Annotated in this window: 54 protein-coding genes and 1 riboswitch; of the genes, 30 read left to right on the top strand and 24 right to left on the bottom strand. The window is 59.8% G+C overall.

The window, feature by feature from the left end; translation table 11 throughout:
* Positions 1-68 precede the first annotated feature (68 nt).
* Positions 69-461 carry a hypothetical protein gene (locus QZR14_RS24610; protein WP_250605409.1) on the bottom strand — a complete coding sequence of 131 codons (393 nt, stop codon included), beginning with the start codon at positions 459-461 and terminating at the stop codon, positions 69-71.
* A gap of 331 nt (positions 462-792) precedes the next feature.
* Here QZR14_RS24610 and QZR14_RS24605 point away from each other — a divergent pair, with 331 nt between their 5' ends.
* The 3 genes from QZR14_RS24605 to QZR14_RS24595 are packed head-to-tail and all read left to right on the top strand — an operon-like array spanning position 793 to position 6,256.
* Positions 793-2,037 carry an exonuclease SbcCD subunit D C-terminal domain-containing protein gene (locus QZR14_RS24605; RefSeq protein ID WP_311997970.1) on the top strand — a complete coding sequence of 415 codons (1,245 nt, stop codon included), beginning with the start codon at positions 793-795 and terminating at the stop codon, positions 2,035-2,037.
* Positions 2,034-5,675, top strand: a complete 3,642-nt coding sequence (locus tag QZR14_RS24600; protein ID WP_311997969.1) for an AAA family ATPase — start codon at positions 2,034-2,036, stop codon at positions 5,673-5,675. The genes QZR14_RS24605 and QZR14_RS24600 overlap by 4 nt, the downstream gene beginning before the upstream one ends.
* Positions 5,672-6,256: a glutathione S-transferase gene (locus tag QZR14_RS24595; RefSeq protein WP_311997968.1), complete on the top strand. Its 585-nt coding sequence runs from the start codon at positions 5,672-5,674 to the stop codon at positions 6,254-6,256. The genes QZR14_RS24600 and QZR14_RS24595 overlap by 4 nt, the downstream gene beginning before the upstream one ends.
* A gap of 51 nt (positions 6,257-6,307) precedes the next feature.
* Here the strand turns inward: QZR14_RS24595 and QZR14_RS24590 are convergent, their stop codons facing one another.
* The 8 genes from QZR14_RS24590 to QZR14_RS24555 all read right to left on the bottom strand — a co-directional run bounded on the left by QZR14_RS24590 (position 6,308) and on the right by QZR14_RS24555 (position 13,067).
* Positions 6,308-6,565, bottom strand: coding sequence for a hypothetical protein (locus QZR14_RS24590; RefSeq protein ID WP_095050108.1), 258 nt, complete (start codon positions 6,563-6,565; stop codon positions 6,308-6,310).
* Complete coding sequence (locus QZR14_RS24585) at positions 6,562-6,774, bottom strand: hypothetical protein (protein WP_311997967.1); 213 nt, start codon at positions 6,772-6,774, stop codon at positions 6,562-6,564. Before QZR14_RS24585 ends, QZR14_RS24590 begins: the two co-directional genes overlap by 4 nt.
* Positions 6,775-7,036: 262 nt before the next feature.
* Positions 7,037-7,216, bottom strand: coding sequence for a hypothetical protein (locus QZR14_RS24580; RefSeq protein ID WP_007917967.1), 180 nt, complete (start codon positions 7,214-7,216; stop codon positions 7,037-7,039).
* Between the two features lie 156 nt (positions 7,217-7,372).
* Complete coding sequence (locus QZR14_RS24575) at positions 7,373-8,548, bottom strand: lactonase family protein (RefSeq protein ID WP_311997966.1); 1,176 nt, start codon at positions 8,546-8,548, stop codon at positions 7,373-7,375.
* Entirely contained in the window at positions 8,545-8,847 is a 303-nt protein-coding gene (locus tag QZR14_RS24570) for a DUF5629 family protein (protein WP_250605418.1), read from the bottom strand. Before QZR14_RS24570 ends, QZR14_RS24575 begins: the two co-directional genes overlap by 4 nt.
* Before the next feature lie 155 nt (positions 8,848-9,002).
* Complete coding sequence (locus tag QZR14_RS24565) at positions 9,003-10,583, bottom strand: aldehyde dehydrogenase (NADP(+)) (protein WP_311997965.1); 1,581 nt, start codon at positions 10,581-10,583, stop codon at positions 9,003-9,005.
* A gap of 9 nt (positions 10,584-10,592) precedes the next feature.
* Positions 10,593-11,585, bottom strand: a complete 993-nt coding sequence (gene araD1, locus QZR14_RS24560) for an AraD1 family protein (RefSeq protein ID WP_250605420.1) — start codon at positions 11,583-11,585, stop codon at positions 10,593-10,595.
* A gap of 159 nt (positions 11,586-11,744) precedes the next feature.
* Positions 11,745-13,067, bottom strand: a complete 1,323-nt coding sequence (locus tag QZR14_RS24555) for an MFS transporter (protein ID WP_250605421.1) — start codon at positions 13,065-13,067, stop codon at positions 11,745-11,747.
* A gap of 193 nt (positions 13,068-13,260) precedes the next feature.
* On the opposite strand from QZR14_RS24555, the gene QZR14_RS24550 reads away from it, so the two are divergent.
* On the top strand, positions 13,261-14,997 hold the full coding sequence (locus QZR14_RS24550; RefSeq protein ID WP_007917984.1) for an IlvD/Edd family dehydratase: 1,737 nt from the start codon (positions 13,261-13,263) through the stop codon (positions 14,995-14,997).
* 187 nt (positions 14,998-15,184) lie between these two features.
* Positions 15,185-15,904: a FadR/GntR family transcriptional regulator gene (locus QZR14_RS24545; protein WP_064392969.1), complete on the top strand. Its 720-nt coding sequence runs from the start codon at positions 15,185-15,187 to the stop codon at positions 15,902-15,904.
* A 440-nt stretch (positions 15,905-16,344) separates the two neighbouring features.
* On the opposite strand, the gene QZR14_RS24540 is transcribed toward QZR14_RS24545, so the two are convergent.
* Positions 16,345-18,729: an efflux RND transporter permease subunit gene (locus QZR14_RS24540; protein WP_311997964.1), complete on the bottom strand. Its 2,385-nt coding sequence runs from the start codon at positions 18,727-18,729 to the stop codon at positions 16,345-16,347.
* A complete protein-coding gene (locus QZR14_RS24535; protein WP_250605423.1) occupies positions 18,726-19,769 on the bottom strand; it encodes a WD40/YVTN/BNR-like repeat-containing protein in 1,044 nt (347 codons plus the stop codon). Before QZR14_RS24535 ends, QZR14_RS24540 begins: the two co-directional genes overlap by 4 nt.
* A gap of 400 nt (positions 19,770-20,169) precedes the next feature.
* Between QZR14_RS24535 and QZR14_RS24530 the strand changes: the two genes are divergently transcribed.
* From QZR14_RS24530 to QZR14_RS24500, 7 genes are all read left to right on the top strand, one after another.
* Positions 20,170-20,760 (top strand): amino acid synthesis family protein, encoded by a 591-nt coding sequence (locus QZR14_RS24530; protein WP_007917992.1) that lies wholly within the window; start codon positions 20,170-20,172, stop codon positions 20,758-20,760.
* Positions 20,761-20,791: 31 nt separating this feature from the next.
* Complete coding sequence (locus tag QZR14_RS24525; RefSeq protein WP_311997963.1) at positions 20,792-21,625, top strand: alpha/beta fold hydrolase; 834 nt, start codon at positions 20,792-20,794, stop codon at positions 21,623-21,625.
* Positions 21,622-23,103 (top strand): aldehyde dehydrogenase, encoded by a 1,482-nt coding sequence (locus QZR14_RS24520; protein ID WP_311997962.1) that lies wholly within the window; start codon positions 21,622-21,624, stop codon positions 23,101-23,103. The genes QZR14_RS24525 and QZR14_RS24520 overlap by 4 nt, the downstream gene beginning before the upstream one ends.
* A 12-nt stretch (positions 23,104-23,115) precedes the next feature.
* Positions 23,116-23,601 carry a flavin reductase family protein gene (locus QZR14_RS24515; protein ID WP_250605425.1) on the top strand — a complete coding sequence of 162 codons (486 nt, stop codon included), beginning with the start codon at positions 23,116-23,118 and terminating at the stop codon, positions 23,599-23,601.
* A 130-nt stretch (positions 23,602-23,731) separates the two neighbouring features.
* The gene (locus QZR14_RS24510) at positions 23,732-24,136 is read left to right on the top strand and encodes a carboxymuconolactone decarboxylase family protein (protein ID WP_008088075.1); all 405 of its coding nucleotides are present in this window, start codon (positions 23,732-23,734) and stop codon (positions 24,134-24,136) included.
* Positions 24,137-24,178: 42 nt separating this feature from the next.
* Complete coding sequence (locus QZR14_RS24505) at positions 24,179-24,931, top strand: GntR family transcriptional regulator (protein ID WP_116256671.1); 753 nt, start codon at positions 24,179-24,181, stop codon at positions 24,929-24,931.
* A gap of 1 nt (position 24,932) precedes the next feature.
* Positions 24,933-25,496: an NUDIX hydrolase gene (locus tag QZR14_RS24500; RefSeq protein WP_095050096.1), complete on the top strand. Its 564-nt coding sequence runs from the start codon at positions 24,933-24,935 to the stop codon at positions 25,494-25,496.
* A 123-nt stretch (positions 25,497-25,619) separates the two neighbouring features.
* Here the strand turns inward: QZR14_RS24500 and QZR14_RS24495 are convergent, their stop codons facing one another.
* Complete coding sequence (locus tag QZR14_RS24495; RefSeq protein WP_311997961.1) at positions 25,620-25,916, bottom strand: DUF1330 domain-containing protein; 297 nt, start codon at positions 25,914-25,916, stop codon at positions 25,620-25,622.
* Positions 25,917-25,984: 68 nt separating this feature from the next.
* Here QZR14_RS24495 and ribBA point away from each other — a divergent pair, with 68 nt between their 5' ends.
* The 5 genes from ribBA to QZR14_RS24470 all read left to right on the top strand — a co-directional run bounded on the left by ribBA (position 25,985) and on the right by QZR14_RS24470 (position 31,520).
* Positions 25,985-27,094, top strand: coding sequence for a bifunctional 3,4-dihydroxy-2-butanone-4-phosphate synthase/GTP cyclohydrolase II (gene ribBA, locus QZR14_RS24490; RefSeq protein WP_095050094.1), 1,110 nt, complete (start codon positions 25,985-25,987; stop codon positions 27,092-27,094).
* A gap of 469 nt (positions 27,095-27,563) precedes the next feature.
* Entirely contained in the window at positions 27,564-28,589 is a 1,026-nt protein-coding gene (locus QZR14_RS24485; protein WP_007918009.1) for an ABC transporter substrate-binding protein, read from the top strand.
* Complete coding sequence (locus tag QZR14_RS24480; RefSeq protein ID WP_311997996.1) at positions 28,586-29,533, top strand: ABC transporter permease; 948 nt, start codon at positions 28,586-28,588, stop codon at positions 29,531-29,533. Before QZR14_RS24485 ends, QZR14_RS24480 begins: the two co-directional genes overlap by 4 nt.
* 6 nt (positions 29,534-29,539) lie before the next feature.
* The gene (locus tag QZR14_RS24475) at positions 29,540-30,349 is read left to right on the top strand and encodes an ABC transporter permease (RefSeq protein ID WP_007918021.1); all 810 of its coding nucleotides are present in this window, start codon (positions 29,540-29,542) and stop codon (positions 30,347-30,349) included.
* Positions 30,350-30,365: 16 nt separating this feature from the next.
* On the top strand, positions 30,366-31,520 hold the full coding sequence (locus tag QZR14_RS24470) for an ABC transporter ATP-binding protein (RefSeq protein ID WP_250605431.1): 1,155 nt from the start codon (positions 30,366-30,368) through the stop codon (positions 31,518-31,520).
* A gap of 202 nt (positions 31,521-31,722) precedes the next feature.
* Here the strand turns inward: QZR14_RS24470 and map are convergent, their stop codons facing one another.
* The 3 genes from map to QZR14_RS24455 all read right to left on the bottom strand — a co-directional run bounded on the left by map (position 31,723) and on the right by QZR14_RS24455 (position 33,113).
* The gene (gene map / locus QZR14_RS24465; protein WP_311997960.1) at positions 31,723-32,514 is read right to left on the bottom strand and encodes a type I methionyl aminopeptidase; all 792 of its coding nucleotides are present in this window, start codon (positions 32,512-32,514) and stop codon (positions 31,723-31,725) included.
* Positions 32,511-32,738 (bottom strand): ParD-like family protein, encoded by a 228-nt coding sequence (locus tag QZR14_RS24460; RefSeq protein ID WP_007918027.1) that lies wholly within the window; start codon positions 32,736-32,738, stop codon positions 32,511-32,513. The genes map and QZR14_RS24460 overlap by 4 nt, the downstream gene beginning before the upstream one ends.
* Positions 32,739-32,903: 165 nt before the next feature.
* The gene (locus tag QZR14_RS24455; RefSeq protein WP_311997959.1) at positions 32,904-33,113 is read right to left on the bottom strand and encodes a hypothetical protein; all 210 of its coding nucleotides are present in this window, start codon (positions 33,111-33,113) and stop codon (positions 32,904-32,906) included.
* 8 nt (positions 33,114-33,121) lie between these two features.
* On the opposite strand from QZR14_RS24455, the gene QZR14_RS24450 reads away from it, so the two are divergent.
* The 4 genes from QZR14_RS24450 (at position 33,122) to QZR14_RS24435 (ending at position 37,224) form a co-directional block, all read left to right on the top strand.
* Positions 33,122-34,057 carry a Ppx/GppA family phosphatase gene (locus QZR14_RS24450; RefSeq protein WP_311997958.1) on the top strand — a complete coding sequence of 312 codons (936 nt, stop codon included), beginning with the start codon at positions 33,122-33,124 and terminating at the stop codon, positions 34,055-34,057.
* Between the two features lie 42 nt (positions 34,058-34,099).
* Positions 34,100-34,292, top strand: a riboswitch (cobalamin riboswitch).
* 144 nt (positions 34,293-34,436) lie between these two features.
* Positions 34,437-35,450: an ABC transporter substrate-binding protein gene (locus QZR14_RS24445; RefSeq protein ID WP_311997957.1), complete on the top strand. Its 1,014-nt coding sequence runs from the start codon at positions 34,437-34,439 to the stop codon at positions 35,448-35,450.
* 8 nt (positions 35,451-35,458) lie between these two features.
* A complete protein-coding gene (locus tag QZR14_RS24440; RefSeq protein ID WP_311997995.1) occupies positions 35,459-36,463 on the top strand; it encodes a FecCD family ABC transporter permease in 1,005 nt (334 codons plus the stop codon).
* Positions 36,460-37,224, top strand: coding sequence for an ABC transporter ATP-binding protein (locus QZR14_RS24435; protein WP_250605436.1), 765 nt, complete (start codon positions 36,460-36,462; stop codon positions 37,222-37,224). Before QZR14_RS24440 ends, QZR14_RS24435 begins: the two co-directional genes overlap by 4 nt.
* Here QZR14_RS24435 and QZR14_RS24430 read toward each other — a convergent pair.
* Both QZR14_RS24430 and metE read right to left on the bottom strand, forming a co-directional pair.
* Complete coding sequence (locus QZR14_RS24430; protein WP_311997956.1) at positions 37,163-37,714, bottom strand: GNAT family N-acetyltransferase; 552 nt, start codon at positions 37,712-37,714, stop codon at positions 37,163-37,165. The two genes, QZR14_RS24435 and QZR14_RS24430, sit on opposite strands and share 62 nt — an antisense overlap.
* 228 nt (positions 37,715-37,942) lie before the next feature.
* A complete protein-coding gene (gene metE / locus QZR14_RS24420; RefSeq protein ID WP_311997955.1) occupies positions 37,943-40,231 on the bottom strand; it encodes a 5-methyltetrahydropteroyltriglutamate--homocysteine S-methyltransferase in 2,289 nt (762 codons plus the stop codon).
* A gap of 388 nt (positions 40,232-40,619) precedes the next feature.
* Between metE and QZR14_RS24415 the strand changes: the two genes are divergently transcribed.
* From QZR14_RS24415 to yecR, 4 genes are all read left to right on the top strand, one after another.
* On the top strand, positions 40,620-41,996 hold the full coding sequence (locus tag QZR14_RS24415) for a pyridoxal-phosphate dependent enzyme (protein WP_093437711.1): 1,377 nt from the start codon (positions 40,620-40,622) through the stop codon (positions 41,994-41,996).
* Positions 41,993-43,165, top strand: coding sequence for a cystathionine gamma-synthase (locus QZR14_RS24410; protein ID WP_311997954.1), 1,173 nt, complete (start codon positions 41,993-41,995; stop codon positions 43,163-43,165). Before QZR14_RS24415 ends, QZR14_RS24410 begins: the two co-directional genes overlap by 4 nt.
* A 508-nt stretch (positions 43,166-43,673) precedes the next feature.
* Entirely contained in the window at positions 43,674-43,988 is a 315-nt protein-coding gene (locus QZR14_RS24405; RefSeq protein ID WP_311997953.1) for a hypothetical protein, read from the top strand.
* 32 nt (positions 43,989-44,020) lie between these two features.
* Positions 44,021-44,329, top strand: coding sequence for a YecR family lipoprotein (yecR, locus tag QZR14_RS24400; protein ID WP_250605442.1), 309 nt, complete (start codon positions 44,021-44,023; stop codon positions 44,327-44,329).
* Between the two features lie 98 nt (positions 44,330-44,427).
* On the opposite strand, the gene QZR14_RS24395 is transcribed toward yecR, so the two are convergent.
* Positions 44,428-46,044, bottom strand: a complete 1,617-nt coding sequence (locus QZR14_RS24395; RefSeq protein WP_311997952.1) for an ATP-binding response regulator — start codon at positions 46,042-46,044, stop codon at positions 44,428-44,430.
* A gap of 114 nt (positions 46,045-46,158) precedes the next feature.
* Here QZR14_RS24395 and QZR14_RS24390 point away from each other — a divergent pair, with 114 nt between their 5' ends.
* Positions 46,159-46,761, top strand: coding sequence for a LuxR C-terminal-related transcriptional regulator (locus QZR14_RS24390; RefSeq protein WP_250605444.1), 603 nt, complete (start codon positions 46,159-46,161; stop codon positions 46,759-46,761).
* 93 nt (positions 46,762-46,854) lie between these two features.
* Here QZR14_RS24390 and QZR14_RS24385 read toward each other — a convergent pair whose 3' ends face one another.
* Positions 46,855-47,853 carry a bile acid:sodium symporter family protein gene (locus QZR14_RS24385; protein WP_064587897.1) on the bottom strand — a complete coding sequence of 333 codons (999 nt, stop codon included), beginning with the start codon at positions 47,851-47,853 and terminating at the stop codon, positions 46,855-46,857.
* An 84-nt stretch (positions 47,854-47,937) separates the two neighbouring features.
* Between QZR14_RS24385 and QZR14_RS24380 the strand changes: the two genes are divergently transcribed.
* Both QZR14_RS24380 and QZR14_RS24375 read left to right on the top strand, forming a co-directional pair.
* Complete coding sequence (locus QZR14_RS24380; protein WP_150693595.1) at positions 47,938-48,726, top strand: AraC family transcriptional regulator; 789 nt, start codon at positions 47,938-47,940, stop codon at positions 48,724-48,726.
* A 136-nt stretch (positions 48,727-48,862) separates the two neighbouring features.
* Complete coding sequence (locus tag QZR14_RS24375; protein WP_250605447.1) at positions 48,863-49,837, top strand: TerC family protein; 975 nt, start codon at positions 48,863-48,865, stop codon at positions 49,835-49,837.
* Positions 49,838-49,960: 123 nt separating this feature from the next.
* Here the strand turns inward: QZR14_RS24375 and QZR14_RS24365 are convergent, their stop codons facing one another.
* Positions 49,961-51,061 carry a polyamine ABC transporter substrate-binding protein gene (locus QZR14_RS24365; protein WP_311997951.1) on the bottom strand — a complete coding sequence of 367 codons (1,101 nt, stop codon included), beginning with the start codon at positions 51,059-51,061 and terminating at the stop codon, positions 49,961-49,963.
* 248 nt (positions 51,062-51,309) lie between these two features.
* A complete protein-coding gene (locus QZR14_RS24360; RefSeq protein WP_311997950.1) occupies positions 51,310-52,716 on the bottom strand; it encodes a purine-cytosine permease family protein in 1,407 nt (468 codons plus the stop codon).
* 324 nt (positions 52,717-53,040) lie between these two features.
* Here QZR14_RS24360 and QZR14_RS24355 point away from each other — a divergent pair, with 324 nt between their 5' ends.
* Both QZR14_RS24355 and QZR14_RS24350 read left to right on the top strand, forming a co-directional pair.
* On the top strand, positions 53,041-53,526 hold the full coding sequence (locus QZR14_RS24355) for a flavin reductase family protein (RefSeq protein ID WP_003225754.1): 486 nt from the start codon (positions 53,041-53,043) through the stop codon (positions 53,524-53,526).
* A 159-nt stretch (positions 53,527-53,685) separates the two neighbouring features.
* Entirely contained in the window at positions 53,686-54,729 is a 1,044-nt protein-coding gene (locus tag QZR14_RS24350) for an LLM class flavin-dependent oxidoreductase (protein ID WP_311997949.1), read from the top strand.
* Between the two features lie 85 nt (positions 54,730-54,814).
* Here QZR14_RS24350 and QZR14_RS24345 read toward each other — a convergent pair whose 3' ends face one another.
* The 3 genes from QZR14_RS24345 to QZR14_RS24335 form a co-directional block, all read right to left on the bottom strand.
* On the bottom strand, positions 54,815-55,822 hold the full coding sequence (locus tag QZR14_RS24345) for a glycosyltransferase family 2 protein (protein WP_311997948.1): 1,008 nt from the start codon (positions 55,820-55,822) through the stop codon (positions 54,815-54,817).
* 219 nt (positions 55,823-56,041) lie between these two features.
* Entirely contained in the window at positions 56,042-56,242 is a 201-nt protein-coding gene (locus tag QZR14_RS24340; protein WP_311997947.1) for a hypothetical protein, read from the bottom strand.
* 155 nt (positions 56,243-56,397) lie between these two features.
* Positions 56,398-56,634 (bottom strand): hypothetical protein, encoded by a 237-nt coding sequence (locus QZR14_RS24335; RefSeq protein ID WP_064363466.1) that lies wholly within the window; start codon positions 56,632-56,634, stop codon positions 56,398-56,400.
* Positions 56,635-56,767: the final 133 nt, after the last annotated feature.

Here is a 56,767-nt window from a genome sequence, read left to right as displayed (position 1 = left end):
GCGGCACGCAGATTGATGCGCAGGTTTAATGTTCACCAGCCATTTCCAGAGGGCAGACGATTACATCCTTATAAATAGTCCAACCAGTCATTTGAATTACCCGAACGTCCCTTTTCAAAAAAAGCCTGATAGCGTTCTCTGTATTTATCTAGAGAAGCAGCTGCAACATCTATGGAAATATATCCACGTCCTCTCTCCTCAACAGACAGAAACACTGGATCTATTTTGATCGGCGAATCGCCGACCACAACTCCCGACAATTTTGACCTGTGAAATATAAAGCTTTTCCCACCGCCGAGCGGAAGAACCAACTCTGCAACAGCAAATATTATCTCCGGCCTTGAAATCTCATAGCGTTCACCATCCTCATAGTTTTCGGAATAGGCTTCCGGAATAAGGAATAGTTTATGACTTACAATTACCAGCCACCCTTGCAAGTCAACACCAGTGCCAATATTCATTACTACTCCCCCCATCACAATAGCGTCACGTAGCATTACCCAACGCGCTTTGTGTCGTCATTTCAAATGCATGCACAAGAACAAACCTTCAACGCGCCTTTCCGCTCTCCTCCGGGTCAACCAGCGGTGATTCGCACGCAGCGAAAACGATATCAATATAGTGGCACGATGGTAGGCAGTGGGTGTCAGGGGGTCAATTTTTGAAATCGACGCGATCGCGCGCGCCCTCCCCGAAAAGCCCTCCCGCCGCAATAATCTGTAAACTCTCCCCTCTTTCGCCGCCCATCATTTCCTCGCGGCCATCACCTATTTAATTGTTGCGGAGTCCACCTTGCGTCTGTTCCACACCTCCGACTGGCACCTTGGGCAAAACCTGCACGGCCAGGAGCGCGATTTCGAGCATGCGTGCTTCCTCGAATGGCTGCTGCGCCAACTGCAACTGGCGCAGCCGGATGTGCTGCTGATCGCCGGGGACATCTTCGACACCGTCAATCCTCCGGTCAAAGCTCAGGAACGCCTCTACGACTTCATCGTCAGCGCCCACGAGCAGCAGCCGTTGCTGACCATCGTGATGATTGCCGGCAACCACGATTCCGGCTCGCGGATCGAATTGCCCGCGCCGCTGATGCGCCGTTTGCGCACCCATGCGCTGGGGCGGGTGTTGTGGCTGGATGACGGCCAACTGGATGCCGAACGCCTGCTGCTGCCGTTGCCGGATAAAACCGGTGAAGTCGCCGCGTGGTGCCTGGCGCTGCCGTTCCTGCGCCCGGCGGAGGTGACTGGCGCGCATCTGGGTGACAACTATTTGCGTGGCATCGGTCAGGTGCATGAATGGCTGATCGAAGCCGCCAACGCCAAGCGCAAACCCGGTCAGGCGTTGATCGCCATCAGCCACGCGCACATGGCTGGCGGCTCGGTGTCGGAAGACTCCGAGCGCAGCCTGATCATCGGCAACGCCGAAGCCCTGCCGGCCAGCCTGTTCGGGCCGAGTATCAGCTACGTCGCCCTCGGCCATTTGCACAAGCCGCAGAAGGTCAACGGTGAAGAACGCATTCGCTACAGCGGCTCGCCGATTCCGTTGTCGTTCTCGGAGATCAGCTATCAGCACCAGATCCTCGACGTCACCCTCGACGGCGAAACCCTGGTCAGCGTCGAGCCGAAACTGATCCCGCGCTCGGTCAATCTGCAACGCATCGGCCCGGCACCGCTGGCCGAAATCCTGCTGCAACTGGCCGACCTACCGAACATCGACTTGCTCGCCGAAACCCAACGCCAGCCGTGGCTGGAAGTGCGCGTCACCCTCGACGAGCCGCAACCGGATCTGCGCCATCAAGTCGAAAGCGCGCTGCAAGGCAAAGCCGTACGCCTGGTGCGCATCGCCGCCGAATACGCCGGCAACCGTGGTGTTGATGGCTCGGAGGACGGCAGCGCACTGATCGAACTCGACCAACTCACCCCGCAAGAACTGTTCAGCCGCGCTTGGCTCGACAACTACGGCAACGAGGTCGATGAGCAGACGCTGAAGGACTTCGCCGAACTGCTGCAGGACGTGCAACTGGAGGGTGAGCAGCCATGAAGATTCTCGCCATTCGCTTGAAAAACCTCGCCTCGCTGGCCGGGCCGTTCGAGATCGATTTCACCGCTGAACCGCTGGCCAGCGCCGGTTTGTTTGCGATCACCGGCCCGACCGGTGCTGGTAAAAGTACTTTGCTCGACGCCTTGTGCCTGGCGTTGTTTGGCGCGGTGCCGCGTCTGAACAACACTGGCCGTGACGCCAAAGTCCCCGATGCCGACGGCGAAATTGCCACCGGCGACCCGCGCACCTTGCTGCGTCGCGGTACCGGCGAAGGTTATGCCGAAGTGGATTTCGTCGGTGTCGATGGCCGTCGCTATCGGGCACGTTGGGAAGCTAACCGTGCGCGCGAGAAGGCCGGCGGCAAGTTGCAGGCCAGCCGGCAGAGCCTGCGCGACATCGATCAGGATCAACTGCTCGCCAGCCAGAAAGGTGAATACAAAACTCAGCTGGAAGCTGCGCTCGGCCTGAACTTCGAACAGTTCACCCGTGCCGTGCTGTTGGCCCAGAGCGAGTTCAGCGCGTTCCTGAAAGCCGACGACAACGACCGCAGCGAACTGCTGGAAAAACTCACCGACACCGCGCTGTACACCCGCCTCGGCCGCCGCGCCTTCGACAAGACCAAAGAGGCCCGCGAAGCACACAAGCTGTTGCAGGATCAGGCCACCGGCGTGACCCCGTTGGCGCCCGAAGCGCGGGCCGAGTTGGATGAGCGCTTCAATGCCGCGCAACAGCAAATGAAGTTGCAGCAGGCGCAGCTCAAGCAGCTTGAGCAACAGCACGGCTGGCTCAAGGATTTACGTGTGTTGCAGGACGCGCAGCAAGCCGCCGCTGAGCAACTGCACAGTGCCCAGCAGCAAGCGGAAGGTCTGGCCGGCGAACGGGTGAAACTGACGCGCCTGGAGCAACTCGGACCGCAACGGCATCAGTTCGCGCGCAAAAGCGAACTCGATGCGCTGTTGGCGCCGTTAGCCGCACAAATCGCCGCGCATACCCGGCAACATGCCGAACTGACTGAGCGCCAGACGCAGCTGGAACAAAACCTCGAGGCGGCGAAAGTCGCCCTGAGCGACGCGCAACAACGGCAAAGCGAAAACGCACCGCTGTTGCGTCAGGCCTTTGAAGAACAAAGCACCCTCGCCCGCTTGGCCAAGGATGTCGCGCAAAGCACCGAAGCCAAGCTCAATGCGCAGCAGGCTTGCACCGAGGGCCAGAATGCCATTCAAGCCTTGCAGGAAAAACAGACTCAGGTCGCCGAGCGCCTGCAGCGCATCGCCGCCGAACTTGAGCAAAGCGCTCATCTGGCGCCGCTGAGTGACGCGTGGAATGCCTACCGCGATCGCCTGCAACAGCTGATGCTGATCGGCAATCGCTTGAACAAGGGCCAAGCGGAACTGGCGAGCCTCGAAGAAAACGCCACCCGCAGCGCCGCAGAGCTGACCACGCAGAAACAGCAACTTGAAGTGCTGTTCAAGGAGGCCGGCGCCGAACCTGATGCCGTCGCCGAACAGATCGGCCTCCTTGGCACGCTGTTGCAGGACAACCGCAAGCAATTGCGCGCTTTCGAAGACCTGTCACGCCTATGGGCCACACAACAGGATCTCGACAAACGCAACAGTGAGCTGCAACAACGTCAGCTCAGCGCCCAGCAGGAACGCGAGCGGCTGACGCAGGATGGCGTGAAAACCAAAGCCGAGCTGACCGTCGCCGAGCAAACCCTTAACGTCACCCGCGAACTGCTTGAACGCCAGCGGCTGGCGCGCAGTGCCAGTGTCGAAGAATTGCGCGCGCAGTTGCAGGACGATCAGCCGTGCCCGGTCTGCGGCAGCAACGAGCATCCCTATCATCAGCCCGAAGCGCTGCTGCAAAGTCTTGGCCGTCATGATGAAAGCGAGCAGGCCAATGCCCAGAAAGTCGTCGATCAGCTCAAGGAAAAACTCACTGAACTGCGCGCCGAAGTCGTTGGCGTCATTGCTCAGCAGAAAGAATTGCTGCAACAGCAGGAACAACTGGTCAGCCAGCAGCAAGCCTTGGCGCCAAGCCTCGACGCGCATCCGCTGGCCGCGCAGTTGTTCAATCAGGACGCCGACAAGCGCGATGCCTGGCTCGCCCGACAAAACGAGCAACTGAACCAGAGCATCACTCAGGACGAACAACGCCAGAGCGCCCTGCTCACCCTGCAACAGGACGCCGCGCGGCTGACCCAGCAATTGCGCCAGGCCGAAACTGCGCACCAGCAAGCGGCGCAGCACCTGAGCAACCAGCAGCGCGAGCTGAGCAGCGACCGTCAGCGCCTCGACGAAGAACTCAGCGCGTTCGGCAATCTGCTGCCAGCCGACACCTTGGAAGCCTTGCGCCAGGAGCCGGCGGCGACCTTCATGCAACTTGACCGGCAGATCGCCGAGCGCCTGGCGCAGGTCGAGCAGCAGAAAGAAGAACTGGCCGAGCAGCAACAGCGGCAACAGACGCTGGAGAAAGAACAGGATCGCCAGCAGACCCGTGCACAACAGTTGCTCAGCGCCGAACAGCAATTCACTGCGCTGACCGAACAACAGCAAGCCTGCCAGCAGAAAGTCGCGCAATTGCTCGGCGAGCACAGCAGCGCCGAGCACTGGCAGCAGCAGCTTGAGCAAGCGGTCGAACAGGCGCGCAACAGCGAAACCGGCACCGCGCAGGAACTGCAAAACCTGCGCACGCAACTTGTGCAGATCGCCGCCGAACTCAAGGCGCAGCAGGAACGTTTGCAGGCGCTGCAAAGCGAAGAGCAGGATCTGGCCGGCAAGATTGCCGACTGGCGCGCCCGCCATCCGGAGCTGGATGACGGTGGCCTCGAAGATCTGTTACGGGTCGATGACGCGCAAGTCGCCGAACTGCGCCAGCGCTTGCAGCACAACGAAAAAGCCATCGAACAGGCCAAGGTGTTGCTGCAGGAACGTGACCAGCGTCTGCTCGATCATCAGGCCCAGCACAACGGCAACCTCGATGCCGAACAACTGGCCAGCGCCCTCACCGACCTGCAAAACCAGTTCACCGTCAGCGAGCAACAGTGCGCCGAACTGCGTGCCGAACAGGTCGAAGACCAGCGCCGGCAGAACGCCAATCAGGCGCTGGCACAGCAGATCGCCTCGGCCTATGCCGAATATCAGCGCTGGGCGCGATTGAGTGCCTTGATCGGTTCGGCGACCGGCGACACCTTCCGCAAGATCGCCCAGGCCTACAACCTCGATTTGCTCGTGCATCACGCCAACGTGCAACTGCGCCAACTGGTCAAACGCTATCGCTTGAAACGCGGCGGTAGCATGCTCGGCCTGCTGGTGATGGACACGGAAATGGGCGATGAGCTGCGCTCGGTGCATTCGTTGTCCGGCGGCGAGACGTTCCTGGTGTCGCTGGCGCTGGCGCTGGGTCTGGCATCGATGGCGTCGAGCACGCTGAAAATCGAATCGCTGTTTATCGATGAAGGCTTTGGCAGCCTCGATCCTGAGTCGTTGCAACTGGCGATGGATGCGCTCGATGGGTTGCAGGCGCAGGGCCGCAAGGTCGCGGTGATTTCCCACGTGCAGGAAATGCACGAGCGGATCCCGGTGCAGATTCAGGTGCAGCGTCAGGGCAACGGGTTGAGCACCCTGGAGGTGAAATGAACACGCTGTATTCCTTCCGCCGCTGCCCGTACGCGATGCGGGCGCGGATGGCGTTGCGCTATTCGGGTGTGCCGGTGGACATCATCGAAGTCAGCCTCAAGGCCAAACCGGCCGAGATGCTGGCGATCTCGCCCAAGGGCACAGTACCCGTGCTGGATGCCGGTGGCCGAGTGATCGACGAGAGTCTGGAGATCATGCGCTGGGCGTTGGCGCAGAATGATCCGCAAGATTGGCTGCTGGATGACGACTCACGGATTGCTGAATTGATCGACGCGAATGATCAGGGGTTCAAGCTGCACTTGAATCGCTACAAATACGCCGAGCGCTACCCGGAGCAGCCGATGGAAGTTTATCGGGCTGAGGGGGCGTTGTTCTTGCAGAGGCTGAATGAGCTGCTGACCGATCGTCAGTACTTGCTGGCCGATCATGCCAGCCTGGCGGATATCGCCCTGCTGCCGTTCGTGCGGCAGTTTGCGCATGTTGATCGTGAGTGGTTTGCGCAGACGCCTTATGTTCGGTTGCAGGCCTGGTTGCAGCGCTTCCTCGAATCCGAGCTCTTCACTTCGATCATGAAGAAATAACCCTTACCTTCCTGCTTTGATCGTTCCCACGCTCTGCGTGGGAACGATCAGTCAGGCCAGCGCGTTGCACATGCCGAGGGCCATGCAATCTATCTCGAATGGCCCGAGAAAGTCGGCCGAGACTTTCACCGGCGGATTGCCGGCCATCAGCCCCAAGGTATTCGCCCGTTCGATGTTGTGCGCGATATTGTGATTGGCCTCTATGGCTCTGGCCAATGCGCCCACCGAGCCCTGGCCGATGCCCAATAATGAAGCGCCGTTGGTGAAAAACGCCAAACCGGCGACTACCCAAAGTCTGTAGCCTTTCATGCTCCGCCGACTCCCGCGAGTTCGGCCCGGTCGACCATTACGCTTTGCGAGCGCAGTTCGAACTGGACGCCGGGGTGGGCGACTTGAATCGGTGCGTCGAAGCTGTGTTCCATCTGCGAGGCGATGCTGACGACCAGTACCACGGCCAGGTAAAGACCGATGGCCAGATAGGCGCCGCGTTTGGCTGAATGAAGGATTGCGCTGGCCATGGTGTTCTCCCGTGGGCATGTTTCGATGCCCACAGAATCGATCAAAAAAGCCGTGGCAACCACTCAGGGTTTTCCATAGTAAACATCAGCTTCGTTGATTATTTAGCCAGTCTATGGACGTGTTGCACATTCGCTATGGCACCGAGATTTTTTGCCCACGCAGGCGTGTAGGAGCTGCCGAAGGCTGCGATCTTTTGACGTTGAAGATCAAAAGATCGCAGCCTTCGGCAGCTCCTACAGGGAGTTGTTCGAAGCGGGCATTTCAGTGTTGGGCTTTGTGATCCAGGGCGGCGTAGAAGTTGGCGCTCTGTTGCAGGTATTTCTGGGTGTAGCTCTGGGTGTGGGATTTTTTGCTGTTGATTTCAACGTTGGCACTGGCTGGCAGCACAACGGTGGCAGAGATGGCGGAAGCGGCAATCACGGAGAAGAGATTGAAGTTCATGGCGGTAACCCTCGTGTTCGGTTGGCTTGTTTGCCCGGTTGGGCCGTGAAGCAAACTTAACGCTCGAGGGTTGATCGCTTGAAATGCTTTGTAGCATTACCGGATATCAGTGCGATTAATACAAAGAGACAGGCCCCGTAAACCGAGGCCTGTGGCTTATTGTCGCACTAGAAACTTGAGGTCGCTCGGCGCGTCCATCGGCAGTTTTTGCACGGTTTTGCCGAGCAGACCGGTTTTGCCATCGCGCTCGACGACGACAATCTGGTTGCTCTTCTGGTTGGCGATCAGCAGGAATTTGCCACTCGGGTCGAGGCTGAACTCGCGCGGGTGATCACCGTCCACCGAGCGTTTTTGCAGTTCTTTGAGCTGACCACTCGCCGGATCAATCGCAAAGACCACCAGTTGATTGGCGGTGCCACGGTTGCTGACGTAGAGGAACTTGCCATCCGCCGAAGCGTGCAGCGCCGCCGCAGCCTTGTCCGAAGTCGGCTGGCCAGCCGCCAGATCGACCAGTTGCGTCTGGGTCAGCACGCCGTCGTGGTAATCGAACACCGCGACCTGCGCGCTCATTTCCATGGTCAGCCAGGCGTGTTTGCCGTCAGCACTGAACAGCAAGTGACGCGGGCCGCTGCCGGCAGGCAACGGCACAGAAGCGGTTTTCGCTGGGGTCAGCGGCAGCTCTGGGTTGGCCTTCGGATCGAACTGGTAAATGAACACCTTGTCCGCGCCCAGATCATTGGAGAACACGTAGCGGCCATCCGGTGAAGAAACCGTCGAGTGCACGTGGTTCGAAGCCTGGCGCTCAGGATTGACCCGGCTCGCCGGGTGCGCGCTCATCTGCACCACCGGTTTGAGTTTGCCATCAGCACCGACCGGCAATACCGCCAGCGTTCCACCCGGGTCTTCCACCACCGAGTAGTTGCTGACGAACAGATGGCTGGCATCGCCGCTGAGGCTGGAATGAGTCGGCTCGTTGCCCAGGCTCTGCACTTGATTGATCAGGCTCAGGGCGTGGGTCTTGGGGTCGATCGAATAGCTGCTGACGCGACCGACCGGGTCTTTCTGGCCCGGGCCGTTTTCGTTGACCACGAACAGGCGCTGCTGGTCTTTGGACAGGGTCAGCCACGACGGATTTTCGCTCTTCACCACTTGCAGCGGTTTGGCGTCGATCTGGCCGGTGGCGCTGTCGAAGTTCATGCGATAGATGCCCTGACTGGTGCCAGCGGTGTAGGAGCCGACCAGCAACTGGAAAGTCTCAGCACTGGCCGTGGACAAGCCCATGGCGCCGACGCTCCCGGCCATCAACAGCGGCCAGAATTTACGCATTTTCATTGATTGTCATCCTCGTCGTCGCTGCTGCTGACTACGTCGCCATGACAAACCAGGCGGTGTTCGCCGATCGCTTTGGTTTCATTGAAATAGCCCACGATCAACCAGCTCTGTAAAGAGTCGTCGAAGGTTGCAGCGGCAACCTGCGCCGGCGTGAATTCCCAATGCTTGGCCGTATGACCATCGATGCATTCGATGTGCAGGTTGTCGTCTTCGTCGAGGGCGAATTCGAAGGCATGCAGGCCGTCGATTTCCACCATACCGCAGTGTTCGAGGGCGTTGAGAAGGGTTTGGGCAGTCATGGCAAACAGTCTTTCTAGGGGGGAAAGGGCCAATGATAGCTCATGGCGCTCCACTCCCGAGTAGGAGCTGCCGAAGGCTGCGATCTTTTGATTTTGTTTTTTTAGATCAAGATCAAAAGATCGCAGCCTTCGGCAGCTCCTACAGGGGTACCGTGTCAGAGGGCTTCGCGGCTAGGCTTGCCATCAACGAGGCGCTGGATACGCAACGGGTTGGCGTTTTTCAGCGGTTCCGGCAGCAAGCTGTCCGGGTAGTTCTGGAAGCACACCGGACGCAGGAAACGGTCGATGGCCAGCGTGCCCACTGAAGTGCCACGGGCATCGGACGTCGCCGGATACGGCCCGCCGTGCACCATCGAATCACACACTTCGACACCGGTCGGATAACCGTTAAGCAGAATCCGCCCGACCTTCTGTTCCAGCAGCGGTGTAAGTTCAGCAAACTGTTCAAAGTCCGCCAGCTCACCAATGATCGTCGCGGTCAGTTGCCCGTGCAGGCCATGCAGCGCGGCGCTGAGTTGCGCCTTGTCCGCCACTTCGACAATCACCGTGGTCGGGCCGAACACTTCTTCCTGCAACACTTCATCGCCATCGATCAACAGGCTCGCATCCGCCTTGAACAGTTGCGGTTGCGCCTGATTGCCCTGCTGCGGATTACCCGCCAGATGCTCGATGCCGGGATGCGCCAACAACTTCTGCAAGCCTTTGCCGTAGCCGCCGAGGGTGCCGGCATTGAGCATGGTTTGCGCAGGTTGATCGCCGATCAAACCGGCGACTTGTTGCACGAACGCCGTGAATTGTGGCGAACGGATGCCGATCACCAGACCGGGATTGGTACAGAACTGACCGCAGCCCTGCACCACCGAAGCGGTCAGGTCACGAGCAACGGTTTCCGAGCGTTCGGCGAGGGCCTGTGGCAGAACGATCACCGGGTTGATGCTCGACATCTCGGCGAACACCGGGATCGGTTGCGGGCGTGCAGCGGCCATGTCGCACAACGCCCGTCCGCCTCTGAGCGAACCGGTGAAACCGACCGCCTGAATCGCCGGGTGCTTGACCAGCCATTCACCGACGCCACCGCCGTAGATCATGTTGAACACGCCGGCCGGCATCGCAGTTTTTTCCGCTGCACGGATCAGCGCATCGGCGACCAACTCAGCGGTGGCCATGTGGCCGCTGTGAGCCTTGAACACCACCGGGCAACCGGCGGCGAGTGCCGAAGCGGTGTCGCCGCCAGCGGTGGAGAACGCCAACGGGAAGTTGCTTGCACCAAACACCGCTACCGGGCCGAGGCCAATACGGTATTGGCGCAGATCCGGACGCGGCAATGGCTGGCGATCCGGCAGTGGCAGATCAATGCGCGCACCGTAGAAATCACCCCGGCGCAGGACTTTGGCGAACAGACGCATCTGCCCGCTGGTGCGTCCGCGCTCACCTTGAATGCGTCCGGCGGGCAACGCCGTTTCGCGGCAGACCACGGCGACGAAATCATCGCCGAGCGCGTCCAGTTCATCGGCAATTGCGTCGAGAAATTGCGCGCGGCGTTCGGCGCTGAGGCTACGGTAAGCCGGGTACGCAGCAGCGGCAGCTTTGGCAGCGGCGTCGACTTCTTCAACCGTGGCTTGAATGAAATCGTGCGGCAATTGTTCGCCCGTCGTTGCATCGACGGATTGCAGTTTGACGTCGCCAGCAGCGCTGCGCTGACCGCCAATGTAGTTGTGACCGAGAATCTGAGTCATGGGATCTCCTTAAAGAGTGCCGATGCTGTCCGGCGCAAAAGCGGCGGTGATCGGCACGATGCCGTTGACCAGCGGGGCGCCGAATTCGGCCTGGCTGATTTCGAACAGGTCGCCCGGTTGCGTGCGGATGCCATCGGCGAACGACAGGGTCGCGGTGCCGAAGAAATGAATGTGCACGTCGCCCGGACGCAGGAACTGACGATATTTGAAGTGGTGGTATTCGAGGTTGGCGAGGCTGTGGCACATGTTCGCCTCGCCACTGAGAAACTCGTTTTGCCAGAGCACTTCGCCGTTACGCAGGATGCGACTGGTGCCTGCCAGATGTTGAGGCAGTTCCCCGGTGCGAAGTTCCGGGCCATAACTGCAACTGCGCAGTTTCGAGTGCGCGAGGTACAGGTAATTCTTGCGCTCCATGACATGGTCGGAGAACTCGTTACCCACCGCAAAACCGAGACGGTAAGGCTTGCCGTCGTGGCCGATCACATAGAGGCCGGCCATCTCCGGTTCTTCGCCGGCGTCTTCGGCAAACGGTGGCAGCGGGAACGGCTGACCGGGGCGCACAACGATGCTGCCATCGCCCTTGTAGAACCACTCCGGTTGCACACCGGCCTGCCCCGCCGCCGGCTTGCCGCCCTCCACGCCCCATTTGAAAATGCGCATGGTGTCGGTCATCGCCGCTTCATCGCCAGCCTGCTGGTGCATCTTGTCCCGCGCCGAAGCGCTGCCCAGGTGAGTCAGGCCGGTGCCGCTGACCAGCATGTGCGCCGGGTCCGGGTGGTCGAGGGGCGGCAGGATGCGCAGTTGCGACAGTAGCTCGGCATAGTCGTGGCTGCCGCCGAGGCCGAGGGTTTGCACGTGCTGCTCAAGGGAGTGGCCGGACTCGATGGCGGCCAGCGCCAGATCACGCACGCTGCGGGCGTCCTGCACCTCGCGCACCAGATCGTTGTCGACCACGCCGACGCGGCGCTCGCCGTTGCTTAATTCGAATTGAACCAGATGCATATGTCCTCTCCTGTCTACAAAACTTCGAAACACTGCAAAACCCTGTGGGAGCTGGCTTGCCAGCGAAAGCAATCTGTCTGACACATCTATGTTGGATGTGCCCCCGTCATCGCTGGCAAGCCAGCTCCCACAGGTTTAGTGGTGATTGGTGGTTGGGTTTCAGGTGCGCGTTGCGCCTCGGGCGCTGGCGGCGAATTGGTCAACCGGCAGGACGTGTTTGCGCTCAAGTACGCGATAGACAACGCCGGTCAGGATCAAGCCAAACACCATCACACCCGAGAGGAAGTACAACCCGGAAGCCAGATTGCCGGTGTACTCCTTCAACGCCCCAATCACGAACGGCCCGATATACCCGCCCAGATTGCCCACCGAGTTGATCAACGCGATCCCCGCCGCCGCACTCGCGCCAGCAAAGAACCGTCCCGGCAAGGTCCAGAACACCGCCGTGCAGGAAAACAGCGCGAACGCCACCAGACACAGCGCCGCCAGTTGCGCCACCGGCAACGACAGCCAGGCACTGAGAAACAGGCCAATCGCGCCCAGCACATAAAGAACAGCCAGGTGCCCGTAACGATCATTCAACCGGTCGGAACTGCGCGGCACGATCAGCAAACCGATGATCCCGAAGATGTACGGCACCGATGACACGAAACCGGTGACCAGATCACTGCCGCCAAACTGCTTGATCAGCGTCGGCAGCCACAGACCGAGGCCGTAAATACTCAACGTCACCGGCAGATAGAACAGCGCCAGCAGCAACACGCGTTTGTCTTTCAGCGCATGCAACGGGTTGCCGTGACGGGTTTGGCCGTATGCCTGCAGATCCTTTTTCAGCTCGCCGGTCAGCCAGTCTTTCTCTGCCTGATCCATCCATTTCACTTGCTGTGGGCCGTCCGGCAACCAGCGCAGCACCGGCCAGGTCAGCAGGATCGCCGGAGTGCCAATGACGATGAACAGCCACTGCCAGCCGTGCAGGCCAAGGACGCCGTCCATGCCGAGCAAGCCGCCGGACACCGGGCCGGTGATCATCATGGCGATGGGTTGCGAAAGGATGAACAGGCCGAGGATCTTGCCGCGATGGCGCACCGGGAACCATTGGGTGATGTAGTAGAGAACGCCGGGAAAGAACCCCGCCTCGGCCGCGCCGAGCAGAAAGCGCATCACGTAGAAACTGTGCGGGCCCTGGACGAAGGCCATGCCGATGGTGATCGCGCCCCAGGTAATCATGATCCGCGCAAACCAGCGTCGCGCGCCGAAGCGTTCGAGCATCAGGTTGCTGGGGATTTCGAAAAGGAAGTAACCAATGAAGAACAGCCCGGCACCGAGGCCGTAGGCGGCATCACCGATGCCGATGTCGGCGCCCATGTGCAGCTTGGCGAAGCCGACGGCGGAGCGATCCACGTAGGCGATCAGGTACAGCAGGATCAGGAAGGGAATCAGTTTCAGCGTAATGCGCCGGATTAGCCGCAGTTCCTGGCTCATGAGATCGGTCTCCGATTGTTGTTTTTATAGAACCTCGGGGGACGCCTCTCACGGTTAACCGTCAGGGCCATCCCTCCGTCGAAAACGACTATATAGTAATACTAATTCACCAACAACACTTCCAAACCTAGGATTTTGCGCTTAGATTAAGCCGTAGCTGGAACACTATAGTCATACAATAAGAGAATCGATCATGTCTGATAAGAAACCCACCCTGCGCTCCGCCCAATGGTTTGGCACGGCCGACAAGAACGGCTTCATGTACCGCAGCTGGATGAAGAATCAGGGCATCGCCGACCACCAGTTCCATGGCAAGCCGATCATCGGCATCTGCAATACCTGGTCGGAACTGACCCCGTGCAACGCGCATTTCCGCCAGATCGCGGAGCACGTCAAACGCGGGGTGATCGAGGCCGGTGGTTTTCCGGTGGAATTCCCGGTGTTCTCCAACGGCGAATCGAACCTGCGCCCGACCGCCATGCTCACCCGCAACCTGGCGAGCATGGACGTCGAAGAAGCGATTCGCGGCAACCCGATTGACGGCGTGGTGCTGCTGACCGGTTGTGACAAAACCACCCCGGCACTGTTGATGGGCGCAGCCAGTTGCGATGTGCCTGCGATCGTCGTCACTGGCGGGCCGATGCTCAACGGCAAGCACAAGGGCAAGGACATCGGTTCCGGCACCGTGGTCTGGCAGCTCAGTGAACAGGTCAAGGCTGGCACCATCACCATTGACGATTTCCTCGCGGCCGAGGGCGGCATGTCGCGTTCGGCGGGCACCTGCAACACCATGGGCACGGCATCGACCATGGCCTGCATGGCGGAAGCACTGGGCACTTCCCTGCCGCACAACGCGGCGATTCCGGCAGTGGATGCGCGGCGTTATGTACTGGCGCACATGTCCGGCATGCGTGCGGTGGAGATGGTTCGCGAGGATTTGAAACTGTCGAAGATTCTGACCAAGGAAGCCTTCGAAAACGCTATTCGTGTAAACGCTGCCATCGGCGGTTCGACCAACGCGGTGATCCACTTGAAAGCCATCGCCGGGCGCATCGGCGTCGAGCTGGATCTGGATGACTGGACCCGTATCGGCCGTGGCATGCCGACCATCGTCGACCTGCAACCGTCGGGGCGCTTCCTGATGGAAGAGTTCTATTACGCCGGTGGTTTGCCAGCAGTGTTGCGCCGCCTCGGTGAAGCCAATCTGATTCCAAATCCGAATGCACTGACGGTCAACGGCAAGTCGATCGGCGAGAACACCAAGGACGCGCCGATCTATGGCGAAGACGAAGTGATCCGCACCCTCGACAATCCGATTCGCGCGGATGGCGGCATCTGTGTGCTGCGTGGCAACCTGGCGCCACTGGGGGCGGTGCTCAAGCCGTCCGCCGCAACCCCGGAACTGATGCAGCATCGCGGCCGCGCCGTGGTGTTCGAGAACTTCGACATGTACAAGGCGCGGATCAACGATCCGGAACTGGATGTCGATAAGGATTCGATTCTGGTGATGAAGAACTGCGGGCCGAAGGGTTATCCGGGCATGGCCGAAGTCGGCAACATGGGCTTACCGGCCAAGCTGTTGGCCCAGGGTGTGACCGACATGGTGCGCATCTCTGATGCACGGATGAGCGGCACCGCCTACGGCACGGTGGTTTTGCATGTGGCACCGGAAGCGGCGGCCGGCGGGCCTTTGGCGACCGTGAAGGAAGGCGACTGGATCGAGCTGGATTGCGCCACCGGGCGTTTGCACCTGGACATTCCGGATGCTGAACTGGCAGCACGCATGGCCGACCTGCAGCCACCGCAGCAATTGTTGGTGGGCGGTTATCGTCAGTTGTACATCGACCATGTGTTGCAGGCGGATCAGGGTTGTGACTTTGATTTCCTCGTCGGCTGCCGAGGCGCTGAAGTGCCGCGCCACTCCCACTAACAGCGCAATTCTCCTGTGGGAGCGAGCCTGCTCGCGAAGAGGGAGTGTCAGTCGACATCTATTTGACTGATATGCCGCCTTCGCGAGCAGGCTCGCTCCCACATTTGGCTTGTGTGTCTGCCTCAAGATTGTGCCGTGCCTGCTATGATGCGCGGCATCTCCATCGCTCAGGATCGCGCCGCCCCCCATGGATTACCGCAAACCCTCCGACCGTAAAAGCATGCACTCGCGCATCGTCCAGGAACTGGGCATGCAGATCGTCTCCGGACGCTTTTTGCCCGACGACAAACTGCCCGCCGAAGCCCTGCTCTGCGAGGAGTACGCGGTCAGCCGGCCGGTGTTGCGTGAAGCCACTCGGGTACTGGTGGCCAAAGGGCTGGTGTATTCCAAACCCCGCGTCGGCACCGTCGTCAAAGCACGCCGTGAATGGCACATGCTCGACCCCGACGTCCTGCACTGGCTGATGCAAAGCAGCCCGCAGAATGAATTCTTCAATGTGCTGACCAGCGTGCGCAGCATCATCGAACCAGCCGCTGCTGCCCTCGCCGCTCAACATGCGACCGAGGCTGATATTGCGGCGATTGGTGAAGCGTATCAGCGCATGGAAGCCGCGCCGACGCCGGAGGCGTTGTTGCAGCCGGATCTGGATTTCCATAGCCGGATTGCCGATGCGACGCACAATGATTTGCTGGCGAATCTGTGCAACATGTTGTCGGTGGCGATTGCCGAGGCGTTGAAGCATTCGAATCAGCGGCCAAATCTGCATGAGTTGGCGTTGCCTCGGCATAAGGCGATTCTGACTGCCATCGAAAATCGTGATGCCCTTGGGGCTCGCCATGCGACGCTCGTGCAGCTGGATGATGCGCGCAGTGCTTTGAGTGTTGTGCTTGGCGCTGAACTGACTTAAGGCTTGAGACTGCTTGCCCTCACCCTAACCCTCTCCCAGAGGTAGAGGGGACCGATTGGGGGATATTCAAGAACTACGCCGACTTGAAAGATCTGCTGTGAATCCATAATCGACTCGGGATCTCAAGTCGAACAATCTGCTGTGAATCCATAATCGACTCGGTATCTCAAGTCGAACGATCTGCTGTGAATCCATAATCGACTCGGTATCTCAAGTCGAACGATCTGCTGTGAATCCATAATCGACTCGGTATCTCAAGTCGAACGATCTGCTGTGAATCCATAATCGACTCGGTGTTTCAGGTCGATGGATCAAGCCGCACACCTCGGTCAGTCCCCTCTCCCTCTGGGAGAGGGTTAGGGTGAGGGGCTCTTGATCTTGAGCCACAAAAAAAGCCGCAACCCCTCAAGGTTGCGGCTTTGTCGTTTCAGCCCTTCAGATCAATGCGCAAACAACGAATTGCCCTTCTGCCCCGCCAGTTTCTCCGGTTTGATCAGGAACTTCGCCAGGGCTGGCAGCAGCCACAGCGCACCGAACATGTTCCACAGGAGCATGAAGGTCAGCATCAGGCCCATGTCGGCCTGGAACTTGATCGCCGAGAAGATCCAGGTGCACACGCCGATCGCCAGGCACAGACCGGTGAACAGCACCGCTTTACCGGTGGACTTCAGGGTCTGGTAATAGGCTTCCTGCAACGGCAGGCCGGCGCGCAGGAAACTCTCCAGGCGGCTGTAGATGTAGATGCCGTAGTCGACACCAATCCCCACACCCAGCGCCACCACCGGCAAGGTCGCGACTTTCACGCCGATGCCCATGAACGCCATCAGCGCGTTGCCGAGTACCGAGGTCAGCACCAGCGGCAGGACGATGCACAGGGTCGCTGCCCACGAACGGAAGGTGATCATGCACATCACCGCCACGCAGATGTACACCAGAATCAGGATGGTCAGCTCAGCCTGTTTGATGACTTCGTTGGTGGCCGCTTCGATGCCGGCGTTACCGGCGGCGAGGATGAATTCCAGACCGTCCTTGTTGTTGTCCTTGGCGAACTCCTGCACCGCTTGCACCGCACGATCAAGTGTTTCAGCCTTGTGATCGTTGAGGAACACCAGCACCGGCGCGAGCGAGCAACTGTTGTTGTACAGACCGTCGGCGCGGGCAATCGAGTTGTTCAGCACGTCCGGGTTGCGCGACAGGGTTTCCCATTTCAGGTTGCCCTCGTTCATGCCCTTGATCATCTGCTTGGACACGGTCACCAGCGAGATCGCCGACTGCACGCCTTCGGTGTTCTGCATCTTCCACATCAACTGGTCGATCGGCGCCATGGCTTCATAACGCGAGCAACCTTCAGCCTTGGTCTTGACCATCACCACCAGTACGTCAGAGCTGGTGGAGTAGTTGCTGATGATGAAGTTGTTGTCCTTGTTGTAGCGCGAGTCCGGACGCAGCTCCGGCGCGCCCTGGTCGAGATCGCCGATTTTCAGGTTCTGGCTGTACCAGAGGCCGCCGCCGAAGGCGATCAGCGCCAGTACTACCGAGATGCGTGCGACTTTCGGGTTGGCGAAGTTCGACAGCAGGCGCCAGAACGGGTGCTCGCGGTTAGCGTCCTTCTTGCTCTTGGCAATCGCGCGCTTGCTGATGCCGACATAGGAAATCGCCACCGGCAGCAGGATCAGGTTGGTGAACACGATCACCGCCACGCCGATCGACGCGCCGATCGCCAGTTCACGGATCACGCCGATGTCGATGATCAGCAGCGTGATGAAGCCCACCGCATCCGCCAGAATCGCGATCATCCCCGGCAGGAACAGTTGCCGGAAGGTGCGCCGCGCGGCGGTCAGGGCGTTGTCGGCCTCGCTGGATTGCAGGGCGATGCCGTTGATCTTCTGCACGCCGTGGGAAATGCCGATGGCGAAGATCAGGAACGGCACCAGCATCGAATACGGATCAAGCCCGAAGCCAAAGAAGTGCATCAGACCAAGCTGCCAGACCACCGCCACCAGCGTCGTGCTCAACACCGCGATGGTGCTGCGTACGCAGTTGGTGAACCACAACAGAAGGATCAGGGTGATGACGAAAGCGATGCCGAAGAACAACACCACCATCACCAGACCATCGATCAGGTCGCCGACCTTCTTGGCGAAACCGACGATGTGGATCTTGACGTTGGGGTTCTGCGCTTCGAACTTGTTGCGGATCTTGTCTTCGAGTTCATGGGAGAACTTGCGGTAGTCCAGCGCGAGCAACTTGCCCTGGTCTTCCGGGTCCGGATAGGACTCCAGCAGCGGGATGTCGACGATGCTCGACTTGAAGTCGTTGGCCACCAGACGCCCGACCTGACCGGACTTGAGCACGTTGTTGCGCAGCAGGTCGAGGCTGTCCTGCGAGCCGTTGTAGCTCTGCGGGATCACTTCACCGCCGGCAAAACCCTCTTCGGTCACTTCGGTCCAGCGTACGCTCGGGCTCCACAGCGACTTCAGGCCGGAGCGGTCAACACCGGAGATGTAGAACACCTCGTCGTTGATCTGGCGCAGGGTCTCCATGTACTCCTTGGAGAAGATGTCACCGTCCTTGGCTTCCACCGAAATCCGCACGGTGTTGCCCAGGTTCGCCAGATCGTTGCGGTGCTCCATCATCTTCTCGATGAACGGATGCTGGAGCGGGATCATTTTTTCGAAACTGGTCGACGGCCGGATCAGTGTGGCCTGCCAGAACAGGAAAATGCTCACCACCAGGCAGATCAGGATCACGGCCGGGCGGTTGTTGAAGATCAGGCGTTCAAGAAACGTCGCCTTGTCCTGCTGAGGAGTGATCAAGGAAGTCATAGCCCCGCCTTCTTGTTATTGATCTCGGCACCATTTGGCAGTGTGGTGTGAAGGCCACCCTGCCCGGTCAGAATCAGGTTGCCGTCGCCGGCAGCGGTAACCGATGACAGCGAGATGCGGTCCGGGCGGTTGAACACGCTGAAGGTTTCGCCGTTGTCGCTGCTGCTGATCACCGAACCGCCGTTGCCGACGATGACAATCGAGCCGTCTTCGAGCAGCGTCGCACCGGACAGGCCGAACTCCAGCGCACCGCGCGCAGCTTTCAGTTCGACCTGCTCCCAGGTGCTGCCGAAATCGGTGGAGCGGTAGAGGTTGCCGCGCAAGCCGTAGGCCAGCAGGGTCTGCGCTTGCGCCGTGCCGATCACGCCGAACAGCGACCCCTCGTACGGGCCTTCGAGTTTTTCCCAGGTCTGGCCGTCATCGGCGGAGCGGAACATGCTGCCCGACTCGCCGACGATAAACAGCCCGGCGTCCTTCACCGCCGCGATGGCGTTGAGGTGGAATTGATCTTCATTGTCGAGGCGGTCGCTGACGTCTTGCCAGTTTTTACCACCGTCGGTGGTTTCCAGCAGTGCGCCATACGCGCCCACGGCAAGGCCGCTGTTGACGTCCTTGAACCAGACATCGAGCAGCGGCGACTCACGTTTGAGGTCTTCGAATTGCTTGGTCCAGGTCAGACCGCCGTCTGCACTGGCGAGGATTTGCGCGTCGTGGCCGACCGCCCAGCCGTGCTTGTCGTCGACAAAGTACACCGCAGTCAGCAGTTGCCGGGTCGGCACTTTGGCCTGCGTCCAGGTTTTGCCCTGGTCATCGGAATAGAGAATGTGCCCGCGATCGCCAACCGCGACCAGACGCGCGCCAGCGTGGACGACATCGAGCATCAGGCTTTTCGCGGCTTTGGCGGATTCGGTGGCATAGACCACGTCGGCGGGCGCCTCGGCGCCAATCACAGGTGCCGATAACGTGGCAAAGCCCAGCAGAGAGAGTGCTGTGGCCAGCAACGCGGTGTTGCGTAACGCCGGCGGGCGGCAACGACTCATAGACCTTCCCCTATTTATTATTGTTAGGCCATCTGGCCTTCAAGGGCGCCGCAAGTGTGCTCCGCTGATGGCTGGTCAGAAGCATAGTCCTGAAACCCGCAATCCAGAGCCACTTCGGAAGCTGGCTCATCCTATCGGGCTTTCGAAACGTCTGACAATCGGCGCCACGTTATCTTTTGTTAACCGAAAGCCGCTCTCTATAACAGATGAATTCCCTTGTGGGAGCGAGCCTGCTCGCTCCCACAGGGGTTAGGGGTGGTCTTGGGATTTGTGGTTGTCAGTGAATGCAGCGCCATTCGCCGGATGGATGCGGCAAATCTTGCGCGGGGGACTTGCACGATCGGTATTATGGTATACCATCAGACGCACAGACACTCTCAATCCCCCAACGGAGCAGCTCATGAGTTTCGAAATTCGCAAGATCGTCAGCTATGTCGAAGAAACCTTCATCGAAGGCGGCAAGGCCACTGACAAGCCAGTGACCATGGTCGGCCTGGCTGTGGTGATGAAGAACCCTTGGGTGGGCAATGGTTTCGTTGAAGACCTCAAGCCACAGATCCGCGCCAACTGCTCCGACCTTGGCGCGCTGATGGTCGAGCGTCTGGTGGGCATCATCGGCGGTGCGGAAAAAATCGAGGCCTACGGCAAAGCCGCCGTGGTTGGCGCTGACGGCGAGATCGAACACGCCTCCGCCGTGATCCACACCCTGCGCTTTGGCAATCACTACCGCGAAGCGGTCAACGCCAAGAGCTACCTGAGTTTCACCAACAAGCGCGGCGGCCCGGGCACTTCGATCCAGATCCCGATGATGCACAAGGACGATGAAGGTCAGCGTTCGCACTACATCACCCTGGAAATGCAGATCGAAGACGCGCCGCGTGCCGACGAAATCGTTGTCGTGCTGGGTTGCGCCGACGGTGGTCGCCTGCACCCGCGCATCGGCAACCGCTACATCGATCTGGAAGAACTGGCCGCCGAAAAAGCCCAGTAATCACAATAAAAAGGCATTGCAGGAGCGCTCCATGATTCGGCTCACCGCTGAACTCACCCCGGCGGGCACCAGTTACCTGGCGACCGGCCAAGGCCAGCCCGTGGTTTTGATCCACGGCGTGGGCCTGAACAAAGAAATGTGGGGCGGGCAGATTGTCGGCCTGTCCAGCCAGTACCGGGTGATCGCCTACGACATGCTCGGCCATGGCGCCAGCCCGCGACCGGCCAGCGGCACCGCCCTGCTCGGTTACGCCGATCAGTTGCTGGAGCTGCTCGATCATCTGAATCTGCCACAGGCAGCGGTGATCGGTTTTTCCATGGGCGGTCTGGTCGCGCGAGCGTTTGCCCTGCATTACCCGGAGCGCCTGCAAAGCCTGGTGGTGTTGAACAGCGTGTTCAACCGCAGCGAAGAACAACGTGCTGGTGTCATTGCCCGCACTGCGCAGGCCGCCGAACATGGCCCGGACGCCAACGCCGAAGCCGCGTTGTCACGCTGGTTCAGCCGCGAGTATCAGGCGGCCAACCCGGCGCAGATCGCCGCGCTGCGCCAGACTCTCGCTAATAATGATCCGCAAGGCTATCTGACTACTTACGAACTGTTCGCCACCCAAGACATGTACCGCGCCGACGACCTGGGCAGCATTCAGGCGCCGACGCTGATCGCCACCGGCGAACTCGATCCAGGTTCGACCCCGGAAATGGCCGAGCAACTGGCCCGGCGCATCCCCGGCGCGAAGGTTGCCGTGCTGGCCGAGCAACGGCATATGATGCCGGTAGAGTCACCGCGTCTGGTCAATCAGACGCTGCTGGAATTTCTCGAATTCGCACACTCCCGACAAAACCATATAAAGGGGATCGTTGCATGACACTCGCACGCTTCCAGATGTGCATCGGCGGAGAATGGGTCGACGCCCTTTCCGGCAAGACTTTCGAAAGCCTTAACCCTGCCTCCGCGCAAGCCTGGGCCGAACTGCCCGACGCTGATGAGGCGGACGTCGAACGCGCCGTGCAAGCGGCACAGACTGCTTTCGACAGCCCGGCATGGCGTGGGCTGACTGCCACCGCACGCGGCAAACTGCTGCGCCGTCTCGGTGATCTGATCGCGGAGAACAAGGAACAACTGGCGCAGCTGGAAAGCCGCGACAACGGCAAACTAATCCGCGAAACCCGTGGCCAGGTCAGCTATCTGCCGGAGTTTTTCCATTACACCGCCGGCCTGGCCGACAAGCTTGAAGGCGGCACCCTGCCGCTGGATAAGCCCGACCTGTTCGCCTACACGGTTCACGAAGCCATGGGCGTAGTCGCGGCGATCATTCCGTGGAACAGCCCGCTGTACCTGACCGCAATCAAACTCGCCCCGGCCCTCGCCGCCGGCAACACGATTGTGATCAAGCCATCCGAGCACGCTTCAGCGACCATTCTTGAGCTGGCGCGTCTGGCCCTGGAAGCGGGTATTCCGCCGGGCGTGGTCAACGTTGTCACCGGTTACGGCCCGAGCACTGGCGCCGCCCTCACCCGCCATCCGCTGATCCGCAAAATCGCCTTCACCGGCGGCGCGGCGACAGCCCGGCATGTGGTGCGCAGCAGCGCCGAGAACTTCGCCAAACTGTCGCTGGAACTGGGCGGCAAATCGCCGAACATCATCTTCGCCGACGCCGATCTGGACAGCGCGATCAACGGCGCGATTGCCGGGATCTACGCCGCATCGGGGCAGAGTTGCGTGTCCGGTTCGCGCCTGTTGGTGCAGGACGAGATCTACGACGAATTCGTCAGCCGACTGGTCGAACGCGCCCAGCGCATTCGCATCGGCAACCCGCAGGAAGACCACAGCGAAATGGGCCCGATGGCCACCGCGCAGCAACTGGCGGTGGTCGAAGGTCTGGTCGCCGATGCCATCGCCGAGGGCGCGCGCTTGCGTACCGGCGGCAAGCGCCCGACCGATCTCGGCGAAGGCTGGTTCTATGAGCCGACGCTGTTCGAATGCGACCGCAATTCGATGAAGATCATGCAGGAAGAAGTGTTCGGCCCAGTGGCTTCGGTGATTCGCTTCAAAGATGAAGCCGAAGCACTGGCGATCGCCAACGACTCGCAGTTCGGCCTCGCCGCCGGCATCTGGACCCGCGATCTCGGCCGCGCCCATCGACTGGCGCGTGATGTGCGCTCGGGGATTATCTGGGTCAACACTTACCGCGCGGTGTCGGCCATGGCGCCGATCGGCGGCTTCAAGAACAGTGGCTATGGACGCGAAAGCGGCATCGATTCGGTGCTGGCCTACACCGAACTGAAAACGGTGTGGATCAACCTTTCTCAGGCACCAATGCCTGATCCGTTTGTGATGCGCTAGGAGTCCTGCGAAATGATCGAACCCGGCATTTACAAAGACGTCATGAGCTCGTTCCCGTCCGGCGTCACGGTGGTCACCACCCTCGACCCGGATGGCGGCATCGTCGGCATTACCGCCAGCGCGTTCAGCGCGTTGTCGATTGATCCGGCGCTGGTGCTGTTCTGCCCCAACTATGCTTCCGACACCTACCCGGTGCTGCGTGACAGCAAGAAGTTCGCGATCCATTTGCTGTCCGCCGACCAGACCGCCGAGGCCTACGCCTTCGCCGGTAAAGGCAAAGACAAGGCCAAGAACATCGAGTGGCATTTGAGCGATCTCGGTAACCCGATTCTGGCCAAAGCGACGGCGATCATCGAGTGCGAGTTGTGGCGTGAATACGATGGTGGCGATCACGCGATCATCGTCGGCGCGGTGAAGAACCTGATCCTGCCCGCGCAACCGGTGACACCGATGATCTACCACAAAGGCAAGCTCGGGCCGCTGCCGACCCTGGCCTGAGACAACAATGCAAAACCCTGTGGGAGCTGGCTTGCCAGCGATGAGGGCTTAACATTCAACATTGATGTTGGCTGATAGTCCGTCATCGCTGGCAAGCCAGCTCCCACAGGGACTGAGGTGAGGCAAGAATATGAGTAACGAAAAGTACGAAAAAGGCCTGAAGATCCGCACTCAAGTGCTCGGCGAAGCCTACGTGCAACGTTCGATAGAGAACGCCGACGACTTCACCCGCCCACTCCAGGAAATGGTCACCGAATACTGCTGGGGCCATGTCTGGGGGCGTGAGGGTTTGTCGCTCAAGGAGCGCAGCATGATCAACCTGGCGATGATCTCGGCGCTCAACCGTCCGCATGAACTCAAGCTGCATGTGCGTGGCGCCTTGCGTAACGGCCTTAGTCGTGAGCAAATACGCGAAATTCTGCTTCAGGTCGGCATTTATTGCGGCGTTCCGGCGGCCGTGGACAGTTTCCGGCTGGCCCGTGAAGCCTTTGCCGAAGCCGACGCCGAGGCCCCAGTCAACCCCTCGGCTGTTTAGATGCCCGTCTGGCATGGACAGCCAACTTAAAGAGCGGACCCCATGAAACGCCAGCCACTCGATGACAGCTTCAAGGTCAATCGCAACCCCGTTACCCTGCGCGAAATCGTGCTGGACAAACTGCGTAGCGCGATCATGAATTTCCAGCTCATGCCAGGGGATCGTCTGGTCGAACGCGATCTGTGTGATCGCCTCGGCGTCAGCCGTACCTCGGTGCGCGAAGCCTTGCGCCATCTCGAATCCGAAGGTCTGGTGGAGTTCGCCGACGCCAAAGGGCCACGCGTGGCGATCATCACCCTCGCCGATGCGGTCGACATCTATGAGCTGCGCTGTGTACTCGAAGGCCTGATCGTCCAGCTGTTCACCCTGCGCGCCAAAGCCAAAGACATCAAAGCCCTGGAAAAAGCCCTCGACGACAACCGCAAGGCACTCAAGGACGGCGAACTGCAACAGGTAATCGACTCGGTGCAGGGCTTCTACGACGTGCTGCTCGAAGGCTCGGGCAACCATGTCGCGGCGACTCAGCTGCGTCAGTTGCAGGCGCGCATCAGCTACCTGCGCGCGACTTCGGTGTCCCAGGAAAACCGTCGCGGCGCGAGTAACCACGAAATGGAAAAAATGGTCGAGGCGATCAAAAGCGGCGATCCGCTGGCAGCGCATCAGGCCTGCGTCGATCACGTTCGCGCCGCTGCTGCGGTGGCGCTCGACTACCTCAAGCGCAAACAGGAAGAGACCGGCGCCACGCCGAACATCACCCTGCCCATCGCGCTGAAAGAACCCCGTATAGGTCACTGATATGTTCAGCCCGAGCTATTGCCCGAAATGCGGTGGCCCTGACCTCGGTCAGCAGGTGCCGCCGGGCGATACGCACGAGCGCCTGATGTGCCGCGGCTGCGGCTACATCCACTACGTCAATCCGAAGATCATTGCCGGCTGCATCATCGAGCAGGACGGCAAATACCTGCTGTGCCAACGGGCGATTCCCCCGCGCCCGGGCACCTGGACGCTGCCCGCAGGGTTCATGGAAAGCGGCGAGACCACCGAACAAGCGGCCATCCGCGAAGTCTGGGAAGAAAGCGGCGTGCGCGCGGAAATCGTCTCGCCGTACTCGATTTTCAGCGTGCCGAAGATCAGCGAGGTGTACATCATCTTCCGCGCCATTGCGCTGGAGATCACCGGGCAGTACGGCCCGGAAACCCTGGATTACAAGTTCTTCGCGCCGGAAGACATCCCGTGGGAGCAGATCTATTACCCGGCGATACGGCAGATTCTCGAGCGTTATATCGAGGAGCGTCAGGCTGGGGTGTATGGGATTTACATGGGCAATGATGACAGCGGCAAGATTCACTTCATCCGCTGATTTCCAGCATTAACCAATCACTGTAGGAGCTGCCGAAGGCTGCGATCTTTTGACTTTGTTTTTGGAAACAAGATCAAAAGATCGCAGCCTTCGGCAGCTCCTACAGGGGTGTAGTGGTGTCGCTTAGATTGGGGCGATGCCTTCAACGATGATGATTTGCGCCCTCGCCCATTCCTCGCGATAACTCTTCGCCTCCTGATACGCCGCCGAGTGGTAGCACGCCACAGCCTTCTCATAGCTCTCGAACTCGATCACCACGCTGCGTTGCGGCGTCTTGCGCCCTTCCATCGCCTCGCTGCGCCCGCCTCTGGCCAGAAACTTCGCACCGAATTCTGCGAACGCTGCCGGCGCGCGCTGGGTGTATTGGCTGTAGTGATCGGCATCGGCTATATCCACATGAGCAATCCAGTACGCCTTCATAGTGACCTCTTTGTTGATTTTGTATTATGGTATACCAATATATTTCCAACGAACCCTGAGAGTCCAGCATGGCCTTCAACAGCATCGAAGAAATCATCGAAGATTATCGTCTCGGCAAAATGGTCCTGCTGGTCGATGACGAAGACCGCGAAAACGAAGGCGACCTGCTGCTGGCCGCCGACCGTTGCACGCCGGAAGCGATCAGTTTCATGGCCCGTGAAGCGCGCGGGCTGATCTGCCTGACCCTGACTGACGAACATTGCCAGCGTCTGGGCCTGGAGCAAATGGTCCCGGCCAATGGCAGCGTGTTCAGCACGGCGTTCACCGTGTCGATTGAAGCGGCGGTTGGCGTGACCACCGGTATCTCGGCAGCAGATCGCGCCTGCACCGTGGCCGCTGCCGTCGCGCCGAATGCGCGTGCGGAAGATCTGGTGCAGCCGGGCCATATCTTCCCGCTACGCGCCAAGGAAGGTGGCGTGCTGACCCGCGCCGGCCACACCGAAGCCGGTTGCGATCTGGCGCGGCTGGCCGGTTTCACCCCGGCCTCGGTGATCGTCGAGGTGATGAACGACGACGGCACCATGGCCCGTCGTCCGGATCTGGAAGTGTTTGCGCGCAAGCACGGGATCAAGATCGGCACCATCGCCGACCTGATCCACTATCGCCTGAGCACCGAGCACACCATTGAACGCATCGGCGAACGGGAGCTGCCGACGGTGCATGGCACGTTCCGCTTGATCACCTTTGAGGATCGCATCGAGGGCGGCGTGCACATGGCGATGGTCATGGGCGATTTGCGCCGTGAAGAGCCGACGCTGGTGCGCGTGCATGTAATCGATCCGCTGCGCGACCTGGTCGGTGCCGAGTACAGCGGGCCGACGAACTGGACGTTGTGGGCGGCGTTGCAACGGGTCGCAGCTGAGGGCCATGGGGTTGTCGTGGTGTTGGCCAATCATGAATCGTCGCAGGCGCTGCTGGAGCGTGTGCCGCAATTGACTCAACCGCCACGGCAGTTCAGCCGTTCGCAATCGCGGATTTATTCGGAGGTGGGGACTGGGGCGCAGATTCTGCAAAACTTGGGGGTGGGCAAGCTGCGGCATCTGGGCCCTCCCCTGAAATACGCTGGTCTGACCGGGTATGACCTGGAGGTGGTCGAGAGTATTCCGTTCACCGAGTGAAGCTGCCCTCACCCCAGCCCTCTCCCGGAGGGAGAGGGAGCCGACCGAGGTGTTTAGTCGCTATACATCGACCTGAAATACCGGTGCGAACTCAGGTTTTGAACAGCACGAATATCAGGTCCCTTTCCAATACCAAGTCGAGCTCGATTTTGAACAACATGAGGATCGGCTCCCTTTCCAATTCCGGGTCGGACTCGGTTTTGAACAGCATGAAAATCGGCTCCCTTTCCCCCTCTCCCATTGGGAGAGGGCTGGGGTGAGGGGCTGGATCTAGAGTTTCTACACATCTCTCGAGTGAAAAAATCACCCACCGCCAGATAACCGGTAAGGCAAAGTGCTTGCACAAAGTTTGGAATACCATAATATGATATTCCATAGACCGGACACTCCAACGGACGTCCGTCTACTGCTCCCGACAGGCGGGCAACAACGCAAGCCCGCTCAAAAACACAACAATGAGGGCGTAAAAATGGTGTTGAACAAAGCTGCAACCGCGATCTTTTTCGCGGGACTGCTCAGCGTTACCGGTCAGGCTGCCATGGCTGCCGAAAGCGTGAACTTCGTCAGCTGGGGCGGAAGCACCCAGGATGCGCAGAAACAGGCCTGGGCCGATCCGTTCAGCAAGGCCAGCGGCATCACCGTCGTGCAGGACGGCCCGACCGACTACGGCAAACTCAAAGCCATGGTCGAGAGCGGCAACGTGCAGTGGGACGTGGTCGATGTCGAAGCCGATTTCGCCCTGCGCGCCGCCGCTGAAGGCCTGCTCGAACCCCTCGATTTCAAAGTCATTCAGCGCGACAAGATCGACCCGCGTTTCGTCAGCGATCACGGCGTCGGTTCGTTCTTCTTCTCCTTCGTCCTCGGCTACAACGAGGGCAAACTCGGCGCCAACAAGCCGCAGGACTGGAGCGCCCTGTTCGACACCAAAACCTACCCCGGCAAACGCGCCCTCTATAAATGGCCAAGCCCCGGCGTGCTTGAACTGGCACTGCTGGCCGATGGCGTAGCCGCCGACAAGCTCTACCCGCTCGATCTCGACCGCGCCTTCAAGAAACTCGACACCATCAAGAAAGACATCGTCTGGTGGGGCGGCGGCGCGCAGTCGCAGCAACTGCTGGCGTCCGGTGAAGCGAGCATGGGCCAGTTCTGGAACGGTCGCATCCACGCCCTGCAAGAAGACGGCGCACCGGTCGGTGTGAGCTGGAAACAAAACCTGGTCATGGCCGACATTCTGGTGATTCCAAAAGGCTCGAAAAACAAGGACGCGGCGATGAAGTTTCTGGCCGCCGCCAGCAGCGCCAAGGGCCAGGCCGACTTCTCCAACCTGACCGCCTACGCCCCGGTCAACCTCGACAGTGTGGAGCGTCTGGATTCGACGCTGGCCCCCAACCTGCCGACTGCCTACGCTAAGGATCAGATCACTCTTGATTTCGCGTACTGGGCCAAAAACGGCCAGGCCATCGCGACACGGTGGAACGAATGGCTGGTCAAATGAAAATGGCGGCCACCGCGTCCCGTCCCTCCACTGCCACCGGGAGCGCGACCAGCGCTGCCGGTAAGGCCCACGGAAAACAGGCGGTTGCGATGCAGCAAGCCCCGTCCCTCAGACAACGCTGGCGCGGCGCCGGCAACCTCGCACCGGCGCTGCTGTTCATCGGCCTGTTCTTTCTCGCGCCGTTGATTGGCCTGCTGTTGCGCGGCGTACTCGAACCAACTCCGGGCCTCGGCAACTACGAACAACTGTTCGCCAACTCGGCCTATGCGCGGGTGCTGCTCAACACCTTCTCGGTGGCCGGGCTGGTGACGCTGTTCAGCCTGCTGCTGGGCTTTCCGCTGGCGTGGGCGATCACGCTGGTGCCGCGCGGCTGGGGGCGCTGGATCCTCAACATCGTGCTGCTGTCGATGTGGACCAGCCTGCTCGCCCGCACCTATTCGTGGCTGGTGCTGCTGCAAGCCTCCGGGGTGATCAACAAGGCCCTGATGGCGCTGGGCATCATCGATCAGCCGCTGGAAATGGTGCATAACCTCACCGGTGTGGTGATCGGCATGAGCTACATCATGATCCCGTTCATCGTGCTGCCGTTGCAGGCGACCATGCAGGCCATCGATCCGATGATTCTGCAGGCCGGCTCGATTTGCGGCGCCAGCCCGTGGACCAACTTCTTCCGGGTGTTCCTGCCGCTGTGCCGGCCGGGTCTGGCCTCCGGTGGCTTGATGGTGTTCGTCATGTCGCTCGGTTACTACGTGACCCCGGCGCTGCTCGGCGGCGCGCAGAACATGATGCTGCCGGAGTTCATCATTCAGCAGGTGCAATCGTTCCTCAACTGGGGCCTGGCCAGTGCCGGCGCCGCGTTGCTGATCGCGATCACTTTGGTGCTGTTCTACTTCTACCTGAAGCTTCAGCCGGAATCCCCGGTTGGCGCCAGCAACGCGAGGTAAGCCGACATGCTCCTGACCCCCAATGCGATGAGCCGGCGCATGCGCTTCGGCCTCTACGCCACCACCGGGCTGATCGGTCTGTTCCTGCTGTTGCCGATCGTCTTCATCGTCCTGCTGTCGTTCGGCTCCTCGCAGTGGCTGGTGTTCCCGCCACCGGGCTGGACGCTGAAATGGTACGGCCAGTTCTTCTCCAACCCGGACTGGATGAACGCCGCAGCCGCTAGCCTCAAGGTTGCCGTGCTGACCACGATCTGCGCCGTGGCCCTCGGTTTGCCGACGGCGTTTGCGCTGGTTCGCGGGCGCTTTCCCGGTCGGGAAATGCTCTACGGCCTGTTCACCCTGCCGATGATCGTGCCGCTGGTGATCATTGCCGTGGCGGTGTATGCGCTGTTTCTCAAGCTCGGTTACACCGGGACCATGTTCGCCTTCGTCGTCAGCCATGTGATCGTCGCGCTGCCGTTCACGATTATCTCGATCATCAACTCGCTGAAGCTGTTCGATCAGTCGATTGAAGACGCGGCGGTGATTTGCGGTGCTTCACGCCTGCAAGCGGTGTTCAAAGTGACGTTCCCGGCGATCCGTCCGGGCATGGTCGCCGGCGCCCTCTTCGCCTTCCTCGTGTCGTGGGACGAAGTGGTGCTCAGCGTGATGATGGCAAGTCCCACACTGCAAACCCTTCCCGTGAAAATGTGGACCACCCTGCGCCAAGACCTGACGCCAGTGATCGCCGTCGCTTCGACGCTGCTGATCGGCTTGTCGGTTTTGGTCATGGTCATCGCCGCCGCATTGCGCCGGCGCAACGAAATCAGCGCCTGAGCGCCAGGAGTACGACATGAGTGCCGTGATCAAAGACGCTTCCCAGCAGAACGACAAACCCCTGGTCAGCCTGCGCAACCTGAACAAGCACTACGGCGACTTTGCCGCCGTCGACAACATCTCGCTGGACATCAAGGACGGCGAGTTCCTGACCTTCCTCGGCTCCAGCGGCTCGGGCAAGAGTACGACCCTGTCGATGCTCGCCGGGTTTGAAACACCGAGCAGCGGCGAGATCCTCGTCAACGGTCAGTCGCTAGTGAATGTGCCACCGCACAAGCGCGACATCGGCATGGTGTTCCAGCGCTACTCGCTGTTCCCGCATCTGTCGGTGCGCGACAACATCGCGTTTCCGTTGGCGATTCGCAAACTGGCTACGGCTGAACGTGACAAGCGCGTCGATGCGATGCTGAAACTGGTGCAGCTTGAGCAGTTCGCTCATCGCCGTCCTTCGCAACTGTCTGGCGGCCAGCAACAACGCGTCGCCATCGCCCGGGCGCTGGTCTACGAGCCGCGCATCCTGTTGATGGACGAACCGCTCGGTGCGCTGGATAAAAAGCTGCGGGAAGATTTGCAGGATGAACTGCGCCAGCTGCATCGCCGTTTGGGTATCACCATCGTTTACGTGACCCACGATCAGGAAGAAGCCATGCGTTTGTCGCAACGCATCGCGATTTTCAGTCACGGCAAGATTGTTGGTCTGGGCAGTGGTTATGACCTGTATCAGAATCCGCCGAATGCCTTTGTCGCGTCGTTTCTGGGCAACTCGAACTTCCTCAAGCTCAAGGCACAAAGCAATGCGGCGGCGAGTTTTGAAGGGCAATCGTTGTCGATTCGGCTGACGGCCGGGTTGCATACCGATCAGGATGTGTTGCTGATGGTGCGGCCGGAAAAGGCCTTGGCGTTGAGCGTGGAGCAAGCTAGCAGCGAACCGCTGGCGGCCGGTTGGAACGAGGTTTCGGCGAAGGTGGTGGAAGTGCTGTTTCTCGGTGAGAGCCAGACTTGCAGTGTGGTTACTTCGGGCGGCACGTCGATGACGGTGAAGGCGTTGTCGGCCGCTGGCATGCCGCTCAAGGCCGGGGATCCAGTGCAGGTGCGCTGGGCTACGGCTGATGCGTGCGTGTATACCGAATGGACTGAAAGCGACCTCAACAAAGCGGCGGGCGCTCACTGATAGCGTGTTGCCTGTGAGATTTACCCCCTCACCCCAGCCCTCTCCCCAAAGGGGGGCGAGGGGGAAAGGGAGCAGATCGGGGGCTTTTCAGGACCTGAGATCGACTCAGGACTTTCAAGTCGATGTATAACGCCAAAGCAACTCGGTCAGTCCCCTCTCCCTCTGGGAGAGGGCTAGGGTGAGGGAACCAGTCGACGCGGTATCAGACAATAGCGCGGTAACCTTCGATCTCATCCGGCCACGCCGTGAGGATTTCGAAGCCGGTTTCGGTCACCGCCACCATATGCTCCCACTGCGCCGACAATGAGCCGTCCTTGGTCAGCACCGTCCAGCCATCCGCCATGTTCTTCACGTGACGCTTGCCGGCGTTGAGCATCGGTTCAACGGTAAAAATCATCCCGGCCTTCAACTTCATGCCCTGATCGGGAAAGCCGTAATGCAGAATCTGCGGCTCATCGTGATAAACCTTGCCGATCCCGTGCCCGCAGTACTCACGCACCACGCTGAAGCCTTCTTTCTCCGCCAGGCTCTGGATCGCATGGCCGATATCGCCCAACGTGGCGCCCGGCTTCACCACACGAATCCCCGCGCACATGGCGTCGTAAGTGGTCTTGATCAGATGCTGCGCCTCAGGTGTGGCCTCGCCGACCACGTACATGCGACTGGTGTCACCAAACCAGCCGTCCTTGATCACCGCGATGTCAAGGTTGACGATGTCGCCATCCTTCAACGGTGTTCCCGACGGAATCCCGTGGCAGACCACATCGTTGACCGAGGCGCAGACGGTTTTCGGAAAGCCGTGGTAACCGACGTTGGCCGGCACGGCTTTCTGTACGTTAACGATGTAGTCGTTGCACAGTTGATCGAGCTGATCGGTGGTGACGCCCGCCTTCACATGCGGCACCAGCATGGCCAGCACTTCAGCGGCGAGTTTGCCGGCAGCGCGCGATTGCGCGATCTCGGCCGGGGTGTTGATCTTGATCTGGTTTCTCATGCGCTGACGGCTTCCTGAGTCAGTTGTTGCAGATCCAGCCCGCCGTTCTGTTCGGCGCGGATCAGCAAGCGGCAAATGGCGCTGTGGTCGAGGTTGGGGTGCAGTTCGGCGAGCATGCCGATGCGCATCCAGTGCTCGGCCTGCGCGTTGATCGAGCGGCTGAGGGCGTTGCTGGAGATACGCAGGTTCTCGTGCATGTCCTCTGAAATCTTTACGATGCCCATATATGGATCCGATACGATGTGTATATGGATCGTATATTAGCCAACCTCTATTGAAAATTGCAAATACGCCCCCTGTAGGAGCTGCCGAAGGCTGCGATCTTTTGATCTTGCTGATGATCGTTCCCACGCTCCGCGTGGGAACGATCAGGCGGGGCAGGCCCTCGCTCAAATTTCAGGCAAAAAAAAGCTGCCAAATCTGGCAGCAAAAACTTTAAGAACACGCGATGTATTGGCCTCAGCATAGACGCCGGATAATGACAGTGTCATGACAGCCGCAAATTCATTCAACCGACCCTGCCCCGTCATCAGGATGTCATCAAGATCACGGCAGAATCCTCGCAAACCGTCTTGAGCCTTCGGGCGGATGCTCTGCAAGGATTCCCATGAAAGACGACGCCTCGCTGTTTGCCGCCATCGACCTGGGTTCGAATGCCTTTCGCCTGATGATCGGCCAGTCAGTACGCAGCCGAAAAGGCTTCATGATTCAGGAAGTGAAAACCCTGCGCGAGCCGGTGCGCCTTGCCGAAGGCTTTGACGGCGGCGCACTGGATGCGTTGGCCCTGGATCGCGGCTGGCAGGCGTTGGCGCGGTTCGGCAAGAAGCTGCGCGGCTTCGAGGCTGGCCGAGTGCGTGCGGTGGCGACCAGTGCAGTGCGCGAGGCGGACAACGCGCAACTGTTTCTCGCCAGTGCCGAGCGGCATCTGGGGTTTCCCATTGATGTCATTTGCGGCCATGAAGAGGCGCGACTGGTCTACGCCGGCGTGACCCATGCCTTGCCCTGCGCCGAGGACCTGCGCCTGGTGGTCGACATCGGCGGAGGTTCGACCGAACTGATCCTCGGCCAGGGTTCACAACCGTTGCTCACTGAAAGCATCGCCATCGGCAGCGGCACCCTGAGCACGCGGTTCTTTCGCGGCGGCGATGTGTCTGCCGGCGCGCTACAGGCGGCCGAACGCTTCGCCATCCTGCAGTTTGAAAAAGTTGCCCGACGCTACCGTGCGCAAGGCTGGCAGCAGACCATTGGCTCTTCCGGCACCGCGCGCATGCTTGCCAAAGTGCTCAAAGCCAATTGCCTAAACGACTTCGGTCAGGACGGCATCACCTACGGCGGACTGCTGCGCCTGTCGCTGCTGCTGTTGAAGGTGAACAACGTACAACAGCTCAAGCTCGCCGGCCTGCAACCGCACCGCCAGAGCATTTTGCCCGGCGGTCTGGTGTTGATGCTGGCGGCGTTCAAAGTGTTCGGCATCGCGCAAATGCTGCCGTCGGAACCGGGCCTGCGTCTGGGCGTGTTGCACGGTTTGATGAGCCAGCACTGATCCTCGCCGCGACAGATTCGTCTCCCCTTCAGCGGCTTGATCGACTACCATGCCGCCGCTGGTTCCCGAACGGGACTAATAGGGAATCCGAGATGCTTGCACAGCATTGATCGGAACTGCCCCCGCAACTGTAGGTGCCGAGCCTGCTCCACGACTGCCACTGGGTGAACCCGGGAAGGCCGGAGCCAGGTGATGACGCATCAGTCAGGAGACCTGCCGGCACAGTGACTACTAACCGGCGGGGTGTCCGGGAAGGACATCGTGCCGTGCGCGTCTTCGATTGCTGCCCGGCCTTGCGCGGTTGCCCTGACCGCGTTCGATGGTGTGTTTCCAGACCGTACTCTCCCGCTCCCCGTACGGTTCCCTCGGAGACTGCCCCATGCTGCTGCCCCGCATTGCCACCCTCATCACCGGCCTGAGCCTTTGCGCCCTGGCGCAGGCGGCACCGACTGTCTATCCGCTGACGATCGAGAATTGCGGCAGCACCCTGACCTTCCCGCAGGCCCCGACGCGCACCGTGACCATCGGCCAGGCCGGCACGGAAATGCTCTACGCCATGGGTCTGGGCGACAAAGTCGTCGGCACTTCGCTGTGGTTCAACAACGTGCTGGACAAGTACAAGGCGCAGAACGACCGGATCGAGCGCCTGGCCGACAACGAGCCGAGTTTCGAATCGGTGATCGGCAAGCGCCCGCAACTGGTCGCCGTGGAGCTGGAATGGATGGTCGGCCCGCAAGGTGCGGTGGGCACTCGCGAGCAGTTTCATGAGCTGAAGATTCCAACGTATCTGCTGCCCTCCGATTGCGAAGCCAAGGACAACCTGGTCGGCGCCGATGGTACGCGGCTGGCTCCGTTTCGCATCGACACGATTTACAAGAGCGTGAGCCAACTGGCGCAAATCTTCGACGTTCAGGAGCGTGGCCAGCAGCTCAATGATCAACTCAAGGCCAGCCTCGCCAAATCGATCGCCACCGCCCAAGGCAAACAGCTCAAGGATGCCAGCGCGCTGGTTTGGTTCTCCAGTGCACAAATGGACATCGAGCCCTTCGTGGCCGGACACAAAGGCGTTCCCGACTTCATGCTCAGCACCCTCGGCGTGCGCAATGTGGTGGCGTCCGATGAAGAGTGGCCAACGGTCGGTTGGGAAACCATCGCCAAGGCCAATCCGACCTTCCTGGTCATCGCGCGCATGGATCGTCGACGCTTCCCCGCCGACGACTATGAAAAGAAACTCGCCTTCCTGCGCAGCGACCCTGTCACGCGCAACATGGACGCGGTGAAACACAACCGCATCATCATTCTCGACGCCATGGCCCTGCAGGCGAGCCTGCGCATGTTCGATGGCATCGAGCAATTGGCCACGGCCATCAACGGCTATGACCTGTCGCAATGAGTGCCAGCCTGATCCGCACGCTCCTGGCCCTGGCGACCCTGTTGATTGCAGTGATCGCCGGCGTGGCCATTGGTGAAACCTCGATTGAACCGGGCGTGGTGTGCCAAGTACTGGCCAACAAATTATGGGGCGCCGGGCACGTGCTCGACCCCATCGATGAAGGCATCGTCTGGAACTACCGCCTGACCCGCGCATTGGTCGCGGCGGCATGCGGTGCCGGGTTAGCCACCTGCGGAGTGATTTTGCAGTCGCTGCTGCGCAACCCGTTGGCCGATCCGTATCTGCTGGGCATTTCTGCCGGCGCCTCGACCGGGGCGGTAATGGTGGCGCTGCTTGGCGTCGGTGCCGGGTTGATCTCGCTGTCGGTCGGTGCCTTTGCCGGCGCGGTCACGGCGTTCGTGCTGGTGATTGTGCTGGCGCGGGTCAGCGGCTCGGCCAGCGGCACCGGGCAGATCATTCTTGCGGGGATCGCCGGCTCGCAGCTGTTCAACGCGCTAACGGCGTTTCTGATCACTCGCTCGGCCAGCTCCGAACAGGCCCGCGGGATCATGTTCTGGCTGCTGGGCAATCTTGGTGGGGTGCGCTGGCCGTCGGTGTGGCTGGCGGTGCCGGTGGCCGTGTTGGGGCTGGTTGTGTGCCTGTGGCATCGGCGGGCGCTGGATGCGTTTACCTTTGGCGCGGATTCGGCGGCATCGCTCGGCATTCCGGTGCGGCGTGTGCAGATTCTGTTGATTGGCTGCGCAGCGCTGGTGACGGCGGTGATGGTGTCGATTGTCGGTTCGATCGGTTTTGTCGGTCTGGTGATTCCCCACGCCGCGCGCCTGTTGCTCGGTACGGGTCATGCGCGGTTGCTGCCGGCCAGTGCGTTGGGCGGCGCGGTGTTTCTGATAGCCGCCGATGTGCTGTCGCGCACACTGATCAAGGGCCAGGTGATTCCGGTCGGAGTGATTACCGCACTGGTCGGCGCGCCGGTGTTTGCCTTGATTCTGATTGGCCGCAGGTCCGCACGATGAGCGGTGTTTTGAGTTGTTCCGGCCTGAGCTTCCGCGTACGCGGCGCCGAGTTGCTCAACGGTGTCAGCCTCGACGTCCGGCGCGGAGAAACTCTGGGCATTGTCGGGCCGAATGGCTCGGGCAAATCCACTCTGCTCAAACTACTGGCCGGCCTGCGCGAACCGAGTGCCGGCGAGGTGCTGCTCGACGGTCAACGCCTGGGCAAAATGGCCCGGCGCAGCATTGCGCAAAAACTCGCGGTGGTTGAACAGCAGGCTGACACCGACGACGGCATTCGCGTGTTTGATGCCGTGGCGCTGGGGCGCACGCCCTGGCTGTCGGCGCTGCAACCGTGGTCGAACGCGGACGACGCCATCGTCCAGCAGGCACTCATCGACGTTGACGCGATGCACTTGCGCACGCGTCTGTGGCGCAGCTTGTCCGGCGGTGAACGGCAGCGCGTACACATCGCCCGGGCATTGGCGCAGCGGCCGCAGATTCTGTTGCTCGACGAACCGGCCAATCACCTCGACATTCAGCATCAACTGACCATTCTCAACGTGGTGCAGGCGTTGCCGGTGACCACGCTGATCGCACTGCATGATCTTAATCAGGCATTGAAATGTGATCGTCTGGCGGTGCTGGAGCGCGGGCGGCTGGTGGCGCTGGGCGCGCCGCTGGAGGTGCTGACACCGCAGCGTTTACAAGAGACATTCGGGGTCAGGGCGCATTACCTGACGGACCCGTTTGATGGGGCGCAGATTCTTCGATTCCATTCATGACGCTGTGCATGTGCGTGGTTTGCCAGACCGGGTCAGCGTCGACATCGATAATGTCGAAACCTTGTCGCTGCCAGAACGCGATGGCACCCGGCAGGAATGGATGGGTGTGCAGGTAGATCACCTCGACTGCGTCGGCGAGCGCCAGATCCTTGAGTGATCGATACAGTGCGCCGGCCAACCCTGAACGTCGCTGCGATGGCAGGACGAACAGGCGGACGATTTCCACCACTTTAAGGTTCGGATAGGGCAAGTGCGGGAAGCGTCGGTCGTAAGGCAGATAACCAATCGAGGCAACGATCTGCCCTTCGTGGCGAGCAATCAGAAAGCGCCCTGCCCCGCGCAGATAAACCTCGGCAAAACGCGACAGATCGTGGGGCATGCCCGTCGCGCTGAGCTTGGGGAAAAGCTCGGCACGGGCGCTTAGAACAAAATCCAGCACCTCGGGAATGTCTGCGTCGGACACGGCCTGGATAACGGGTTGATCACTCATGTAACGGCAAACACCTGGGATGCGGCTGGGCACAGTAGCAACTGCGGGCCCCGTGAGGCCATCCAAAATCGCCTGACTTACACGAAACCCTGTGGGAGCGAGCCTGCTCGCGAAGGCGGCAGATCATTCAACAATGATGTTGACTGACAGGACGCTTTCGCGAGCAGGCTCGCTCCCACAGGTGTTGTCGTTGGAGTGAGAAAACCGGAGCAATGCTCCGGTTTGTTGTCAGGCCAGCTCTTTGCGCAGTTGCCGGGCAGCGGTGACCATGTGCACCAGCGCCGCTTCGGTCTCCGGCCAACCCCGGGTTTTCAAACCGCAATCCGGGTTGACCCACAGCCGCTCGGCGGGAATCCGTTTGGCAGCCTTGCGCAGCAGATTGACCATTTCCGAAGCATCCGGGATGCGTGGTGAGTGAATGTCGTAAACGCCCGGGCCGATTTCGTTCGGATAAGCGAAGGCCTCGAAGGCGTCCAGCAATTCCATGTCCGAGCGCGAGGTTTCGATGGTGATCACATCGGCGTCCATGGCGGCGATGGACTCGATCACATCGTTGAACTCGCTGTAGCACATGTGCGTGTGGATCTGCGTTTCGTCGCGTACACCCGAGGCGCACAGGCGGAACACCTCGGTCGCCCAGTCCAGATAAGGCTGCCACTGCGCCTGACGCAACGGCAGACCTTCACGGAACGCCGCTTCGTCAATCTGCACGATTTTGATACCGGCGGCTTCCAGATCGACCACTTCATCGCGGATCGCCAGCGCCAGTTGCCGGGCCTGCACTTCACGGCTGACATCTTCACGGGGGAACGACCACATCAGCATGGTCACCGGCCCGGTCAGCATGCCTTTCATGACCTTGTCGGTGAGGCCTTGGGCGTAGCGGATCCACTCGACCGTCATGGCTTTCGGGCGACTGAGGTCGCCGAAGATCACCGCCGGTTTCACACAACGTGAACCGTAACTCTGCACCCAGCCAAACCGGGTGAATACGTAGCCGTCCAGTTGTTCGGCGAAATACTCGACCATGTCGTTGCGCTCGGCTTCACCGTGCACCAGCACATCGAGGCCCAGACGCTCCTGAATTTCCACCGCGTGGCGGATTTCGCTGTGCATCGCTTCGGTGTATTCAGCTTCGGTCAACTTGCCTTGTTTGAATGACTGGCGAGCGAGGCGGATCGATGCAGTTTGCGGGAACGAACCGATGGTCGTGGTCGGGAACAGCGGCAGATCCAGGCCAGCGCGTTGCTTGGCGATACGCTGGGCAAACAGCGATTGCCTCTGGCTGTCCTTGGCCGTGATAGCGGCAATCCGGGCTTGCACCGCAGGTTTGTGAATACGCGGAGAAGCGGCACGAGCGGCCTGCACCGAACGGCTTTCGGTCAATGCTCGCAGCACTTTCGGCGCTTCCGGCTCATTGACGGCATGCGCCAGAATTGCCACTTCTTCACACTTCTGGACGGCGAAAGCCAGCCAGCTTTTCAGTTCGGCATCGAGTTTGTCTTCACGGCCCAGATCCACCGGGCTGTGCAGCAACGAGCAGGACGGCGCGACCCACAGACGCTCACCCAGACGTTCATGGGCATGGCGCAACGTCGCCAAGGCGTTTTCCAGATCGCAACGCCAGACGTTACGCCCGTTGACCACGCCCAGCGACAACACCTTGTAGGCCGGCAGACGATCAAGAATGGTCGGGTACTGTTCCGGTGCGCGGACCAGATCAATGTGCAGACCATCAACCGGCAAGTTGGCAGCCAGACCGAGGTTTTCTTCCAGACCACCGAAGTAAGTCGTGAGGAGTTTTTTCAGCGGATCACGCTGAATCTGGTTGTAGGCACGCTCGAAAGCGTTCTTCCATTCCTGCGGCAGGTCGAGCACCAGGATCGGCTCGTCGATCTGCACCCATTCCACACCTTGGGCGGCGAGACGCGCGAAGATCTGGCCGTACAGCGGCAGCAAACGATCGAGCAAGTCCAGCTTGTCGAATTCCGCGCCCTTGGCCTTGCCAAGCCACAGGTACGTCAGCGGGCCGATGATCACTGGTTTGACGTTGTGGCCCAACGCACGGGCTTCTTCGACTTCTTCGAACAACTGCTCCCAGCCCAGTTGGAACTGTTGATCCGCGCTGAATTCCGGGACGAGATAGTGGTAGTTGGTGTCGAACCACTTGGTCATTTCCTGAGCGTGCGCACCGCCGCAGCAACTGTCGCTGACGCCACGGGCCATGGCGAACAAGGTTTGCAGACTGGCCTTGCCGTCGTGCGGACGAAAGCGCTCCGGGATCACGCCGAACATCAGCGAGTGGGTCAGGACCTGGTCGTACCAGGCGAAATCGCCGACAGGCAGCAGCTCGATACCGGCGTTTTTCTGCAAGTCCCAATGAGCTTTGCGCAGCTCGCGACCGACGTCACGCAGGCCAGCCTCGTTCAGTTCTCCTTTCCAGAACGCCTCTTGCGCTTTCTTCAGTTCGCGGTCGCGACCGATGCGCGGAAATCCAAGGGAATGGGCCAGTGCCATAACAAACAACTCCAATGTCCTGTTGATGGCGGCCATTGTCGGCATCGGTCACTGGTGAGACAAACTCATTTTAATCTTGTTGAACACGAGATCTCCTCATGATCGGGTAGTCGCTGTCGGCAGCAGAAAATGCCTTCGCGAGTGCAGGATATTCATTTGCAGATCAAGCTTTTCATCACGCAAAGACGCCCTTTGGAAACTCAATGGCGCCTCTGTGTAAACGCACTCGATTCATTCCTTCAGGTCGCTGATTTGGTTCTATCGTTAGATCGAAATGGCTGTATTTGCGGCTGACTAAAGGTTGCGACAGCTGATGTCTGCGCCTATGTTGCACGCGAGTCTTTTCCCCGCGATTGGAACGCGATCAACACCATTAAGAGGTGAAGAAATGTCAAAGGAATCACGCCCTGCCGTACTTGGGCTGATAGGCAACACTCCGCTGGTTCAAGTCACTCGTTTCGATACTGGCCCGTGCACACTGTTTCTCAAACTTGAATCGCAGAACCCCGGCGGTTCCATCAAGGACCGCATCGGTCTGGCCATGATCGACGCCGCCGAACGTGATGGTCGTCTGCAACCCGGTGGCACCATCGTCGAAGCCACCGCCGGCAATACCGGCCTGGGTCTGGCACTGGTTGGCCGCGCCAAAGGTTATCGCGTGGTACTGGTGGTGCCGGACAAAATGTCCACCGAGAAAGTCCTGCACTTGAAGGCCATGGGTGCCGAAGTGCACATCACCCGCTCCGACGTCGGCAAGGGCCATCCCGAGTATTACCAGGACGTCGCCGCACGTTTGGCAAAAGACATTCCCGGCGCTTTTTTCGCCGATCAGTTCAACAACCCGGCCAACCCGCTGGCCCACGAATGCAGCACGGCGCCGGAGATCTGGGCGCAGACCGAGCATGATCTGGATGCCATCGTCGTCGGCGTCGGTTCGGCCGGCACGCTGACGGGCCTGAGCCGCTTCTTCAAACGCGTGCAGCCGGACCTGGAAATGGTCTTGGCCGATCCGGTCGGCTCGGTGATGGCGCAATACAGCCGCGACGGCTCTCTGCCCAAGCCCGGTTCATGGGCCGTGGAAGGCATTGGCGAGGACTTTATTCCGTCGATCACCGACCTCTCCAGCGTGCGCCACGCCTACTCGATCAGCGATGAAGAAAGCTTCGCTCACGCCCGTCAGTTGCTCAAGGCCGAAGGCATTCTCGGCGGCTCGTCGACCGGCACCCTGCTCGCTGCGGCGCTGCGTTATTGCCGCGAACAGACCGAGCCGAAACGTGTGGTCAGCTTCGTTTGTGACACCGGTACACGCTACTTGTCGAAGGTCTACAACGACCAGTGGATGACCGATCAAGGCCTGTTGCAGCGCAAGGGTTACGGTGATCTGCGTGACCTCATCGCTCGACGTTTCGAGGACGGCCGGGTGATCAGCGTCGGCCCTGACGACACCCTGCTCACCGCGTTCCAGCGCATGCGCCTGGCCGATGTCTCGCAATTGCCGGTGCTGGTGGAAGGCAAGCAACTGGTCGGGGTGATCGACGAGTCCGACATCCTGCTGGCGGTGCACGAAGACGCCGCCCGCTTCAGCCAATCGGTGTCCAGCGTGATGACCGACAAACTGCAGACCCTCGCCCCTGGCGCCAGCCTTGCCGAGCTGGAAGCGGTGCTCAGCCGTGGCCTTGTCGCGATCATCGCCGATGCATCGGGCTTCCATGGCCTGATCACCCGCACCGACATGCTCAACCAATTACGGAGATCCCTCGCATGAGTCAGCACGACGATAAATCCCAAGGCTTCGCGACCCGGGTGATCCACGCCGGGCAGGAGCCGGACCCGACCACCGGCGCGCTGATGCCGCCGATCTACGCCAACTCCACCTATCTGCAAGACAGCCCTGGTGTGCACAAGGGCTTCGATTACGGGCGCTCGCACAACCCAACGCGGTTTGCCCTGGAGCGTTGCGTGGCGGATCTTGAAGGCGGCACCCAGGCGTTTGCCTTTGCTTCCGGGCTGGCAACGATTTCCACGGTGCTCGAACTGATCGATGCCGGTTCGCACGTGATCTCCGGCAATGACTTGTACGGCGGCACGTTCCGCCTGTTCGACAAGGTCCGTCAGCGCAGTGCCGGACACCGTTTCAGCTACGTCGATCTGACTGACCTGGCGGCGTTCGAAGCGGCGTTGCAGGACGACACACGCCTGGTGATTGTCGAGTCACCGACCAACCCGCTGCTGAGCCTGTCGGACCTCGCCGCTATCGCCCGTATCTGCCGCGCTCGCGGGATCATCAGCGTGGCCGACAACACCTTTGCCAGCCCGTATATCCAGCGGCCGCTGGAGTTGGGTTTCGACATCGTGCTGCACTCGACCACCAAGTACCTCAACGGTCACTCCGATGTGATCGGCGGCATTGCCGTGGTCGGTCAGAACGCAGAACTGGCCGAGAAGCTGGGCTTTTTGCAGAACGCGGTCGGTGCGATTGCCGGGCCGTTCGATGCGTTTCTGACCCTGCGCGGGGTGAAAACCCTGGCACTGCGCATGGAGCGTCATTGCAGTAACGCGCTGGATCTGGCGCAGTGGCTGGAACAGCAGCCGCAGGTCAAACATGTCTACTACCCAGGACTGGCGTCGCATCCGCAGCATGAGTTGGCCAAGCGCCAGATGCGCGGTTTCGGCGGGATGATTTCCGTCGACCTGAACAGTGATCTGGACGGTGCGCGGCGCTTCCTGGAGAACGTGAAGATCTTCGCCCTGGCGGAAAGTCTCGGCGGTGTGGAAAGCCTGATCGAGCATCCGGCGATCATGACCCATGCCACCATTCCGGCTGATACCCGGGCAAAACTGGGCATCGGCGATGGTCTGGTGCGTCTGTCGGTGGGCGTCGAAGACGTCGAAGACCTGCGCGCCGATCTGGCGCAGGCACTGCAATCGATCTGACCTGGCAAGAACGACAAAGCCCGCACGAAGCGGGCTTTGGTGTTCGAGCAGGCGGCCAGTGCTGGTCTCTGGCTTACAAGGTTTATCGGGCTTCCCACAGTACCGGGCCAAATGGAAAAGGTACGGCCTCGGCTGCTTCACACGGCATAAGGGCTGGATCTCAGCGCGGAGATCTTTCTAACCGTGTACCTTTCGGAGCGCGCCCCACGCCCCCTTGCTATCCGATTGCGCATCAGTCTGCGTCTTCGCCTACACCTTTGAGCCTAGCAAAGGCTCGTCAGCGCGACTCAGTGTTTTTAGACTGATTCGAGCTTTGCCCGAGTCGGGCAGGAAGAGAAGCGCCTAACGCCCGTCGCTCCCCGCCGCACTAGCACATTTGTGCTAATCGACCGCCCTGCCAGGTGGCGTTATATTCCTCGGCACCCCTCGATGCTCCTCAACGTTGCCAGTTCGCACCGTACGGGATCGTTGTGCCTGGAAATCAGAACAACACCAAGGAAGAAACACCATGAAACTGCATGCAAACCTCTGCAAGATCGCCGTGGCCGGCGCTGTGCTGCTCGGCTTGGCCGGCTGCCAGACCGTCAAACCCACGGAAGCGAGCATGAAAGAACGTGCTCAGACGGTGATCGGTAAACCAGTGTCGAAAATCGACAACATCCGCAACGACAGCACCCTCACCTACTACACCGCCTACACCCCGGCCGGGGAATACAACTGTGAGTTGCCCAGCGGCGTCATCATCGCCGTGGCGAGCATGGGCATCATGAAGCCGCCGCTGTCGTGCTTGCCCAAAGGCGCCTCGCCAATTCCACTGCAATAACGCCCCCGCCCGGTAAAGGACTCCGTTTGCCCATGAAAACCCTGATCGCAACACTCACCCTCAGCGCCCTTTTCCTCACTGGCTGCGCCACGCCAAAACAATGGGAAGCCACCGGCGGCAGCAAAAACGACGGCATCGTCCAGGTCTCCTATGAACTGGGCCAGTTCGAAAGCGGCGAGACCAGCGCCGAACAGGGCCTGACCGTCGCCACACAACGCTGCAAGACCTGGGGCTACAAAAACGCCGAGGTCACCGGCTCGGAGAAAAACATCTGCCGCACCATGGGCCAGTACAACTGCCTGCAGACCACCATCACCCAGGATTACCTGTGCAAACGCTAGACGCTTGACCCTGTAGGAGCTGTCGAGTGCAACGAGGCTGCGATCTTTTGATCTTGCTCTTCTGATTGACATCAAAAGATCGCAGCGTGCCGCAGCTCCTACACGGTTTGGGTTTCGCAGTCGCGCAGCGTTCGTAGGGTCGCGCGCAGTTCCGCCGGGCGTACCGGTTTGGACAGGATGGCAATCTGGCGGTCATGCAGGGCTGCCTGGATTTTTTCCACGTCATGCCCGGTGATGATCATCGCCGGTACCGCCCAGCCCCTTTGCCTGCGCACATCATCGATGCATTCGATACCGGTGGCGTGGGTGCCTAGGTCATAGTCGGCGACGATGATGTCGCAGTCGGTGACCAGATCCCGCGCAGTCAACTCGGCCTGAACCACACAGCCCCAACGTTCCAGCAACGCTGACGTCGCCAGCAGCACGTTGCGGTCGTCCTCCACCAGACACACCTTCAGCCCGGTCAGCAAACCGACCTGTCGCGCCTCTTCGCGATTGACCGTCAAGGGCGGAGGCGCGGCGATCGGCAAGCCGTACAAGGTTACCGCGGTTCCCCGCCCGGACTGCGAACGCAGTGCAACACCGACCCCCATCAATTCACCCAGACGCTTGACGATCGACAGACCCAGGCCCACGCCTTCGACATCTTTGTCGCGCACTTGCCGTATCCGATAAAACTCCTCGAACACCTTGGCCAGATGTTCTTCGGCGATACCGTTGCCGCGGTCACAAATCACGATGGCCAGCCCAGCCCCGCGGCGACGCACGCCGATCAAAACCGGCCGATGCGCACCGTATTTGAAGCAGTTGGAAAGCACGTTCTGCACCATGGTTGCCAGCAACGCCGGATCGCTGCACACCCAATATTCACAGGGCCGCAAGCGCAGTTCCACGCCCGCCCAACGCGCCGCTTCGGCGTTCTGACGAATCAGGTCTGCCAGCCATTCACCCAAATTGAAGATTTGCAGTTTGGGCAGGACTCGCCCGTTGTCGAGGGTGTACAGATCGAGAATCGAGCGGAACAACTGCGAGACGTTGAGCAACGAACGATCGATATTGTCGACCAGGCGTCGCTCCTCATCGCCCAGACGCGATTCACGCAGGCACGCGGTAAATAGCCCAATGGAGTGAATCGGCTGGCGCAGGTCATGACTGGCTTGCGCGAGAAAACGCGACTTTTCCAGATTTGCCGCAACCGCTTCCTCGGAGGCCTTGCGCGTGCGCTCCAGCAGCAAGTGCGCGTAAAACGGGATCACCGTGCTGGTGATCATCAGCATCAACACCATGAACGGTTGCGCCTGCCACACCGGTGTCAGCCGATAGACACACAGCAGCGACAGCAACGCCAGCGCCGTGGCGATTGCCAGGTAGCGCGAGCCATAACGCATACCGTTGCCGAGGTTGACCCAGACAATCACCGCGTACAGCGGCAATGCCGCCTCACCACCGACCACCAGACCGAAACAGGTACCGGTGTAATCGTGGATCATGGCGAAGATCCGCCGCGCCGGGTAATGCCCGGGCCAGCGCACAATCGATTGGCGCAGCACAATCGAGGCCAGCAAAAACAGGCCAATGTAAGTGACCACCGGCAAATAGGTATCGAAGCGCTGCCCCGGCAAAAAACCGAGGACGAGCATGTAAACCACGGCAATCGCGGCGATGATAATGCGCAGATTGGCCTGGTCGAGTTCGGTATTTTTCTCGAACTTCACGGGAAACGTCCTTGTGCGGTATTCGTCAGATTCAGAAGCAGCCTACAGGCAACATTTGCGCCCGGTGTTAAGGTGCACGCATTGAGCAACGCCTGACCCAGGGAGGGTCATGCCATGACATGCCGAATTATCATAGCCGACGATCACCCACTGTTTCGCGAAGCGATGCTGCGCACGGTCCAGCGTTTGCTGCCCGACGCCATCGTCGACGAAGCCGGCGATCTCGACGCGGTGCTCGCACTGCTGCCGTCGGGTGACGAGCCGGACACGCTGATGCTGGACCTGCGTTTTCCGGGCCTGACCTGCATCAGCCAGCTCGCCGGGCTGCGCCAGCGCTTGCCACGCACCACACTGATCGTGGTGTCGATGGTTGATGATGAGGCGTTGATCAGCGAGGTCATGGCCGCCGGTATCGACGGTTTTATCGGCAAGAACATCGCCCCCGAGGAAATCGGCCAGGCGATTCTGGCGATTCGAGAAGGCGAGGTGCTGGTGAAGTTCGCGCCGTCAGGGCTGCTGCCGCTGGAAACCGCCACCGCCCTCACGCCCCGGCAGCAAGACGTGCTGCGCTTGATCGCCCAAGGCAAGACCAACAAGGAAATCGCCCGTGAACTGGATATTTCCCCGTTCACGGTGCGGATTCATGTGTCGTCGTTGTTGCGCACGTTGAACGTGCCCTCGCGGGCGGCGGCCGTGAAATACGCAGGAACTCTGTAGGAGCTGCCGCAGGCTGCGATCTTTTGACTTTGCTTTTAAAAGACAAGATCAAAAGATCGCAGCCTGCGGCAGCTCCTACACGTAGACGGTGTGTTATGGATCGACCTGCGCCATCAACTCCGGCACCGATTCCGGGCGCTTGGCGTAGCGCTGAGCGAGCACCGCACAGACCATCAACTGGATCTGATGGAACAGCATCAGCGGCAGGATCAGCACGCCAATCGTGCTGCCGGCAAACAACACCTGCGCCATTGGCACGCCGGTGGCCAGACTCTTTTTTGAGCCGCAGAACAGAATGGTGATGCGATCTTCCTGGCTGAAGCCGAATGCCTTGCCCAACAGCGTCGACGCCAACAGCACCAGCGCCAGCAGAATGCAGCAGACCACCACCAATCCCAGCAGATCAACAACCGGAATCTGATGCCAGATGCCTTCATTGACCGCCTCACTGAACGCGCCGTAGACCACCAACAGAATCGAGCCCTGATCGACGAACTTCAGCCAGTTCTTGTTACGCCCCACCCACGCGCCGATCCAGCGCCGGGCGATCTGCCCGGCAATGAACGGCAGCAGCAGTTGCACGCTGATCTTCAAGATCGCATCCAGCGTCGAACCGCCATCACCGTGTACGTTGAGCAACAGCGTGACCAACAACGGTGTGAGGAAAATCCCGAACAGGCTCGATGCCGCCGCGCTGCAAATCGCCGCCGGGATATTGCCCCGCGCCAGAGAGGTGAAAGCGATCGCCGATTGCACCGTGGCTGGCAGTGCGCACAGGTAAAGCATGCCCATGTACAACTTGTCGCCGATCAGCGGTGACAGCAGCGGCTTGAGCGCCAGACCCAGTAACGGGAAAAGTACAAACGTCAGGCCGAACACCAGCAAATGCAGGCGCCAGTGACCGGCGCCGGCGATGATTGATTCGCGGGAGAGTTTGGCGCCGTGGAGGAAAAACAGCAGCGCGATGGCGATGTTGGTCAGCCAGCCGAAACCGACGGCGACCTGGCCGCTGGCCGGCAGGAAACTGGCCAGCAGTACGACGCCGATCAGCGTCAGGGTGAAGTTGTCAGGCAAAAAACGTGGGCGAGTCATGGTCGGTTCATCCGGGGGTTGCCAGGGCGTGCCGACGACTCTAACGTGGCTGCGAATTACCGACTAACGCCGAAGGGCCACAAGATGCCGCCTAAAGGACATGAAAAAAGCGTCCGCCGCAGCATTCCCGGGCTGCCCAGCCTGCCGCGTCCACTCTACGGGCGCACCGAATCGCTGCCCAATCGCGCCCTGACCCGGCGCCACAGCCACCCATGGGTGCAGTTGTCCTACGCGATTCAGGGGGTACTGGAAATACAGACCAGCGCCGGCCGCTTCGTCGCCCCGCCCGAGCGCGCAGTATGGATTCCGGCGGGTGTGCCGCATCGGGTGTTCAGCTCGCCGCACACGGAAATGCGCAGCCTCTACATCGATTGCAGCGTCGCCGGATGGGCGCTTGAGCGCTGCCATGTGCTGGGCGTCAGCGATCTGCTCAGGGAATTGATCCGTGCGTTCAGTCAGGTTCCGGTGGAATACGATCAGAGCGGCCCACACGGACGTCTGGCCCAGGTGATCCTCGATCAACTGGCCGAGGCGCCGCAGATCGATCTGATGCTGCCGTTGCCACAAGACGCCCGCTTGAAGCAGATCTACCAGAGCCTTGAACAGCATCCAGAACAGCAGACCACGCTAAGCCACTGGAGCGAGAAGTTCGGTGTCACCGAAAAGACCCTCACCCGCCTGTTCCTGCGCGACACCGGCCTGACCTTCCGCGCCTGGCGCCAGCGTCTGCGCCTGCTCGGTGCGCTGACGCCGCTGGAAAAAGGTGAACGCGTCACCGACGTCGCGCTGGCCTGTGGTTACGACTCGACGTCAGCGTTTATTGCAGCGTTTCGCCAGCAGTTTGGGGAGACGCCGGGGGAGTTTTTTCGCTGATCCGCGATCATCCACGGGGTCAACACTTCGTTAAAACCGAAATCCAACCCAGAAATAAACGATTTTTCTTTCGCGCGAATACGTCGCTAGCATGACCTCGTCTGACCCTAATACAACCAGAAAGAGGGAGCGTGACATGCCAGAAACGAACATCAATATCGGCGAACCGTGGATGTGGGGCGCCTTCATCGTCTTCGTACTTGCGATGTTGGCCCTGGACCTTTTTGTGTTCGGCGGGCGCAAGGCGCATCGGGTTTCAGTGCGAGAAGCCTCGGCTTGGGTCATTGCCTGGTGCTTGCTGGCGCTGAGCTTCGCCGGGCTGCTGTGGTGGTATCTGAACGGGGAGTTCGGCGGCGAAATCGCCCGGCAGAAAACCCTCGAATTCCTCACCGGTTATCTGATCGAGCAATCGCTGTCGATCGACAATATGTTCGTCTTCGTGATGATCTTCAGCTACTTCGCCGTACCGCCGGAGCTGCAGCGGCGGGTGCTACTGTACGGCGTGCTCGGGGCCATCGTAATGCGCGCGGTGATGATTTTTGCCGGGGTGTGGCTGGTGTCGCAGTTCGAGTGGCTGCTGTACGTGTTCGGCGTGTTCCTGATCATCACCGGGATCAAGATGCTGGTGTTTGCCGACCATCAACCCGATCTGGAAAAGAATCCGTTGCTGCGCTGGGTGCGCGGGCATATGCGCATCACCAGTAGTTTTCATGGCGAACGGTTTTTCGTCCTGCAGAACGGCGTGCGCTGGGCCACCCCGATGTTCCTGGTGCTGGTGCTGATCGAGGCCAGTGACTTGATGTTCGCGGTCGACAGCATCCCGGCAATCTTCGCCGTGACGACTGATCCGTTCATTGTCTTCACTTCGAATATCTTCGCGATCATGGGCCTGCGCGCGCTGTATTTCCTGCTGGCAGACATGGCCGACCGCTTTCATCTGCTCAAGTATGGGCTGGCGATTGTGCTGGTGTTTATCGGCGGCAAGATGGTGTTGATGCCGTGGTTGCACATGCCGGTGGAGTGGTCGTTGGCGGTGGTGGGCGGGGTTATTCTGAGTTCGGTTTTGCTGAGCCTGGTGACCACCAGAGAGAGCGAACGCAGCACTGAATAACACACCACAAAACCCTGTGGGAGCGAGCTTGCTCGCGAAGGCGTTGGACCAGTCAACATCGAAGTTGAATGACTCACCGCTTTCGCGAGCAAGCTCGCTCCCACATTTGGATTGCGGTGACGGTTACTTATCGGACTTGATGCTGGTCCACACACGTGTCCGCACACGCTCGAGTTTCTGCGGCAACGGCTGCACAACGTAGAGTTTTTTCAGCGCTTCCGGGGTCGGTGTCAGGTTCGGGTTGTCAGTGATTTCCTTATTGATCAGCGGCATCGAATCCTTGTTCGCATTCGGGTAACCGAGGAAGTCGCTGATCGGTGCGATCACTTTCGGATCGAGCAGGTTGTTGAGGAACTCATGCGCTTCCTCGACGTTCTTCGCGCTTTTCGGAATGGCGAAGGTGTCGAACCAGATCGGCGCGCCTTCTTTCGGCAAGCGCCAGTCGACCACTACGCCGTTTTTCGCCTCTTTGGCGCGGTTGCCGAACTGATAGAAGCTGCCGGAGTAACCGATGGCCACGCAGATGTCGCCGTTGGCGATGTCGGTCATGTATTTGGCCGAGTTGAAGTAGGTCACGTACGGGCGAACCTTGAGCATCAGCTCCTTGGCTTTTTCATAGTCGGCCGGGTTCTGGCTGTTCGGATCGAGGCCCAGGTAATGCAGGGCCAGCGGCAGGATTTCTGTCGGCGAATCAAGCATCGCCACGCCGCAGGATTTGAGTTTTTCCATGTTCTCGGGTTTGAACACCAGATCCCAGCTGTCCACCGGCGCGTTGTCGCCCAACGCCGCTTTGACCTTGGCCGGGTTGAAGCCGATCAGCACCGTGCCGACCATGTAAGGCACGCCGTACTGGTTGCCCGGATCGTTCTTGCCCAGCAGTTTCAACAGTTCCGGGTCCTGGTGGCTCCAGTTCGGCAGTTTCGATTTATCCAGCTTCTGAAACACGCCAGCCTTGATCTGCGTTTCAAGGAACTGGTTCGACGGCACCACTAGGTCGTAACCGGAATTGCCGGTCAGCAGTTTGGCTTCGAGGGATTCGTTGGTGTCGAAGGTGTCCCAGGTCACTTTGATACCGCTTTTTGCGGCGAAATCCTTGGGCACGGACGGCAGGATGTAGTCCGCCCAGTTGTAGACGCGCAGTTCGCGTTGTTCAGCCTGGACAGCGCCGGCCAACAGCGTCAGCCCACACACAGTGGCACCCAGAATACGTTTCATCGTGACCATGGTTGTTCCCCAAAAGGCAGCGTGAGTTCGATGGTTTTTATGTTCTGTACACGGCAGCGGCTGTAAAGGCAGCCAAGGAATAAAAGGTTCAGCGTCTGGTTGTGGCTTTGATTCTTGCTGACAGCGTAGCCGGAGCACAGTGGGGGATGGGCCAAAAGGGGATCGATGTGGCCAATTTGATTGACCGCCGGGATGCGGAAACAACAATGCCCGGCGAATGGCCGGGCATTGTCGTGAAGCGGATCAGCTCAGTCGGTGTAACCCAACCTGGCCGCCCTGCTCTGCTGAGTCTGACCGCGTGTGGCCAGGCAGTAATACAACGGCACGGTGACCACCAAGCCAACCAGCCAGGACAAGTCCGCGCCCTCGACCAGATTGGCGTACGGCCCGACGTACAGCGATGTGTTGGCGAACGGTAACTGCACGAGGATACCGATGAAATAAGCAATGATCGCGTGCAGATTGAAGCGCCCGTAAACCCCGCCATCGGCGCGGAAGATCGAGGCGATGTCGTAGCAGCCGCGCTTGATCAGGTAGAAGTCGATCAGGTTGATCGACGCCCACGGCACCAACACCAGCAGCAACGCCAGAATCAAACCGATGAACTCGGAAATGAAATCCGCCGATGCACCCAGCGCAACCACGCAGCAACCCGCGAGCACCAAGCTCGACAACACGACGCGCACCTTGATGCTCGGCGTCCATTGGCTGGCGAAGGTCTGGATCGAGGTGATGATCGAGAGCACCGCGCCATACAGATTCAGCGCGTTGTGACTGATGATATTGAGCAGAAACAGCACCATCAGAATTGGCCCGAGCCAACCCGTCGACTGCTTGACCGCGACCATCGCTTCAGTGCCTTCCGGAGTGGCCAGCACGGCAACCGCGCCGAAGCTGAAGGACAGAATAGTGCCCAGCGTCGCGCCCAGATAAGTCGCCCAGAACGGCTTGGCAATGCCGATATCCGCAGGCAGATAGCGCGAGTAATCGGAGACGTAAGGCGAGAAACTGATCTGCCAGATGATCCCCAGCGACACCGTCGCCAGCCAACCGGACAGGTTGAAGCTGCCACGGCTAAGAAAATCCGCCGGCAAGTCATGGGCAAAGATATAGATGAAACCGGCGAGCAACGCGCCACCCATCACCCACGTACCGATGCGATTGAGCGTGTGAATGAAGTTGTAGCCGATCACGCCAATCGCCGTAGCGGCGAGTGCACCGATCAGAATGCTCAACGGCGCCGGCACCGAGGGCACGATGCCAACGATAGATTTACCGGCCAGGACGATATTGGAAATAAAGAAACCGATGTAGATCAGCGCTGCGAAAAACACGATCAGCAGCGCGCCGTAACGACCGAACTGGCCGCGACTCTGGACCATTTGCGGAATGCCCATGCGCGGGCCTTGCGCCGACGCCAGCGCAATCACTACACCGCCAATCATGTGCCCCAGCGCAATCGCCAGCAGCCCCCAAAGCAAATCGAGATGGAACACCTGAACCACCATGGCGCCGGTGACGATGGGCAGTGGCGCAATGTTGGTGCTGAACCAAAGAGTGAACAGGTCGCGGGCCTTCCCGTGGCGTTCCGCGAGTGGGACGTAGTCGACCGTATGATTCTCGATCAACGGATCTTGCCGGGACATCTGGGACATATGCATGAACTCGAGTTTGTCTGTTCTTATCGTTGTATGAAGCCAAACCGGGAGGACTCTTTGGTCACCCCTCAGATGCAGACCATATTATGGTATTCCAAACAATTCACAAGACTGATCCGTAGTTTACGGCGCCAGCTGATACGCCATCCTCGCTGAGACCGTAGTCTACGGACCAGCCGAAAGCCCCGTAAATGCTGAGTTTCCGACGAACGCGGCACGTTTATCGGTTCAGCTTAAAAGGCCTTGCAAAGATCGAATACTGGTATACCATCAGACCAACAAACACATAAAAACAGCAACACATCACCCGAGGACCGACCAATGATCGATGCCGCCATCTACAAACAAGTCATGGGCTCGTTCCCGTCCGGCGTAACCGTTATCACCACCCTGGACGATGACGGTCAGATTGTCGGCCTGACGGCCAGCGCGTTCAGCTCGCTGTCGATGGACCCGGCGCTGGTGCTGTTCTGCCCCAACTACAGCTCTGATTCCTACCCGGTGCTGATCAAGAACAAGCGCTTTGCGATCCACGTTCTGTCCGGCGGCCAGCAAAGCGAAGCCTACGCCTTCGCCCGCAAAGGCAAGGACAAGGCACAAGGCATCGAATGGACATTGAGCGAACTGGGTAACCCGATCCTGGCCAACGCGACAGCTATCATCGAATGTGAGCTGTGGCGCGAATACGAAGGCGGCGACCACGCCATCATGGTCGGCGCGGTGAAGAATCTGATCGTTCCCGAACAGCACACCGGGCCATTGGTGTATTGCCACGGCAAGATGGGCGCCCTGCCCGTCCTGGCCTGATCAAAACCTCCAGCCCTATGCAAATCAAATGTGGGAGCGAGCCTGCTCGCGAAGGCAGTGTTACAGGCCACGCAGCAAGCGACTGACACAGCGCGATCGCGAACCGCTCACTCCCACCGATTTTTGTAGCCTCAACAACAAAAAATCCGAGGAAGCGTCATGAAATTTTCCCTGTTCATCCACATGGAACGCTGGGACGAAAGCGTCAGCCACCGCCAACTGTTCGAAGACCTCACCGAACTCACCCTGATAGCCGAGGCCGGCGGTTTCAGCACCGTGTGGATCGGCGAACACCACGCCATGGAATACACCATCTCGCCAAGCCCGATGCCATTGCTCGCCTACCTCGCGGCCAAAACCACCACCATTCACCTCGGCGCCGGCACCATCATCGCGCCGTTCTGGCACCCGCTGCGCGTTGCCGGTGAATGCGCGTTGCTCGACGTCATCAGCAACGGTCGCATGGAAGTCGGCCTGGCCCGTGGCGCCTATCAGGTTGAATTCGATCGCATGGCCGGCGGCATGCCTGCCTCCAGCGGTGGCCAGGCATTGCGCGAAATGGTCCCGGTGGTCCGCGCCCTGTGGCAAGGCGACTACGCCCACGACGGCGACATCTGGAAATTCCCCACCTCGACCAGCGTACCGAAGCCGATCCAGAAACCGAACCCGCCGATGTGGATCGCCGCCCGCGACCCGGACTCGCACAACTTCGCTGTGGCCAACGGCTGCAATGTGATGGTTACGCCGCTGATGAAGGGCGACGAAGAAGTCCTAGACCTGAAGAACAAATTCCAGACCGCCCTCGACAACAACCCCGGCGTGCCGCGTCCACAATTGATGGTGCTTCGTCATACCCACGTGCACGACGCAGACAATCCGGATGGCTGGAAAGTCGGCGCGAAAGCCATCTCACGTTTTTACCGAACCTTCGATGCGTGGTTCGGCAACAAGCAAACCCCGGTCAACGGCTTCCTCGCGCCAAGCCCGGAAGAGAAGTTTGCCGGCCGCCCGGAGTTTGAACTGGAGAGCCTGCACAAGACCGCAATGATTGGTACGCCGGAAGAGATCATTCCGCGGATCAAGTACTACCAGGAACTGGGCGTGGATGAGTTCAGTTTCTGGTGTGACAACAGCCTGCCCCACGAAGAGAAAAAGAAATCGTTGGAGCTGTTTATCAAGCATGTGGTGCCGGCGTTTCGTTGAACCGCGTACTTGAGCCGCAATAAAAAAGGGGCGAATTCATCGATATGAATCCGCCCCTTTTTTTGCGCTTGTCGGCGAGTGGACGTTACCCCTGAACAGCGGCTTTTCGACTCCGGCGCGATTGCTTCAGATTGAAACGCAGCTTGCGCAACCCGTGAACAATGCGCGGAAACCACAGCGTCCAGCGAGTGTGCAACATCACCCCGCAATCACGGCTGTCTTGCCGCGTCATCGAGGTGATCTGCTGCGGCATCGGCACACCATACTTGATGCACTTGGTGATCAGTGCGTCGACATTGCGCTCCATGAAATTCAGCGCAACTTCACGCCCGGCACTAAACGCAGCGATGTGCTTTTTCAACGCTGCCAGAGTGTCGCGATACGCGGCATAACTGCCCATCACGTACTCGACATCCTTATGGCTCTGCGTCAGCGAACCGCTCCTGACCCGTTGAAAGTAATAGTCCGCTGCCGTGGCAAAAGTGGCCTGACTGTGCAGATAGATGTTCATGCTGAACACATGATCTTCATGGGCCCGACCTTCCAGCCGGACCACAAAACGCTCGCACACCGAACGCTTGAAAATGTATTGCCACGTCGCCGCGTGATACTTGCCGGACAAAATCAGATCCTGCAGCAAGTCGCGCCCCGCCTCGAACCAGCCATTGCGGCTGGCAGCAGTGTTACGTCGCAACAGTTGCTTCTCGCCGTCCACTTCGGTGTACGAACGCTTGGAAAAATAAAACAGTTCAAGCGCTGCATTGGCCTGCACTTGCTCCAGCAGCGTCGAAAACAACTCCGGGCTGACCACATCGTCCGGATCGCAGAAGAACACATACTCGCCGCTCGCCAACGCCAGACCATTGCGCCGGGCAGCGCCAACGCCCTGATTGATCTGGGTGACCACTTTGACTTCCGGGCGATGGCCAAAACCAGCCTCAATCACCGCGAGCGTGCCATCGGTCGAGCCGTCGTTGATCAAGATGATTTCATGCAACGGCACGGGTTGATTGAGCAGCGAGTCGAGGGTTTCAGCGATGTAGGACTCAACGTTGTACGTGGGAATGACGACAGAAATTTTCGGGACAGACACGTTGTTGAGCACCTGAAATGACGGCGTAGGCCGATACGGGATTGGTGAGGCAGGGTTGACGTGCGCGGCCGCAGGAAGGCACGTATTCGGATGATTCACGACACAGTGATGCCGTTATGCTTTCGCATGATAAATGGCCAACGGTTGGGGCGTCAAAGAACGAGGCCAGTTGTATTGCAGCGATTCACTGTTGAGGGGTAAACGGGTACGGAGCACTGACTAGTACCACTCAACATGGAGTTCGGCTAACTGCGCCTTAAGCGCAGACTCACTCTCAAACCAGTAATCAAACCCTTCGCTACCACTTTTCTTCAAGTACAAATAATACCCACCCGTGTCGCCAGCACGATCATCCTCAACAATGATCTTCCAGCCCGAGTACTCACCACCCAACACCACACCGTCCCTGATCGCTACCATGAATGCATCCTCACCCTACAAATTACAGCGAATATCGGAAAAGTCTGGCGAAAGCTCTGCGTGATGAGGTACATCATCAGGCGCAGAGCCTGGAGTGGATTTGTGAGCATCCCTCAGGGCCTGTCCACATTTATCCCATCCCCATCTATCCGCTCTCAAGAAGCCCACTGGGTTTTCTCGGGAAACTCGCCTTTTACAAAGAGCCGAGCGAGCTTCATGCCGGCTCTCTCCGACCATTTTCCGCTTACATCCAACGGGCACTCCTTTATGACGCTTATAGTTTCCTTTATTTTATCTAGCCGTATCAGACCTACATCGCCGCCCCGACCAAACGTATACTCAACATAATCTTCAGTCTCTATAACCTTGTCCATCTCTATATAAATAGCCACGTACACCTCTCAATCTAGCGGGGTTGGATAACGTATCTGTGTTTTATCATGAGAAACGCCATAATCCTGTCTAAATATACCCTCGAATCTGGACTCGAAATACTCATGCTTGAAAGGGAACGGGGACAGACCC

The sequence above is a fragment of the Pseudomonas sp. rhizo66 genome, assembly GCF_031931925.1.
GTDB lineage: Bacteria > Pseudomonadota > Gammaproteobacteria > Pseudomonadales > Pseudomonadaceae > Aquipseudomonas.
Note: the sequence above shows the minus strand (reverse complement) of the source record. Positions and strands in the feature narration are given on the sequence as shown.

Coding starts and splice junctions, on each gene's coding strand:
- QZR14_RS24610 (WP_250605409.1), bottom strand. CDS start 461: ATGAATATTGGCACTGGTGTTGACTTGCAAGGGTGGCTGGTAATTGTA.
- QZR14_RS24600 (WP_311997969.1), top strand. CDS start 2,034: ATGAAGATTCTCGCCATTCGCTTGAAAAACCTCGCCTCGCTGGCCGGG.
- QZR14_RS24595 (WP_311997968.1), top strand. CDS start 5,672: ATGAACACGCTGTATTCCTTCCGCCGCTGCCCGTACGCGATGCGGGCG.
- QZR14_RS24590 (WP_095050108.1), bottom strand. CDS start 6,565: ATGAAAGGCTACAGACTTTGGGTAGTCGCCGGTTTGGCGTTTTTCACC.
- QZR14_RS24585 (WP_311997967.1), bottom strand. CDS start 6,774: ATGGCCAGCGCAATCCTTCATTCAGCCAAACGCGGCGCCTATCTGGCC.
- QZR14_RS24580 (WP_007917967.1), bottom strand. CDS start 7,216: ATGAACTTCAATCTCTTCTCCGTGATTGCCGCTTCCGCCATCTCTGCC.
- QZR14_RS24575 (WP_311997966.1), bottom strand. CDS start 8,548: ATGAAAATGCGTAAATTCTGGCCGCTGTTGATGGCCGGGAGCGTCGGC.
- QZR14_RS24570 (WP_250605418.1), bottom strand. CDS start 8,847: ATGACTGCCCAAACCCTTCTCAACGCCCTCGAACACTGCGGTATGGTG.
- QZR14_RS24565 (WP_311997965.1), bottom strand. CDS start 10,583: ATGACTCAGATTCTCGGTCACAACTACATTGGCGGTCAGCGCAGCGCT.
- araD1 (WP_250605420.1), bottom strand. CDS start 11,585: ATGCATCTGGTTCAATTCGAATTAAGCAACGGCGAGCGCCGCGTCGGC.
- QZR14_RS24555 (WP_250605421.1), bottom strand. CDS start 13,067: ATGAGCCAGGAACTGCGGCTAATCCGGCGCATTACGCTGAAACTGATT.
- QZR14_RS24550 (WP_007917984.1), top strand. CDS start 13,261: ATGTCTGATAAGAAACCCACCCTGCGCTCCGCCCAATGGTTTGGCACG.
- QZR14_RS24545 (WP_064392969.1), top strand. CDS start 15,185: ATGGATTACCGCAAACCCTCCGACCGTAAAAGCATGCACTCGCGCATC.
- QZR14_RS24540 (WP_311997964.1), bottom strand. CDS start 18,729: ATGACTTCCTTGATCACTCCTCAGCAGGACAAGGCGACGTTTCTTGAA.
- QZR14_RS24535 (WP_250605423.1), bottom strand. CDS start 19,769: ATGAGTCGTTGCCGCCCGCCGGCGTTACGCAACACCGCGTTGCTGGCC.
- QZR14_RS24530 (WP_007917992.1), top strand. CDS start 20,170: ATGAGTTTCGAAATTCGCAAGATCGTCAGCTATGTCGAAGAAACCTTC.
- QZR14_RS24525 (WP_311997963.1), top strand. CDS start 20,792: ATGATTCGGCTCACCGCTGAACTCACCCCGGCGGGCACCAGTTACCTG.
- QZR14_RS24520 (WP_311997962.1), top strand. CDS start 21,622: ATGACACTCGCACGCTTCCAGATGTGCATCGGCGGAGAATGGGTCGAC.
- QZR14_RS24515 (WP_250605425.1), top strand. CDS start 23,116: ATGATCGAACCCGGCATTTACAAAGACGTCATGAGCTCGTTCCCGTCC.
- QZR14_RS24510 (WP_008088075.1), top strand. CDS start 23,732: ATGAGTAACGAAAAGTACGAAAAAGGCCTGAAGATCCGCACTCAAGTG.
- QZR14_RS24505 (WP_116256671.1), top strand. CDS start 24,179: ATGAAACGCCAGCCACTCGATGACAGCTTCAAGGTCAATCGCAACCCC.
- QZR14_RS24500 (WP_095050096.1), top strand. CDS start 24,933: ATGTTCAGCCCGAGCTATTGCCCGAAATGCGGTGGCCCTGACCTCGGT.
- QZR14_RS24495 (WP_311997961.1), bottom strand. CDS start 25,916: ATGAAGGCGTACTGGATTGCTCATGTGGATATAGCCGATGCCGATCAC.
- ribBA (WP_095050094.1), top strand. CDS start 25,985: ATGGCCTTCAACAGCATCGAAGAAATCATCGAAGATTATCGTCTCGGC.
- QZR14_RS24485 (WP_007918009.1), top strand. CDS start 27,564: ATGGTGTTGAACAAAGCTGCAACCGCGATCTTTTTCGCGGGACTGCTC.
- QZR14_RS24480 (WP_311997996.1), top strand. CDS start 28,586: ATGAAAATGGCGGCCACCGCGTCCCGTCCCTCCACTGCCACCGGGAGC.
- QZR14_RS24475 (WP_007918021.1), top strand. CDS start 29,540: ATGCTCCTGACCCCCAATGCGATGAGCCGGCGCATGCGCTTCGGCCTC.
- QZR14_RS24470 (WP_250605431.1), top strand. CDS start 30,366: ATGAGTGCCGTGATCAAAGACGCTTCCCAGCAGAACGACAAACCCCTG.
- map (WP_311997960.1), bottom strand. CDS start 32,514: ATGAGAAACCAGATCAAGATCAACACCCCGGCCGAGATCGCGCAATCG.
- QZR14_RS24460 (WP_007918027.1), bottom strand. CDS start 32,738: ATGGGCATCGTAAAGATTTCAGAGGACATGCACGAGAACCTGCGTATC.
- QZR14_RS24450 (WP_311997958.1), top strand. CDS start 33,122: ATGAAAGACGACGCCTCGCTGTTTGCCGCCATCGACCTGGGTTCGAAT.
- QZR14_RS24445 (WP_311997957.1), top strand. CDS start 34,437: ATGCTGCTGCCCCGCATTGCCACCCTCATCACCGGCCTGAGCCTTTGC.
- QZR14_RS24435 (WP_250605436.1), top strand. CDS start 36,460: ATGAGCGGTGTTTTGAGTTGTTCCGGCCTGAGCTTCCGCGTACGCGGC.
- QZR14_RS24430 (WP_311997956.1), bottom strand. CDS start 37,714: ATGAGTGATCAACCCGTTATCCAGGCCGTGTCCGACGCAGACATTCCC.
- metE (WP_311997955.1), bottom strand. CDS start 40,231: ATGGCACTGGCCCATTCCCTTGGATTTCCGCGCATCGGTCGCGACCGC.
- QZR14_RS24415 (WP_093437711.1), top strand. CDS start 40,620: ATGTCAAAGGAATCACGCCCTGCCGTACTTGGGCTGATAGGCAACACT.
- QZR14_RS24410 (WP_311997954.1), top strand. CDS start 41,993: ATGAGTCAGCACGACGATAAATCCCAAGGCTTCGCGACCCGGGTGATC.
- QZR14_RS24405 (WP_311997953.1), top strand. CDS start 43,674: ATGAAACTGCATGCAAACCTCTGCAAGATCGCCGTGGCCGGCGCTGTG.
- yecR (WP_250605442.1), top strand. CDS start 44,021: ATGAAAACCCTGATCGCAACACTCACCCTCAGCGCCCTTTTCCTCACT.
- QZR14_RS24390 (WP_250605444.1), top strand. CDS start 46,159: ATGACATGCCGAATTATCATAGCCGACGATCACCCACTGTTTCGCGAA.
- QZR14_RS24385 (WP_064587897.1), bottom strand. CDS start 47,853: ATGACTCGCCCACGTTTTTTGCCTGACAACTTCACCCTGACGCTGATC.
- QZR14_RS24380 (WP_150693595.1), top strand. CDS start 47,938: ATGCCGCCTAAAGGACATGAAAAAAGCGTCCGCCGCAGCATTCCCGGG.
- QZR14_RS24375 (WP_250605447.1), top strand. CDS start 48,863: ATGCCAGAAACGAACATCAATATCGGCGAACCGTGGATGTGGGGCGCC.
- QZR14_RS24365 (WP_311997951.1), bottom strand. CDS start 51,061: ATGGTCACGATGAAACGTATTCTGGGTGCCACTGTGTGTGGGCTGACG.
- QZR14_RS24360 (WP_311997950.1), bottom strand. CDS start 52,716: ATGTCCCAGATGTCCCGGCAAGATCCGTTGATCGAGAATCATACGGTC.
- QZR14_RS24355 (WP_003225754.1), top strand. CDS start 53,041: ATGATCGATGCCGCCATCTACAAACAAGTCATGGGCTCGTTCCCGTCC.
- QZR14_RS24350 (WP_311997949.1), top strand. CDS start 53,686: ATGAAATTTTCCCTGTTCATCCACATGGAACGCTGGGACGAAAGCGTC.
- QZR14_RS24340 (WP_311997947.1), bottom strand. CDS start 56,242: ATGGTAGCGATCAGGGACGGTGTGGTGTTGGGTGGTGAGTACTCGGGC.